52 protein-coding genes and 1 pseudogene (1 of these 53 cut by a window edge) are annotated in these 57,671 nt (G+C 54.3%); 27 read left to right on the forward strand and 26 right to left on the reverse strand.

Translation table 11 applies throughout. The features are described 5' to 3' along the window. The 5 genes and pseudogenes from V7028_RS00265 to V7028_RS00285 form a co-directional block, all read right to left on the reverse strand. Positions 1 to 1,112 (reverse strand): annotated as a pseudogene (locus V7028_RS00265) (magnesium transporter); the annotation flags it as partial. Positions 1,113 to 1,136: 24 nt separating this feature from the next. Further along, positions 1,137 to 2,396, reverse strand: a complete 1,260-nt coding sequence (locus tag V7028_RS00270) for a putative Na+/H+ antiporter (RefSeq protein ID WP_334118102.1) — start codon at positions 2,394 to 2,396, stop codon at positions 1,137 to 1,139. Then, a complete protein-coding gene (locus tag V7028_RS00275) occupies positions 2,393 to 4,225 on the reverse strand; it encodes a chorismate-binding protein (protein ID WP_334118103.1) in 1,833 nt (610 codons plus the stop codon). Before V7028_RS00275 ends, V7028_RS00270 begins: the two co-directional genes overlap by 4 nt. A 60-nt stretch (positions 4,226 to 4,285) precedes the next feature. Then, on the reverse strand, positions 4,286 to 5,488 hold the full coding sequence (locus V7028_RS00280) for a patatin-like phospholipase family protein (protein WP_334118104.1): 1,203 nt from the start codon (positions 5,486 to 5,488) through the stop codon (positions 4,286 to 4,288). Between the two features lie 85 nt (positions 5,489 to 5,573). Continuing rightward, positions 5,574 to 7,889 (reverse strand): NADP-dependent malic enzyme, encoded by a 2,316-nt coding sequence (locus V7028_RS00285; protein WP_334118105.1) that lies wholly within the window; start codon positions 7,887 to 7,889, stop codon positions 5,574 to 5,576. Positions 7,890 to 8,012: 123 nt separating this feature from the next. Here V7028_RS00285 and V7028_RS00290 point away from each other — a divergent pair, with 123 nt between their 5' ends. Beyond that, the gene (locus V7028_RS00290; RefSeq protein WP_334118106.1) at positions 8,013 to 9,182 is read left to right on the forward strand and encodes an aminotransferase class I/II-fold pyridoxal phosphate-dependent enzyme; all 1,170 of its coding nucleotides are present in this window, start codon (positions 8,013 to 8,015) and stop codon (positions 9,180 to 9,182) included. Here V7028_RS00290 and V7028_RS00295 read toward each other — a convergent pair. Further along, complete coding sequence (locus tag V7028_RS00295; protein ID WP_334118107.1) at positions 9,179 to 10,036, reverse strand: lytic transglycosylase domain-containing protein; 858 nt, start codon at positions 10,034 to 10,036, stop codon at positions 9,179 to 9,181. The genes V7028_RS00290 and V7028_RS00295 overlap by 4 nt on opposite strands. 416 nt (positions 10,037 to 10,452) lie before the next feature. On the opposite strand from V7028_RS00295, the gene V7028_RS00300 reads away from it, so the two are divergent. Continuing rightward, a complete protein-coding gene (locus V7028_RS00300; protein WP_334118108.1) occupies positions 10,453 to 12,036 on the forward strand; it encodes a UbiD family decarboxylase in 1,584 nt (527 codons plus the stop codon). Here the strand turns inward: V7028_RS00300 and V7028_RS00305 are convergent. The 5 genes from V7028_RS00305 to V7028_RS00325 form a co-directional block, all read right to left on the reverse strand. Beyond that, positions 12,014 to 12,397 (reverse strand): hypothetical protein, encoded by a 384-nt coding sequence (locus V7028_RS00305; protein WP_334118109.1) that lies wholly within the window; start codon positions 12,395 to 12,397, stop codon positions 12,014 to 12,016. The two genes, V7028_RS00300 and V7028_RS00305, sit on opposite strands and share 23 nt — an antisense overlap. Further along, positions 12,394 to 12,795, reverse strand: a complete 402-nt coding sequence (locus V7028_RS00310) for a phage holin family protein (protein ID WP_334118110.1) — start codon at positions 12,793 to 12,795, stop codon at positions 12,394 to 12,396. Before V7028_RS00310 ends, V7028_RS00305 begins: the two co-directional genes overlap by 4 nt. 11 nt (positions 12,796 to 12,806) lie before the next feature. Continuing rightward, the gene (locus tag V7028_RS00315; RefSeq protein WP_334118111.1) at positions 12,807 to 13,106 is read right to left on the reverse strand and encodes a DUF883 family protein; all 300 of its coding nucleotides are present in this window, start codon (positions 13,104 to 13,106) and stop codon (positions 12,807 to 12,809) included. Positions 13,107 to 13,210: 104 nt separating this feature from the next. Then, positions 13,211 to 14,662 carry a D-alanyl-D-alanine carboxypeptidase/D-alanyl-D-alanine endopeptidase gene (gene dacB / locus V7028_RS00320; RefSeq protein WP_334118112.1) on the reverse strand — a complete coding sequence of 484 codons (1,452 nt, stop codon included), beginning with the start codon at positions 14,660 to 14,662 and terminating at the stop codon, positions 13,211 to 13,213. Positions 14,663 to 14,737: 75 nt separating this feature from the next. Continuing rightward, entirely contained in the window at positions 14,738 to 15,325 is a 588-nt protein-coding gene (locus V7028_RS00325) for a hypothetical protein (RefSeq protein ID WP_334118113.1), read from the reverse strand. 362 nt (positions 15,326 to 15,687) lie between these two features. Between V7028_RS00325 and V7028_RS00330 the strand changes: the two genes are divergently transcribed. The 3 genes from V7028_RS00330 to V7028_RS00340 all read left to right on the forward strand — a co-directional run bounded on the left by V7028_RS00330 (position 15,688) and on the right by V7028_RS00340 (position 19,605). Continuing rightward, entirely contained in the window at positions 15,688 to 17,526 is a 1,839-nt protein-coding gene (locus V7028_RS00330; RefSeq protein ID WP_334118114.1) for a DEAD/DEAH box helicase, read from the forward strand. 133 nt (positions 17,527 to 17,659) lie between these two features. Further along, on the forward strand, positions 17,660 to 19,051 hold the full coding sequence (locus V7028_RS00335) for a chloride channel protein (RefSeq protein WP_334118115.1): 1,392 nt from the start codon (positions 17,660 to 17,662) through the stop codon (positions 19,049 to 19,051). Then, the gene (locus V7028_RS00340) at positions 19,048 to 19,605 is read left to right on the forward strand and encodes a hypothetical protein (RefSeq protein WP_334118116.1); all 558 of its coding nucleotides are present in this window, start codon (positions 19,048 to 19,050) and stop codon (positions 19,603 to 19,605) included. The genes V7028_RS00335 and V7028_RS00340 overlap by 4 nt, the downstream gene beginning before the upstream one ends. On the opposite strand, the gene V7028_RS00345 is transcribed toward V7028_RS00340, so the two are convergent. Both V7028_RS00345 and V7028_RS00350 read right to left on the reverse strand, forming a co-directional pair. Then, the gene (locus V7028_RS00345) at positions 19,584 to 20,252 is read right to left on the reverse strand and encodes a response regulator transcription factor (protein WP_334118117.1); all 669 of its coding nucleotides are present in this window, start codon (positions 20,250 to 20,252) and stop codon (positions 19,584 to 19,586) included. The two genes, V7028_RS00340 and V7028_RS00345, sit on opposite strands and share 22 nt — an antisense overlap. Next, positions 20,239 to 22,230 carry a two-component system sensor histidine kinase NtrB gene (locus V7028_RS00350; protein ID WP_334118118.1) on the reverse strand — a complete coding sequence of 664 codons (1,992 nt, stop codon included), beginning with the start codon at positions 22,228 to 22,230 and terminating at the stop codon, positions 20,239 to 20,241. The genes V7028_RS00345 and V7028_RS00350 overlap by 14 nt, the downstream gene beginning before the upstream one ends. A gap of 113 nt (positions 22,231 to 22,343) precedes the next feature. Here V7028_RS00350 and V7028_RS00355 point away from each other — a divergent pair, with 113 nt between their 5' ends. Beyond that, positions 22,344 to 23,366 carry a TRAP transporter substrate-binding protein gene (locus V7028_RS00355; protein ID WP_334118119.1) on the forward strand — a complete coding sequence of 341 codons (1,023 nt, stop codon included), beginning with the start codon at positions 22,344 to 22,346 and terminating at the stop codon, positions 23,364 to 23,366. Positions 23,367 to 23,381: 15 nt separating this feature from the next. Here V7028_RS00355 and V7028_RS00360 read toward each other — a convergent pair whose 3' ends face one another. Beyond that, positions 23,382 to 24,239, reverse strand: a complete 858-nt coding sequence (locus V7028_RS00360) for a peroxiredoxin family protein (protein WP_334118120.1) — start codon at positions 24,237 to 24,239, stop codon at positions 23,382 to 23,384. Between the two features lie 204 nt (positions 24,240 to 24,443). Here V7028_RS00360 and V7028_RS00365 point away from each other — a divergent pair, with 204 nt between their 5' ends. From V7028_RS00365 to V7028_RS00380, 4 genes are all read left to right on the forward strand, one after another. After that, on the forward strand, positions 24,444 to 24,734 hold the full coding sequence (locus V7028_RS00365; RefSeq protein ID WP_171100326.1) for a co-chaperone GroES: 291 nt from the start codon (positions 24,444 to 24,446) through the stop codon (positions 24,732 to 24,734). A 55-nt stretch (positions 24,735 to 24,789) separates the two neighbouring features. Beyond that, complete coding sequence (groL, locus tag V7028_RS00370; RefSeq protein WP_334118121.1) at positions 24,790 to 26,436, forward strand: chaperonin GroEL; 1,647 nt, start codon at positions 24,790 to 24,792, stop codon at positions 26,434 to 26,436. 319 nt (positions 26,437 to 26,755) lie between these two features. Further along, the gene (locus V7028_RS00375; RefSeq protein WP_334118122.1) at positions 26,756 to 27,007 is read left to right on the forward strand and encodes a type B 50S ribosomal protein L31; all 252 of its coding nucleotides are present in this window, start codon (positions 26,756 to 26,758) and stop codon (positions 27,005 to 27,007) included. A 76-nt stretch (positions 27,008 to 27,083) separates the two neighbouring features. Then, on the forward strand, positions 27,084 to 28,859 hold the full coding sequence (locus V7028_RS00380) for an ArnT family glycosyltransferase (protein ID WP_334118123.1): 1,776 nt from the start codon (positions 27,084 to 27,086) through the stop codon (positions 28,857 to 28,859). A 6-nt stretch (positions 28,860 to 28,865) separates the two neighbouring features. Here the strand turns inward: V7028_RS00380 and orn are convergent, their stop codons facing one another. Beyond that, positions 28,866 to 29,498 carry an oligoribonuclease gene (gene orn, locus V7028_RS00385; protein WP_334118124.1) on the reverse strand — a complete coding sequence of 211 codons (633 nt, stop codon included), beginning with the start codon at positions 29,496 to 29,498 and terminating at the stop codon, positions 28,866 to 28,868. Positions 29,499 to 29,589: 91 nt separating this feature from the next. Between orn and V7028_RS00390 the strand changes: the two genes are divergently transcribed. The 3 genes from V7028_RS00390 to rsgA are packed head-to-tail and all read left to right on the forward strand — an operon-like array spanning position 29,590 to position 32,208. Continuing rightward, on the forward strand, positions 29,590 to 30,846 hold the full coding sequence (locus V7028_RS00390) for a M48 family metallopeptidase (RefSeq protein WP_334118125.1): 1,257 nt from the start codon (positions 29,590 to 29,592) through the stop codon (positions 30,844 to 30,846). Beyond that, a complete protein-coding gene (locus tag V7028_RS00395) occupies positions 30,843 to 31,223 on the forward strand; it encodes a 4a-hydroxytetrahydrobiopterin dehydratase (protein ID WP_334118126.1) in 381 nt (126 codons plus the stop codon). Before V7028_RS00390 ends, V7028_RS00395 begins: the two co-directional genes overlap by 4 nt. Continuing rightward, on the forward strand, positions 31,216 to 32,208 hold the full coding sequence (gene rsgA / locus V7028_RS00400) for a ribosome small subunit-dependent GTPase A (RefSeq protein ID WP_334118127.1): 993 nt from the start codon (positions 31,216 to 31,218) through the stop codon (positions 32,206 to 32,208). Before V7028_RS00395 ends, rsgA begins: the two co-directional genes overlap by 8 nt. Positions 32,209 to 32,218: 10 nt before the next feature. Here rsgA and V7028_RS00405 read toward each other — a convergent pair whose 3' ends face one another. The 6 genes from V7028_RS00405 to V7028_RS00430 are packed head-to-tail and all read right to left on the reverse strand — an operon-like array spanning position 32,219 to position 38,166. Continuing rightward, a complete protein-coding gene (locus V7028_RS00405; RefSeq protein ID WP_334118128.1) occupies positions 32,219 to 33,214 on the reverse strand; it encodes a hypothetical protein in 996 nt (331 codons plus the stop codon). A gap of 5 nt (positions 33,215 to 33,219) precedes the next feature. Further along, positions 33,220 to 33,831: an NUDIX hydrolase gene (locus tag V7028_RS00410; RefSeq protein ID WP_334118129.1), complete on the reverse strand. Its 612-nt coding sequence runs from the start codon at positions 33,829 to 33,831 to the stop codon at positions 33,220 to 33,222. Between the two features lie 18 nt (positions 33,832 to 33,849). After that, entirely contained in the window at positions 33,850 to 35,040 is a 1,191-nt protein-coding gene (locus tag V7028_RS00415) for an FAD-dependent monooxygenase (RefSeq protein ID WP_334118130.1), read from the reverse strand. Between the two features lie 7 nt (positions 35,041 to 35,047). Next, positions 35,048 to 36,436: an aminopeptidase P N-terminal domain-containing protein gene (locus V7028_RS00420; protein WP_334118131.1), complete on the reverse strand. Its 1,389-nt coding sequence runs from the start codon at positions 36,434 to 36,436 to the stop codon at positions 35,048 to 35,050. Further along, positions 36,433 to 37,134 carry an N-acetylmuramate alpha-1-phosphate uridylyltransferase MurU gene (murU, locus tag V7028_RS00425; RefSeq protein WP_334118132.1) on the reverse strand — a complete coding sequence of 234 codons (702 nt, stop codon included), beginning with the start codon at positions 37,132 to 37,134 and terminating at the stop codon, positions 36,433 to 36,435. The genes V7028_RS00420 and murU overlap by 4 nt, the downstream gene beginning before the upstream one ends. Next, positions 37,135 to 38,166, reverse strand: a complete 1,032-nt coding sequence (locus V7028_RS00430; RefSeq protein ID WP_334118133.1) for an aminoglycoside phosphotransferase family protein — start codon at positions 38,164 to 38,166, stop codon at positions 37,135 to 37,137. Positions 38,167 to 38,264: 98 nt separating this feature from the next. On the opposite strand from V7028_RS00430, the gene V7028_RS00435 reads away from it, so the two are divergent. Genes V7028_RS00435 through rsmA form a run of 4 tightly spaced genes read left to right on the forward strand, consistent with a single transcriptional unit; the run spans position 38,265 to position 43,756 of the window. Then, a complete protein-coding gene (locus tag V7028_RS00435; protein ID WP_334118134.1) occupies positions 38,265 to 40,562 on the forward strand; it encodes an LPS-assembly protein LptD in 2,298 nt (765 codons plus the stop codon). 3 nt (positions 40,563 to 40,565) lie between these two features. Next, entirely contained in the window at positions 40,566 to 41,942 is a 1,377-nt protein-coding gene (locus tag V7028_RS00440) for a peptidylprolyl isomerase (protein WP_334118135.1), read from the forward strand. 9 nt (positions 41,943 to 41,951) lie between these two features. Next, entirely contained in the window at positions 41,952 to 42,965 is a 1,014-nt protein-coding gene (gene pdxA, locus V7028_RS00445) for a 4-hydroxythreonine-4-phosphate dehydrogenase PdxA (RefSeq protein WP_334118136.1), read from the forward strand. After that, on the forward strand, positions 42,962 to 43,756 hold the full coding sequence (gene rsmA / locus V7028_RS00450; protein WP_334118137.1) for a 16S rRNA (adenine(1518)-N(6)/adenine(1519)-N(6))-dimethyltransferase RsmA: 795 nt from the start codon (positions 42,962 to 42,964) through the stop codon (positions 43,754 to 43,756). Before pdxA ends, rsmA begins: the two co-directional genes overlap by 4 nt. Here the strand turns inward: rsmA and murI are convergent. Further along, positions 43,753 to 44,643: a glutamate racemase gene (gene murI / locus V7028_RS00455; protein WP_334118138.1), complete on the reverse strand. Its 891-nt coding sequence runs from the start codon at positions 44,641 to 44,643 to the stop codon at positions 43,753 to 43,755. The two genes, rsmA and murI, sit on opposite strands and share 4 nt — an antisense overlap. Before the next feature lie 12 nt (positions 44,644 to 44,655). Here murI and V7028_RS00460 point away from each other — a divergent pair, with 12 nt between their 5' ends. Next, entirely contained in the window at positions 44,656 to 45,174 is a 519-nt protein-coding gene (locus V7028_RS00460) for an SRPBCC family protein (RefSeq protein WP_334118139.1), read from the forward strand. Positions 45,175 to 45,188: 14 nt separating this feature from the next. On the opposite strand, the gene V7028_RS00465 is transcribed toward V7028_RS00460, so the two are convergent. From V7028_RS00465 to V7028_RS00475, 3 genes are read right to left on the reverse strand one after another with little or no spacing between them, the layout of a single operon-like run. After that, the gene (locus V7028_RS00465; RefSeq protein WP_334118140.1) at positions 45,189 to 45,527 is read right to left on the reverse strand and encodes a TIGR01244 family sulfur transferase; all 339 of its coding nucleotides are present in this window, start codon (positions 45,525 to 45,527) and stop codon (positions 45,189 to 45,191) included. A gap of 22 nt (positions 45,528 to 45,549) precedes the next feature. Continuing rightward, positions 45,550 to 46,548, reverse strand: a complete 999-nt coding sequence (locus V7028_RS00470; RefSeq protein ID WP_334118141.1) for a cytochrome d ubiquinol oxidase subunit II — start codon at positions 46,546 to 46,548, stop codon at positions 45,550 to 45,552. 18 nt (positions 46,549 to 46,566) lie between these two features. Beyond that, the gene (locus V7028_RS00475; protein ID WP_334118142.1) at positions 46,567 to 47,955 is read right to left on the reverse strand and encodes a cytochrome ubiquinol oxidase subunit I; all 1,389 of its coding nucleotides are present in this window, start codon (positions 47,953 to 47,955) and stop codon (positions 46,567 to 46,569) included. A gap of 165 nt (positions 47,956 to 48,120) precedes the next feature. Between V7028_RS00475 and V7028_RS00480 the strand changes: the two genes are divergently transcribed. The 4 genes from V7028_RS00480 to V7028_RS00495 all read left to right on the forward strand — a co-directional run bounded on the left by V7028_RS00480 (position 48,121) and on the right by V7028_RS00495 (position 51,622). Then, positions 48,121 to 49,293 (forward strand): multidrug effflux MFS transporter, encoded by a 1,173-nt coding sequence (locus tag V7028_RS00480; RefSeq protein WP_334118143.1) that lies wholly within the window; start codon positions 48,121 to 48,123, stop codon positions 49,291 to 49,293. Positions 49,294 to 49,442: 149 nt separating this feature from the next. Further along, a complete protein-coding gene (locus V7028_RS00485) occupies positions 49,443 to 50,312 on the forward strand; it encodes an alpha/beta hydrolase (protein WP_305562512.1) in 870 nt (289 codons plus the stop codon). A 94-nt stretch (positions 50,313 to 50,406) separates the two neighbouring features. Next, positions 50,407 to 50,703, forward strand: coding sequence for a hypothetical protein (locus V7028_RS00490; protein ID WP_334118144.1), 297 nt, complete (start codon positions 50,407 to 50,409; stop codon positions 50,701 to 50,703). 19 nt (positions 50,704 to 50,722) lie between these two features. Then, complete coding sequence (locus V7028_RS00495) at positions 50,723 to 51,622, forward strand: NAD(P)-dependent oxidoreductase (RefSeq protein WP_334118145.1); 900 nt, start codon at positions 50,723 to 50,725, stop codon at positions 51,620 to 51,622. 260 nt (positions 51,623 to 51,882) lie between these two features. Here V7028_RS00495 and V7028_RS00500 read toward each other — a convergent pair whose 3' ends face one another. Then, the gene (locus V7028_RS00500; RefSeq protein ID WP_334118146.1) at positions 51,883 to 52,836 is read right to left on the reverse strand and encodes a CysB family HTH-type transcriptional regulator; all 954 of its coding nucleotides are present in this window, start codon (positions 52,834 to 52,836) and stop codon (positions 51,883 to 51,885) included. A gap of 112 nt (positions 52,837 to 52,948) precedes the next feature. On the opposite strand from V7028_RS00500, the gene V7028_RS00505 reads away from it, so the two are divergent. The 5 genes in view from V7028_RS00505 to cysD are tightly spaced (at most 39 nt apart) and all read left to right on the forward strand, a layout consistent with a single transcriptional unit that may run on beyond the window. Beyond that, on the forward strand, positions 52,949 to 53,746 hold the full coding sequence (locus tag V7028_RS00505; RefSeq protein WP_334118147.1) for a sulfite exporter TauE/SafE family protein: 798 nt from the start codon (positions 52,949 to 52,951) through the stop codon (positions 53,744 to 53,746). Next, positions 53,747 to 55,426 (forward strand): nitrite/sulfite reductase, encoded by a 1,680-nt coding sequence (locus V7028_RS00510; RefSeq protein WP_334118148.1) that lies wholly within the window; start codon positions 53,747 to 53,749, stop codon positions 55,424 to 55,426. Further along, a complete protein-coding gene (locus V7028_RS00515) occupies positions 55,427 to 55,981 on the forward strand; it encodes a DUF934 domain-containing protein (RefSeq protein ID WP_334118149.1) in 555 nt (184 codons plus the stop codon). Further along, the gene (locus V7028_RS00520; RefSeq protein WP_334118150.1) at positions 55,978 to 56,784 is read left to right on the forward strand and encodes a phosphoadenylyl-sulfate reductase; all 807 of its coding nucleotides are present in this window, start codon (positions 55,978 to 55,980) and stop codon (positions 56,782 to 56,784) included. The genes V7028_RS00515 and V7028_RS00520 overlap by 4 nt, the downstream gene beginning before the upstream one ends. A gap of 39 nt (positions 56,785 to 56,823) precedes the next feature. Next, positions 56,824 to 57,671: the 5' portion of a sulfate adenylyltransferase subunit CysD gene (cysD, locus tag V7028_RS00525; protein WP_334118151.1), read on the forward strand. Its footprint extends 64 nt past the window's final position; the window shows 848 of its 912 coding nt (coding positions 1-848); its start codon is at positions 56,824 to 56,826; the stop codon falls past the right edge of the window.

Raw genomic sequence — 57,671 nt, forward strand, 5'->3', positions numbered from 1 at the left:
CCCGCCACTATGGGCATCAGCGTTGCCAAGGCAACTACCTTGGCAATGGTGCCTTCAAAGGTGTCAATCACGCGGCTGGCAAAAAACGCGGTGCACAGGTTCAAGCCCAGCCACAGCCAGCGGTTTTTTGCCGACTCCCACACCGACGCGAACAGGTCTTCTTCCTCACGCAAACCTGCGCTGGAAAGCAAATCCGCTTCGCTTTCTTCACGGATTACGTCCACCACCTCATTCACGGTAAGGCGGCCAATCAGTTTGCCCGAAGGATCCAGCACGGGGGCGGAAACCAGGTCATAACGCTCGAAGGCCTGTGCGGCCTCGTAGGCGTCGTCGAGTGCAGACAGCATCAGCACTTCACGGCTCATTACTTCTGAAACCAGCGTTTCAGGTTCATTCACCAACAAACGATCCAAAGGCAAACTACCCTTGAAGTGGTCCACGCGGTCCACCACAAACACTTGGTCAGTTTGTTCAGGCAGTTCATCAAAGCGGCGCAGGTAACGCAACACCACTTCCAGGGTCACGTCGTCGCGAATGGTCACCATGTCGAAGTCCATGCGCGCACCCACAGTGTCTTCGGGGTAGCTCATGGCGGCGCGCAGTTGTTCGCGCTCCTCAAGGCTCAAACCACTGGCCAGCTTTTCCACCACATCGCGTGGCAGGTCGGGGGCCAGTTCCGCAATTTCATCGGCATCAAGCGATTCCGTCGCAGCGAACAATTCCTCGCTGTCCATGGACTTGATCAGGGTTTCGCGAACCGCGTCGCTCAATTCAAGCAGAATGTCGCCATCGCGGTCCGAGCGCACCAAACCCCACACCAACATGCGGTCTTCTTGCGGCAGGCTTTCCAGCACATAAGCCACATCGGCGGGGTGAAGCATGTACAGCTTGTTGCCAAGTTCGGTCAAGTGCTGGCGGTGCACCAGTTCTTCAACCAGGCTTTGGCGCTCGGGGTTGACTGTGGTTTGCTGGTTGTGAACAACACTTTCGATTACTTTTTGTTTGCGCAACAAGGCCTGCACTTCGGCCAAGGCCCGCTGTGCATCATCGAGATCGTGAGGCAGCTCGACTGCTGGCTCCTGATCGTTGTAATCGATGTTTTGTTCGCTCAAAACAAAGTCCTGAATAAGTTGTATTTACAACAATTGAAACGCAACAACCGCCACCAAAGTTGGCCCCAAAGCGGCGACAAGCAATTTGCCAGCGTTAATGGAACCATCATTGAAATACTTTTGCAGAATTGCAAAGCCTGCCGGGTTGGGCGCGTTCGCGATCACGGTTAAACCACCGCCGGTTACCGCACCAGCCACCAGGGCGTATTTAAACTGGTCGTCTACACCTTCCACCAGCGAACCCAGATAAGTCAATGCCGCGTTGTCGGTAATTGCTGTCAATGCTGTGGCGCCGTAGTACAGCGCCGTGGGGCTCATGCCTTTCAATACATCTTGCAGCCACCACGCCTGCATGCCACCCAGCACCACCAAACCAGCCAGAAAGAACGCCACCATCAAGCCTTCTTTCAAAATCAGTTTGTCCTGGTACTGGCTGTAAGCACTGGTGTAACCCAAAAAGAACAAAAACAAACCCATGAACACCGCAGGGTGATGCGCAAACACCACCACACCAACTAAAAACAACAAGTGGGTGACAATTACCCACACCGGCATGTTTTCTTTCGGGCCATTTTCGGAAGGCTTTTTCATGGCCGTTAATTCTTTGGTGAACAGGAAGGTCAGCGCCGTTGCATTCACAAACACTGCGATGGCCGCTTTCCAGCCAAACATGGTCAGCATGTATTGAATGTCGAAGCCCCACTTTGCAGCCACCATCAGCACAGGCGGTGCAGCAAACGGGGTCAGCGTTCCACCGATTGAAATGTTCACAAACAGCACGCCGAGTGTGCCGTACATCAGTTTGTTGCTGATGCCCTGGGTATAAAAACGGTCGCGCAGCAAAAAGGCGGCCAGGGTCATGGCTGCCGGCTCGGTAATGAAGGAACCCAACAGCGGCACTATCGACAGGGTGGTAAAGAAATACGCCACTTGCCGGTCAATGGGGATAAGCGAAGCCACCACACGCACAATGCGCCCAGCCAGCACCAGGATTGGCTTGCTGGCGGCAATGACCATGATGGCAAACACAAACAACGGTTCAGTGTAGTTTCGCGTGTCAACATATGCAATGGCGTCGCTTTGGCCAATCACGAAGAACATGAACACCACCAGCACCATGGCCCAAAAACCGAACACAGCCTCCACTTCACCCAACAAGTGCCACAGGCCGGAATGGTTCGGCTGCGAGTGCGCCAAACGTTCAAAGTATTTGGTTGAAAATGTATGGATGACCGCAATGGCGAACAAACTGGCGCCAATAATTTCAATGGTGGTCGGGTTCATGTCACGTCCCTTTGATTTTTGTTTATTGTTGATTGTTGATTGTCGGAAAACAGTACTTCGCCTTGGGTACCCAGCACTGCGAACACAGGCACCCAGCCGCGCAGGCTGTTGATCACCCACACTTGCTCAGCGCGTTGCAAGTCTTGCACATTCAGCCTTGTTTGCCGAATCGTATTTTCCCTTAAAAGGCGTTCGCGCAACACCCCGGGCAACAAATAAGTACTGGTGCTTGAACAAATTTGTGGCGTTAACAACTCGCCCTGAATTTTGACGATCAAATTGCAGCGGCACGTCTCGGTAAGATCACCCGCTTCATTGAACAACAACACATCAAAAGCACCTTGTGCCTGACCCAGAAAACGATCGTACTCTGGCCTGTGCGTGGTTTTGTGCAGAATAAAGTCCGGGCTGGCAGTCATGGGGGCGTTTGCCAAGCGAAGCTGAACAGCCACATTACTGCCTTCAAACGGATGCAACTCCACATTGAATTCACCGTCGGCATGGAGCAAACACCGCGCACGAAAAACGCCCTGCGCATGTTGGCATGCAAGCGTGGCCAGAACACCCAACGCATGCACTGGATCAAACACGTAGGAAAAATAATTTGCGGCTTGCGCCATGCGGCCCATGTGATCGTCCAGATTCACCCACTGCCCCTGCTCCAGGCGCAAGGTTTCCAGCAGTTGAAAATCGCGCGTGGCCTGACGCAGAAAAGTGGTTTTCTGCCACCATTCTTTTTTCTCGTCCACCTGTGTTGAATACCAGGTCATGCCACTGCCCACACCGTATTCAAGTTCATGACTGCTGGCGATCACTGTGCGAATGGGCACATTGAAATGCGCGGCGCCACCCGGGCTCAGCACGCCCAAGGCACCACAGTAAAACTTGCGGGGTATTTTTTCCCACTGCGCAATGCGCAACATGGCTTGTGCCTTTGGTGCGCCAGTTACGCTGCCACAGGGAAACAGGGCTGCAAAAATATCGCGCAGCCGGGTGCCAGCAGCAGTGGTTCCTGAAATGCTGGATGTCATTTGATCGACAGTGGGCAGGTGCATCACATCAAACAGGGAACGAACCTGCACTGACCGGGGCGTGCACACCTTGGCCATGTCATTGCGCAGCAAGTCGACTATCATCACGTTTTCTGCACGGTCTTTTTCACTGTCGCTCAGCACATCAAAGCCGCCCACTTGCGGGCGGCGGGTGCCTTTCATCGGCGCGGTTTGCAATTCGACACCGTTCCACTGGAAAAACAGTTCTGGTGAAAGACTAAGCACATCCAGCCCAGTGCCCCTTAAAAACACACTTTGTGGTGCGGTTTGCGCAAGGTACAAATGTTGAAACAGTGCCCAGGAATCTTGTGGCTCACGCCTGGCTTTCAAACGCGTGGTCAAGTTGATCTGGTAAAACTCGCCCGCCTCGATGGCGCGCCGAACCTGTGCAAAATTATCCGCATACGCTTCAGAAGTTTGCGCATCCTGCCAGGGACGGAACAAACCATTCTGCCCCATGGACTGTATCTGCTTGATCGGCCACACTGAAATTTGTCCAGGCTCGAAAGCATGAAACTCCAGCAAGGGAAAATCGTTGGTTTCACACACCTGCAGAGACGAATCGAACGCAGGTGCTGCTTCATAGCTTAAGCCGCCGACCACATACATGCCCTGTTTTGCCAAAGCGTGGGCCTTGTCAATCATGGGGCATACTGCATCAAGCGAACAAGTGCGCAACACCTCCACGGGCGGCCCACTGGCCACGCACAGGCCTTCAGGCACATCGGCGTGTGTCATTCTGGCGTGCCATGCGGCAGAAACAAAAGGTGAAGACATGAAGAAAGAACGCCTGAACTGCCCTGGAAGCGCCAATTGTAACGCGGCTTGGCAATGAACTCAGTTACCCGCCTTGCCCAAATGAAAGAACTCGTAGACCGCATCGCGTTGGGCGATCGTGTCTGCGATCCCCATACGAATCAACTCGCGGGTGTAATTCGCTTCAAACAACAGATAACTGGCCAGGGAAGAACCGCTGGCCTCTGTCGCGCCTAGGGCCGACAACAAGGTGCGCACGGGGCGCGGCAAATCTTGCGTGTGCCGTGCTGCAATTTCATCGATTCGTTCGGAGGGGGAAATGACCAACAACTCGATCGGCTTCAAGGTCGTTTTGGTGGACATTTCAGGCGGCAAAAGCCCCAAGGTTTTGTTTACCCGACTTAGCCGCTCAATGTCGATCGACAAACTGTCCAGGAAAATGGACGCCATGGCATGGCCTGCAATTTGTGCAAGGCTGGGGTAAGCATTCTGTACTTCAGTGGCCGCCGTGTGGTCTTTGTCTGACTGACTGGAACCGATCACCATCACCCGGTTTGCACCCAGGTGAATGGCCGGGCTAATGGGTGCCAACTGGCGAATTGAACCATCGCCAAAATGCTCCATGTGTCCCTCGATATTCAGCTTAACGGCTGGAAACACAAAGGGAATGGCGGCCGAGGCCAACAAATGTTCAACCGTAATTCGATCGGGCAAGGCCACCCGCTGGGTTCTGGCCCAGCTTTCGATTACTTTCTGTGTTTGAAAAAAAGTGACACTTCGACCTGAACTGTAGCTTGATGCTGTGACAGCCAAGGCATGGATGGTGCCATTTTCAAGCGCTTCATCCAGCCGACGAAAGTGCAACAACTGGTGCATCAAATGCGACAACGGCGAATTGTCCAGCAGGCACTTGGGGCGTTTGCGCAGCATCCATCCGATCGACAGGGCAGACAACCAGCGTGCACCTGTTCGAATGATCCCCAGGGAGTCAGAACGGAAAACCTGTTCCGAACTGAAGTTCTCCCACACCTTCATCATGCGGTCGGTGGATTGGTAAAAATTTCTGCCCGCACACGCCAGTGCCGCCGCGTTGATGGCCCCAGCGGAGGTGCCACACAAAATCTTGAAAGGAAAATCAAACTCGCGTTTGTTTTCATGCTCAAACCATTTGGCCAGCTGATGCAACACGCCCACTTGATAAGCCGCACGTGCACCACCGCCTGACAACACCAGTCCGGTGACATCATCATGATCTTCAGTGTGAAATATGTCGTGTTCGCTCATGAAACCATTGTGCGACACATTGTAAATAAGTTAAAACAAAAACAGGCGTGACTTGCACGCCCATTTATTGTTTTAAAAATTCACTTTAGATGGAGCTGACGCGTTCGGAATTGGAGTCCAGAACAGTCAGTGCAGTCATGTTGACAATGCGCCGAACAGTGGCCGATGCAGTCAAAATGTGCACGGGCTTGTCAGAACCCAACAAGATGGGGCCCACTGCAATGCCGTTGCCGGCGGCCGATTTCAACAGGTTGTATGCAATGTTGGCAGCATCAATGTTGGGGCAGACCAGCAAGTTGGCTTCGCCTGTCAGGGTAGAACCCGAGAAAATGGTGTTGCGCACCTCTTCGTCGATGGCGCAATCGCCATGCATTTCACCGTCCACTTCCAGCCAGGGTGCTATGTTGCGCAGAATATGAAGCGCTTCACGCATTTTCACAGCCGATGGCTGGTTGCTTGAACCAAAGTTGGAATGCGACAGCAATGCCGCCTTGGGCTGTACACCCAAACGCAGCATTTCTTCAGCGGCCATCAAGGTAATTTCAGCAATTTGCTCGGCTGTGGGGTCGTAATTTACGTGGGTATCGACCAGAAACACCTGTCGGTTGGTCAACATCAAGCCGTTCATTGCGCCGTATGTATTGCAACCTGCACGCAAGCCCAGCACCTGGTTCACATAATGCAAATGCAGCGAATGCGTACCAAAGGTGCCACAGATCATGCCGTCTGCGTTGCCGTTCTTGATCATCATTGAACCTATCAAGGTATTGCGGCGGCGCATTTCAATTTTGGCGTAGGCTTCCGTCACGCCCTTGCGCTTGGTCAGGTCGTGGTACATGCGCCAGTATTCTTTGTAGCGTTCATCGTACTCAGGGTTGATCAATTCAAAATCAACACCAGGCTTGATCCGCAAACCAAATCGTTCCAGGCGGCGCTCGATCACCGCGGGGCGACCAATCATGATGGGTTTGGCAATTGCCTCGTCCACCACCACTTGCACGGCGCGCATCACGCGTTCGTCTTCACCCTCAGCAAACACAATGCGGCAGGTTTCAGGTGTTTCAGCCACGCAGCGCTTGGCCACTGTGAAGATTGGTTTCATGAACGTGCCAGAGTGATACACGAACTGCTGCAACTGGTCTTTGTAGGCGTCCAGGTCAGCAATGGGGCGTGTGGCCACACCGCTTTCCATGGCTGCCTTGGCCACTGCAGGAGCAATGTGCACAATCAGGCGCGGATCAAAAGGTTTGGGAATCAGGTATTCCGGACCAAAGCTCAGGTTCTGGGTGCGGTAGGCCGAAGCCACCACATCCGATTGTTCTTTGCGGGCCAATTCAGCCACGGCGCGAACCGCTGCAATTTCCATTTCCTTGGTGATGGTGGTGGCACCCACATCCAGTGCACCGCGGAAAATGAAGGGGAAACACAACACGTTGTTCACTTGGTTCGGGTAATCGGTGCGACCCGTGCACATGATTGCATCGTCGCGAACTTCCTTCACCAGTTCAGGCAAAATTTCAGGTGTTGGGTTGGCCAGCGCCAAAATCAACGGCTTGGCGGCCATGGCGCGCACCATGTCTTGTTTAAGCACCCCGCCGGCAGACAGTCCCAGAAACACGTCCGCATCTTTGATGACATCAGCCAGGGTACGTGCAGCCGTGTCTTGAGCGAACAGGTCTTTGTCGGGGTCCATATTGGTGGGGCGACCTTTGTACACCACGCCATCAATGTCGGTTACCCACACATTCTTGCGGGGCAAGCCCAGTTCAACCAGCAATTCAAGGCAGGCCAAAGCAGCAGCGCCTGCGCCAGACACCACAAACTTGACCTCGTCAATCTTTTTGCCAATAACTTCCAGCCCGTTCAGGATGGCCGCACCCACAACAATCGCTGTGCCGTGCTGGTCATCGTGAAACACCGGAATGTTCATGCGGCTGCGCAAAGCACGCTCAACCTTGAAGCAATCCGGGGCTTTGATGTCTTCAAGGTTAATGCCACCAAAAGTGGGTTCCAGCGAAGCAATAATTTCAATCAGCTTGTCGGGGTCGCTTTCGTTGATCTCAATGTCGAACACGTCAATGCCGGCGAACTTCTTGAACAACACCGCCTTGCCTTCCATCACAGGCTTGGCTGCCAAAGGTCCAATATTGCCCAGACCCAGCACCGCCGTACCGTTGGTGACCACCCCCACCAGGTTGCCCTTGGCGGTGTAACGCACTGCAGTGGACGGATCTGCTTCAATTTCTTCGCATGCTGCCGCCACACCGGGAGAATAGGCCAAGGCCAGGTCACGCTGGTTGACCAGGCTTTTCGTCGCCGAAATCTGCAACTTTCCAGGCTTTGGAAATTCATGATATTCAAGGGCGGCTTGCCTGAAGCGCTGATCCATTGGTTGAGCCATATAATCTTCTCTTTGAGGTGAACAACAGAACCGAAAATTATAGGCTCAGCCAGAGAGGCTGTCCCTAGGGGTTTCCACAAATCGCGCAACTTGTTGGCGCCACTCACTAACAATGGTGAAGAATTGAAGCAGTCTGATCTTGGCAAGTTGATACAACCCTTCCATGTCATGGAACTGGTTAAACAGGCACACGCCCTGGAAACACAGGGCAAACAGGTCATTCACCTGTCCATCGGTGAACCTGATTTCCCCATTCCCGAACCCGTACAAATTGCGCTGACAAAGGCAGTGGCTGACAACAAAACCCGTTACACCCCGGCCTTGGGTTTGCCTGAGTTGCGGGAGGCTATCAGCAATTACTACCGGAGCGCATTCAATGTTCGCGTGTCAGCAACACAGATCGTGATTACTTCCGGCGCATCCGCTGCGCTGATGTACGCTTGCCTGGCCTTGATCAACCCCGGCCAGGAAGTGCTGTTGACCGACCCCGGCTACCCGTGCAACAAAACTTTTGTGCAAATGGCCGGAGGCCTTCCCACCTTTGTTCAAACCAGGGAAACCCACAACTTCCAGCCCGAATGGAATGATCTGCTCGATCACTGGACCGGCAAAACCGCCGGGGTGCTGCTGGCCTCGCCCAACAACCCCACGGGCACACAATTGACCACCACCGCCATGAAGGAAATTGTTGGGGGCATCCAGGCACAAGGGGCATTTGCAATTGTCGACGAGATTTACCAATCCCTGTGTTACAACCTTCCCGCGCAAAGTGTTTTGCAAGTAACCGGTGCACCCGGTGAACAAATGCCTTTGGTGGTCGTCAACAGTTTTTCGAAGTATTTCGGCATGACAGGCTTGCGCCTGGGATGGATGGTGGTGCCTGAAAGCCTGCTGCCAGTCATAGAACGTTTTGCACAAAACCTGAACATTTGCCCAAACACGCCCGCACAGTGGGCAGCATTGGCCTGCTTTGAAAAAGACACCATGCAAATTTGTGAAGAACGCCGCCAAATCTTCAAAGCACGAAGAAACTTCATGGTCGAGGCGTTGCCCAAGGCAGGCATTGAATTGCACTCCACCCCCGACTCGGCCTTCTATATTTATGCCAAAGCGCCATTCGACAGCGACGCGTATTGCAGGGAGCTACTGGAAAAAGCGTGGGTTTGTGCCGTGCCCGGCAAAGACTTTTCTCAACACAGGGGGCATGAAATGATGCGGTTTTCGTATGCCAATTCGATGGAGAATCTGGACGAAGCCCTTCAAAGGCTGCGCCAGTTCAACACCAGTTTTTAACCTTCGTTGGCAGCGCTTGCAACCACTGAAACCTTCTCGGTTTTTTCACGCGATGCCAACATGTGGCCATGCTGGTAAGCCCCGTCGATACGGGATTTCAATGCCAGCACCTTGTTGGGGTAACCACCGTCGTTGCCATGCACAGCCGCGCCAACATACCAACGCAAACCCGCACTGACCGAACCTGTGCGGCGGGTGTATTCGCGAATAATCTTCGCCCCCACGCGCATGTTCATTTCAGGGTTCAGGGCAGACCAGTCACCGGGCGACAAGGCTTCAAACTTGTCTTTGTGGATCTTGGGCATCACCTGCATCAAACCACGTGCACCCACCGGGCTGGCGGCAAACGGGTTGTAGGAGGATTCAATGCCAACGATGGCAAGGATCAGGGTGGGTTCTACTTTCTCTTCCTTACCCACTTTATAGGCCAGGCGGACAATCGATTCCACGGCCTCTGGCGACACACTGTAGCGCTTGGCCAAATACGAGGCAATTTGTCGTTGACCCGCAGTCAGCGGTTTGCTGGTGTCGAGGGCATTGAACTTGACAGGAACCAGATTCCTGGAACCTTGCGGGGTTTGCGCTGCCGTAGCAGTGCTGACCACTTGAACGCCACTGGCTGCCAAGCCTGCGCTTAACAGATCGATCTCGGCAGCAAACACAGCCTGCACCGGAGCCGAGAAAAACACCTGGCTTCGAAGTTCGGCATTGGACAGCAAGATGGCAACTGCGCCAGTTGCAAACACCGATGTGGCCACGCCCAAACCTGTCAGGGCATTGCGGAATGACTGAAAAAATCTCTGAGACGGGACCTGCTGGCCATTGACGCTCAGAACGGTTTCGTACTGCTTCATGCAACCTCCTCTGCTACGCAAACGCAGGCTTGACCCTGCATTGTTTGACTCAGCGGTGCATCTGCCTCCATTTTGTCCGTGAGGCAGAACGTTCTGCTTTAACCACTATTGCCTGTACTGCATGGTCAAAGCACTCTTAAGATGAAGTTAGGTTTGCTTAAGATCCCTTAAGTGTCACCCTCCAACTGCGTTTGTGTTACTTAGCTTGTACCTGTCACAAAGCTGAGCGGATTCTAGGGTCTACCCGGGCAGGGGTCAATCCAAAATCTGGTAGAGTCTTTCTACTTCAAACTATAACTGACCCCCACAACTAGGCGTTATGCGCTTTTGGGGGGCTTGAAAAAGCCTTCTGGGTGTGGGTTGTTATTTCTTGTTAACTGTTCCATTCGGACCACAAACAGGCTGCTTTTTTCACAATGCGATACAAGAACCTCCGCGACTTCATTGATTTACTCTACAAAGAAGGTGAACTTCAACGGGTTCCTGAATCAGTCAGCCCAATCCTGGAAATGACCCACTTGTGCGACAAGGTACTTCGCGCTGAAGGCCCGGCTTTGTTGTTTGATGCGCCCAACGGCTTTCAGCACCGGGTTCTCGGCAACTTGTTTGGCACCCCAAAGCGCGTGGCCATGGGCATGGGCGCCAGCAACACCGAGGCCCTGCGGGAAATTGGCCGCACGCTGGCTTACCTGAAAGAACCTGAACCCCCAAAAGGCATGCGCGATGCACTGGACAAACTGCCGCTGGTGAAACAGGTGCTGTCGATGGCGCCCAAAGTGGTCAGCAACGCCCCGTGCCATAAAAACGTAGTAGAGGGTCCGGACGTTGACCTGAACAAAATTCCAATCTGGACATGCTGGCCCGACGATGCGGCACCCCTGCTGACCTGGGGTTTGGTGGTCACCAAAGGCCCAAACCGCAAGCGGCAAAACCTGGGAATTTACCGACAACAGCAAGTGGGGAAAAACCGCCTGATCATGCGTTGGTTAGCCCACCGGGGTGGCGCGCTCGATTTCCGTGACCATGCCCTGAAGCATCCGGGCCAACCCTTCCCCATTTCGGTGGCCTTGGGCGCCGACCCTGCCACCATTCTGGGTGCGGTCACGCCAGTACCCGACACCCTGTCGGAATACCAGTTTGCCGGCTTGCTACGCGGCAGCCGCACTGAACTGGTGGCCTGCAAAGGCAATGAACTGCAAGTGCCAGCTGAAGCGGAAATGGTGCTGGAAGGGCACATTTACCCTTACGACCACCCCATTGCCGTGGCTGCACGCAAAGGGCGAACAGATGGCGAAGTGCCCGAAATTCGCAGCGGCGTCACTGTGCTGCGCGCCCCGCCCCCCGTGCCGGAATACCTTAAGGGCTGGGATTGCGCACTGGAAGGCCCTTACGGCGACCACACGGGTTATTACAATGAACAAGACTGGTTCCCGGTATTCACCGTAGACCGCATTACGCTTCGCGACGATGCGATCTACCACTCCACCTACACCGGCAAACCACCCGATGAACCTGCCGTGCTGGGCGTGGCCTTAAACGAAGTGTTCGTGCCGATTCTGCAAAAGCAATTTCCGGAAATTGTGGATTTTTACTTGCCGCCAGAAGGTTGCAGCTACCGAATGGCGGTCATTTCAATGAAAAAGGCCTATGCCGGGCATGCCAAGCGCGTGATGATGGGTGCCTGGAGCTTTCTGCGCCAGTTCATGTACACCAAGTTTATTGTGGTGGTGGACGACGACGTGAATGCCCGCGACTGGAAAGAAGTGATTTGGGCCATCACCACCCGCATGGATCCGGTGCGCGACACGGTGCTGATTCAGAACACCCCGATCGACTACCTGGACTTTGCAAGCCCGGTCAGCGGCCTGGGTGGAAAGATGGGGCTGGACGCCACCAACAAGTGGCCCGGTGAAACCGCCCGGGAATGGGGAAGAAGCATTCAGCCCGATCCGAACCTGGATGAACGGGTGCGCGAACTTATGAGCCGCCTGGGCTTGTAAGTTTTTTTCTGGACTGAAACCAGTACATGCCTGCCGCCAGCACCACCGCGCCAAGCCCGGCCCTCAGGGTCACTTTAGCAATGGGTTGGCGAAAACGCAGCAGTGCAGCAGAAGCAAGCAAACCGAGCAAAGGATACTTTTTTACGCCATCCTGCCAAATCTGCCCGCCCAAAGTGGCAACAGGACCCAGTGCACGCAGGTTGCGCTGACCCAGCCAGCCGCTGAATTGCGTGAACATTTTCACCCAGGCAAATTCTTTCTTCACCGCGTCAAACTGTGCACCAAGTTCCATGCGTTCCAGTTCGGCTTTCATCATCAGCAATTCCTTGCGCGCCTGCAGTGCATCAAACTTGTTGCTCATTGCGGCCCCCGCCTGTTGTCATCGGACAAACTTTCGAGCAAGGCGTTTTTGTCACGGCCCAATTCAGCAATGGTGGCTTCAAACAGCGGCGGCTGTGCGGCGAGCATGTCTTTAAGCTGAACGTAAAAATAAACCGCCAGCACCACGTAAAAAGCAGCACAGCCAGCAATGGCAATAAAACGGTGCGTGTCCCAAGCCAGCGCAACAACCAACACGCAGACAAACAGGGTAGCAAATGCAACAGCCAGCGCTGTCAGCACTGACCAAAGCACCGTTCTAACCGTGGTTTGCCGCGCCTGCGCCAACTCCACCCCAGCCAATTCAAGGCGGGTTTGGCCCATGCCCAGCAAACTTGCAGCCACCCGTTTCAACGCAGCCCTGGCATTTGAATTGAGCACCGTGTACCTTCTTATCGGCGGTTAACGATCAGACCGAGCACGAAGCCCACAGCGGCAGCAATGCCAACGGCTTTCCATGGGTTGTCATGCACGTAATCGTCAGTGGCGCGTGCTGCAGCCTTGCCTTTCTCCACCACAGCAGATTGCGCGTCTTGCATCACTTCTTTGGCCCGGCGCAGACTGACCAATGCTTTTTCACGCAACTCAACAGCACGTTCGCCCGAAGATGCCGCCGCTGCCTTCAACAAATCTTCGGCGTCACTCAACACGATCTTCATGTCACTAAAAAGTTTGTCTTTGCTTTCGTCCATGTTATTAACTCCGTGCTCGTGGTTAAAAAGGTATAAGTCAGTCTAACAAAGGAAAACCCAGATTGAACAAAGCTTGCGGGCAAGCGCATCATTTTTGAGACAATTCACTCCGCCCTGTACAGGAATTCAAGCAAGCCCTCCATGGGGCCCCAGCTGTCATACGACCTTGGACTTTTCACCAAAATACCGACGGCCCACAACTGCCCCTCGCGATCGCGCAGGTAACCACCCAGCGAACGCACGCCGTTCAAACTGCCCGTTTTAAGATAAGCGAACCCGTTGACATTGTTCACACGCCGGTGCAAGGTGCCGTCCGCACCTGCGCGCGGAAAGCTGGCCAGGAAATCCGGGAAATCGGGGCGCTGGGCCATGTTGCGCAAAAATTCCGCCAACCCTTTGGCATCAATGCGGGTATTTCTGGACAAGCCGGAACCGTTTTCAAAAAACCAGTCGTTTGATGCAATTCCCTGCTGCTTCAACCATTCTTTCATTTGTGAATTGAAGGCCTCGGGCGTACCCGCCACCGCCAACTCCAGATGCCGGGCCATCACGTTACTGGACCACTTGTTGATCTGTTTAATCAAATCCCCAAGCGGCTTTCCGAAATGGGTGTAAAGAGCGATCGTGGTAACCGGCGTGACCCCTTTGACAACCTGCCCTCCCATGGGGCCAGCAAACCTGCCACCCAGTTGCAGCCAGATCTCTTTCACCCAGGCTTCCCACAGCCAGTCTTGTACTGGCACGCGAATGGGCAACCGGGATTGCCCGCAACGGCGCGGGTAATTGCCTCGCACAGTGACCACCACATTTTGCCCTGACTTGGCAAAATCCACGGTCATGCCGTTTTTCCAGGCCCCGCAACCCGCAGACATCAATTGGACTTCCGACACAAATGCCCAGCTTTTGGGCGCCTCTTCTGGCACCACCACCACCGTGTTCTCATTGATTTTCAGGTCAATGGACATGGCACCGAAATTCATTAGCAACGCATCGGGCTGTGCGTGATATGCGCGGTGCGGCGCATCGTCAAAGGCATCTTCTTCAGCCAGCCCAAGGCTTGGCATCTGTTCAGTGAAGGCAGAATCATCCAGCACAACCGGCCCATTGATTACGTTCACGCCCTTGCTTCTCAATTGACGCAAAGATGTCCACAAATCGGCAGTTTGAAAAGCCGGGTCACCTGTGCCCTTGATATACAAAGGGCCGTTGAGCACTCCGTCCACGGGCTCGGCATCTGCATGGAAGCCGGTTTTAAACCGGTAGGTTGATTCAAGCGCTTGCAATGCCAAACCCGTGGTAAACACCTTGGCCACAGAAGCCGGGTTCACCAATTGGCTTGAGCCATGGGCATAGGCTTGCGGCTTTCGGCTTGCATAGGGCTCAACAGGCAAGGCGTATGCGGTGAAATCGCTACTGGCAATGCCCTTTTTAACAAAGGCTTGGGTGATTGGGGTCGGGAATGTTCTGGTTAAAGGTTCAGGGCTTTTGGGCAAAGCCACTGCGGGCAGAACCAGGGAAAGCAGAAGAGAAATACGGCAGATTTTGCAGATTGGCACGCTGAAAATCCTGAAAGTCAATTGTCAACTTTCAGGATATCATCCACGCCACGTTGTTGATGAACCGCAACTGAATCAGGTGTGTTTCTTCGGATCTTTCTTGCGCTCCCATGGGCGGGCAGGTGCCTCCACTATGGGTTCTTCTTTGGCAGGGAGAGATTCCTCCTTGCTGGCCACAGGTGCCTGGGCAGTGTTCTCGGCTTTCTCTACACCAGGCTGCGGGCTGGGTGCCGCATCGCCTGCACCCGAGAGCCCTTTGGGCGACCAGCGTTGCCGACCTTGCGCCAAGGGCACTGCATCAGCAGGTGCGTCTGAATGGTTGGAGCCGGGATCCATTGGCTGTGCATGCACACTGTGTTGCTCGACCGACACTTTGTCCGGCTTGTAGGATGAATTACGGATCTCAGGTTTCACCACCTCGATTTCATTGGCCAGCATGTAATCGTTCATGTCGCGCCACCCGTCGAACACCCCAGACTGGTGTGTATTCGGATTCAATGCAAAACAGTCTTCCAGCGCCCGCCCGGAATGCCGACACGCCGCGCCCACAGCCTTGCTGTCGTCCAGGGACAACTTGCCGTCCAGCCCGGGGATCTGCGAGAGATCGCACGAACTCAGCATGGTCGCTGCACCTGCCACCATCAATATCTTTAGTTTTCTCATAACCCGGTCCTGATTGACTACCTCTGTAGGTGATAACGTCCGGATTCTGGAAATATTGATAGGCAATCGCGAGGATATTGGTGTTTTTCTTCCAATTGTTGTTTTAATTGCAATCTTTTCTTGTGCATCGCACACAAACCCAGTAGACTTCGCTCCAGATTGCAAATCAACGGGTCGTTTATACGATTTTCACCATTGGACCGCGTTGGGTTGCCTTTGTCGGCACAAGCTCTTGAAGCTGTGCTTTGCCCATCGCCGCCAGTTCTCTTGCGACCATCCGGAACAACCAAGTTCCCAGCCGCGTCGTCTCATTTCTGTTCGTCGATGAATTTTTAAGTCCACATCGAATTGGAACTTTTATCATGTCTATGTCATTTGATGACATGGGTCTTGCTGCGCCTTTGCTGCAAGCCCTGAATGCTTTGAACATCACTGCCCCTACACTCGTACAACAAGAAGTCGTGCCCCTGGGCAAAGACGGTGGCGACCTTATGGTTTCCAGCCAGACAGGTAGCGGCAAAACTTTTGGCTTCCTGCTGCCCGTCATGCACCGCATGATGACCGGCGAACAAAGCCCCATGGAAATGCTGGCTGGCCCGGAATGCCTGGTGCTGTGCCCCACCCGTGAACTGGCCCAACAGGTAAGCCAAGACGCAATCAACCTGGTGAAATTCACCAAGGGTGTTCGTGTGGCCACTGTAGTTGGCGGCATGCCTTACGGCAAGCAAATGGCCAGCCTGCGCGGTGCACGCCTCGTTGTGGGTACACCTGGCCGCTTGCTCGATTTGGCCCAGCAAGGCAAATTGGATCTGAGCACGGTAACCACCCTGATCGTTGACGAAGCAGACCGCATGCTTGACCTGGGCTTCTCTGAAGACCTGGAAGCCATCGACCAGCTGTGCGGCAACCGCATTCAAACACTGATGTTCTCTGCCACCTTTGCCAAGCGCATTATCGGTTTGGCTGAAAACATCATGAACAACCCCAAGCGCATCGAAATGGCAGCGCAAAACGAAGCCAACACAGACATTTCCCAGAAATTGATGTGGGCTGACAACCGTGGCCACAAGCGCAAGCTGCTGAACCACTGGCTGGAGCACCCGGACATGGTTCAAGCGGTTGTGTTTACAAGTACACAAATTGACGCTGAAAACCTGGCCCGTGATTTGGCAGACGAAGGCGTTCGCGCCTGCGCCCTGCACGGTGGCATGCCACAGGTGGTGCGTAACCGCCGTTTGGCCAGCGTTCGCAAAGGCGATATCAAGGTGCTGGTTGCAACCGATGTTGCTGCCCGTGGCCTGGACGTGCCTGCCATTTCACACGTGATCAACTACGGCATGCCCATGAAGTCGGAAGACTACGTGCACCGCATTGGCCGTACCGGCCGTGCTGGCCGAAGTGGCGTGGCTGTTACCTTGGCCGAGGCCTGCGACATCATCAGCGTTCGCGGCATCGAGCGTTTCATCAATTCACGCATTCCAGAAGAACAGGTTGAAGGCCTGGAGCCACGCGGCAACTTCACACAAGCTCCCCGTGGCGGCGGCAAGCCAAGTGGTGGCCGTGGTCGTTCCGGTGGTGGTTATGCTGGCAACGGCGGTGGCCGCTCGGAAGGCCGCAGCTTTGGTGGCGGCGAGCGTAAATCATACGGCGACAAGCCAGCTTTCGGTGAACGCAAGTCGTTCGGCGACAAGCCAGCTTTCGGTGAACGCAAGTCGTTCGGCGACAAGCCAGCTTTCGGTGAACGCAAGTCGTTCGGTGAGCGCAAGCCTTACGAAGCACGCGAAGAGCGCAGCTTCGGTGACCGCAAACCTTTTGTTCAGGGCGAAGAGCGCAGCTTTGGCGATCGCAAGCCTTTTGGTGACCGCAAGCCCTTCGGTGACAAGCCATCGTTTGGTGACCGCAAGCCCTTCGGCGAGCGCAAATCGTTTGGTGACAAGCCATCATTTGGCGACCGCAAACCCTTCGGCGATCGCAAGCCTGCTGGCTTTGCTGGCAACTCCGACGCACCTAAAAAGTGGAACCGCGATGCAGAGCGCCCAAGCTTCCCGCGTTCGGAAGAACGCGCACGCCCGGCATTCCGCGCAGAAGGCACTGCTGCCCCAACTGGCCCCAAGCGTGAACACGCATCGGGTGCCCGCAAGGAACAGGCCGCGCGCAACATGGGTGATCGTGGTGGCTTCAGTCGCCGCCGTGCTGACTAATCACTAAAAAAAGCAGTCAAGGGGGTAATCCCCAACAAAAACCCTCGGTTTAGCGACTGAGGGTTTTTTGTTTTTATGCGACAATTTGGAAACATCCGAAGAGCAAACCAAACCAATCAGGAACATTTCCACAGTGCGGCCTAATTCAAAGAGCAAGTGGCTGGCGCAAAGCGCTCGACTTTCCCGTTTCATGGCAGACCGGGGCATGATTGTGTCCGTGATCTACGCGTTTTCGCTGCTGGTCGGCCTTCTGGCCGTCGGTTTTGCCTGGATGTCAGATTACGCAGGCGAATGGAACAAGGAATTATTTGCCGAACACCAATGGGTGGCGTTGCTGTTGCCACCCGTGGTTTTTCCAATTGCGCTATGGCTGGTCAACACCATCTTCTGGGGCTCGGGCGGCAGCGGCATACCGCAAGCCATCAAGGTAACCAAACACCCCAAGCCACGGCTGATGGAAAAGCTTTTGGGGCCACGTGCCTTTCTGGGCAAACTGCTGATCACTCCCTTCGTCATTGCAGCCGGTGCAGCCGCTGGGCGTGAAGGCCCCACAGTTCAAATTGGTGCGGCCTTGATGGCCTATGCTGGCCGTTTTCCCAGCATCGCGAAACTATTTGACACCCGGTCGCTGATCATCGCTGGCGGTGCGGCAGGGGTGGCTGCGGCTTTCAACACGCCACTGGGCGGCCTGATGTTTGCCTTTGAAGAGCTGGGGCGGCGCAAAACCATGCGCCACACTTCAGCCTTGCTGATGGCTATTGTTCTTGCCGGTTTGGTGGCATTGATCCTTCAGGGCAATTACTCGTATTTTGGCTATTCCAACGCCACCATTGATTGGGGGCAAGAATGGCTGGTCATCTTTTCTCTGGCCATTCTCACGGGCATTGTTGGTGGCCTGTATGGGCGCAGCATGTTGATTCTCGTGTCCAGCAAAAGCTTGCTGGGCAATTTGCGCAGTCGTTTTCCCTATCGTTTTGCGGCATGTTGCGGCGTGGTGCTTTCACTCATGGCGCTGGTGTTTGGTGTTGAAGTATTTGGGGCGGGCTACGAGGAAACCAAGGCAGCACTTCAAGACAGCGAAGAACTTTCCCCCATGTTTTGGTTGACCAAAATGGCAGCCACCGTGGTGTCGTTTGCCAGCGGCATACCGGGCGGTGTTTTTTCACCCACATTGTCGATTGGTGCAGGTTTTGGTCATTTTTTCGCAAACCTGACCAACAGCGAAACTGCACCCTTGATGTTGCTGGCCATGGTGGGCGTGCTGTCTGCTGTTACACACTGCCCCATCACCGCGTTTGTGATTGTGCTGGAAATGGTAGACAACCATGATTTGGTGATGCCGCTTATTTTTGTATCCGCCATTTCCACGCAGGTCAGCAAACGCATTTTGCCAGCATCCATTTACCACCTGCTGGCCAACCAGATCAAGGTCAGCTTCAGCCAGCTGGAGCCAACATCAGAAAAACCGGTCTCTCCCCCACCACCCGTTGAACTTGAACCCGGCACGGCGGACGAGAAAAAATGAATCCGTGGTGCGCTCAGTTTGGTGGCACGCTTCTGATTGCATGCTGTCTTGTTTTATCGGAAACGGTTCAGGCCCAAGCCCTTGATGGGGTGGTCAAAAAACTGAACGACCCCAACCTGCACTGCGGCCAAAAACCAAAGCTTGATTTGTTCGATGGGGTGATGAATGCATTGGCTGTGCCCCAAAGTACGGCGCGAGGGCTGACATTGAAGCGCAACGACAGGCGACTTGAGCTATTGATTCATTTTGACGCGGATTCAAGTGACATTCCCGTGAACTGCCTCGCCAAACTGCACGCAATCAACCAATCGACAAAAACCGGCAAAACCGGACCCATTCTGATTCGATCAAGCACCCGACATGAAGCAAGCAAAGAACTCGGTCTGGCCTTGGCCAGCCAGCGGCTTGAAGCAATCGAACATTACTTGAGAGACCACCGGCTTGCCAGAAAAGCGTTTGTACTGGAATTACACCCGGACACATCCAGCCCGCTTTTTGGGGCGGCCATTACACTGCCCAATGTGATCGAGGTTTATTCCAGCCCAGCCAACTGATCAAAACCCAAGCGGTCACTCAAACGGCTCAGCAACGTCGCAAGTTCGGCGGCAGACCGAACTTTCAGCTTGTCGAACACATTGGCGCGGTGCACTTCCACCGTGCGCATGGAAATATCCAGTTCAGATGCGATAACCTTGTTCAACTTGCCTTTGGCCACCAGAAACATGACCTCGCGTTCGCGCGGTGACAAGCGGGCAATTCGCTCAGACCATTGTTTGAGTACTTCCAGATTCACCAAAAACTCGCCCGACTTTTGCAGGGCCTGCTTGACCCGCTCAACCAGACGCTGATCGGTGGTGGGCTTCTCATAGAAATCAAAGGCGCCGTTTTTAACCGCTTCTACCGCCGTTGAAATATCGCCATGGCCCGTCAGGAAAATAACCGGCAAACGATCCAGGCTGTAGCCCGAACGCTTAAGCCATTCAAACACCTCCAGACCCGACATGTCAGGCATTCGCAGATCCAGCAGCAGGCACAAGCCGGCGTCGCTGTTCACATACTCATCCAGCCGGTTCTTGAAACCTTCAAATGTCGCAAATCCTTGCATCGGCAAATCCACGGTTTCGAACATCCATTTCATGCCCTCACGTAGATCGTCGTCGTCGTCCAGCAGCAAAACCTGCACTTTTTTAGTTGTTTCCAACTGACTGTTCCCCTTCCAAGGATTCTTTGACTGCCATCGGCAAGTCCATTGTAAAGCAGGTGCCGCCAGTGGGCACCGCCTCGGCTTTCAAGCGCCCACCATGGGATTCCGCCACAGAACGACACAAACTTAAACCCAAACCCAGACCATCGGGTTTTGTAGACACCAGCGCCTCGAACATTTTTTCGGTGTTGTTCAAGCTTAAGCCAGGCCCATCATCCCGAACAGAGAATTCAAATGAATTGTCCAGCAAACGCGTGCGGATCCAGACATTTCGAATGCGTTGCGAGGCAGTAAATGCCTCGGATGCGTTTTTCACCAAATTTACCAATGCCTGCTCAACCATGATGCGGTCGATGTAGAGCACGAAATCGGGGGTGGCAATATTAAAATGCAAGCGGACTTGATTCAGCATGGCGGTTGAGTTGACCATAAACCGGATTGAATCAATTAAATCGGCCACACGCACGTTTTCCCGGGTGGGGCGGCGCTTGCGAACCAGGTTCTGAACAGACCCCACCACCCGCCCTGCACGTTGTGCCTGATCCCGCAACTTCTCAAACAACTGGGCGTAGGTATCTGCGTTGCCGCCACGCTGGCTCAGGTTCATGCCAGCCTGAGCATACGACACCATGGTGGCCAAGGGCTGATTCAGCTCATGGGCAATATTGGAGGCCACCTCACCAACCAAAGCAAAACGGGACGCCGACTGCAGTTTTTCACGCTGTTCGGCAATCAAGGATTCCGAACGCTTTCGATCGGTGATGTCGATCACCGAACTCATCCAGCCGGTGTGCATGCCACGCACGTCTTTCAGGGGCGCTTCCACGATCAGCACATCGATCAACTTGCCATTTTTGTGTTGGTAAACTGTTTCGAAACCTTCACGCGGTGCATTGCCTGAAATGACATCGGCCACCAGGCGTTTGTATTCTTCTGCACTTTTGCTGGGCCAATAGGGAAGCGGTTGGGGAATGCCAAGCAACTCTTCTGGCGTGTAGCCCACCATATTGCAAAAAGCCGGGTTCACGTAACGGATAAAACCCTGCAAGTCCCACACGCGAAGCCCCACAGCCATGGAATCCTGCATGGACTGACGAAACAGTTTTTCCTCCTCCAGACGGGCCTCAATTTCAAGCCTGCGTCGGGAATCATGCCACAACATCATGAAACTGAGCAGCAAAAGCAGCAGCAAAAACGCCAGGGCACCGGTGATGCCGTAATTGAACAGACGTGGCCCTTCCTGACTGCTGTTGACGCTGAGCTGGAATTGCAGACCACCCAGTTCCAGCGAGGTGGTGTGGGTGTAAACACCGGCCCCCGGGCTGGCCTTGACCAACCGGGACAGGGTGGCACCACTTGCATCAAGCAACTCAACCTGGTTGTCTTGCACAAACCACCAGGGCAAGCCTTTTTCAAGCATCAAATCAAGATCAATCAGGCCCGCGGTCATTGCTTCACCACGCTGGGCCACGCTGACATTGGCCACGTAGTGACGCCCCTGAAACAGGAAAGGCCCCACCAAACCATTCAGCCGTGAATCGAAGCGCTGACGCACTGCAATGAAAACCAACTGGCGAACGGCTTCAAGATCGTATTCGTCAAAGTTGTTTTCAATATTGACCAAGGGGGTCAATTCCTGCCCTTTAAAAACAGCGACCAGTTCACCCGAGCTTTGGCCCAGTTGATTCAGGCTTGCTGCCATGCGGGGAGACGGGTAAATCAGGGAATCATTGGTCAGGGCTTGAAGCGAATTGATCAAACTGCCCACCTGGAACTGGATGTTTTGACGAGCCCAAAGGGCATCTGCAATCAATTTTGCCTGATTTTGATCTCGCTCATCCTGCTGGGCGTAGTACACTGCCGCCACCAGCAAGGCCATCAAAAGCGAGAACACAAGCACAGGTACGCCAAAGCGCACAGCCTGCTGGCGCTTGATTTGCTTTAAATTGGGCTGATAGTTGGCAAATTCCTGCATGGCTGGATAGTGCCATGAAAAAACTGAAAGATTTCAGAGTATGTGGAAACCCACAATGGTGACAAGGGTCTTACTCTGGAATTTTCAATAAAAGCACACAAACCACCCACACTATGAAATCTTTGTCCGTACTCGCTGTTTTGTTTGGCTTCGCACTTCTCGGCGAGTCGCTGTCTTATGCTGCCCCGCCGATTGTCATCAAATTCAGCCATGTAGTTGATGAGAATACGCCCAAAGGGCTTGCAGCACTGGAATTCAAACGCCTTGCCGAAGCACGGACACGCGGGCGCGTGAAAGTACAGGTCTATCCAAACTCGTCCCTTTACAAAGACCGCGAAGAACTGGAAGCGCTCCAGCTGGGTGCAGTTCAGATGCTGGCCCCTTCATTGGCCAAGTTCGGGCAGTTGGGCATGCGAGACTTTGAGGTATTTGATCTGCCCTACATCTTCCCGAACAAGCAGGTGCTCAAAACGGTCACTCAGGGTGAAATTGGCCGTCAACTGCTCGCCCAACTTGAAGACCGGGGCATTCTTGGATTGGCCTACTGGGACAATGGATTCAAGGTGATGAGCGCGAACACGCCAATTCGACTGCCGGAAGACCTCAAGGGAAAACGAATGCGCATTCAACCGTCGCGGGTCCTTGAAGCACAAATGGAAGCACTGGGCGCCACACCCATTCCTCTGGCATTTTCCGACGTTCACACCGCGCTGGAAACCGGCTTGGTGGACGGCACAGAAAACCCGCCATCCAACCTGTATTCCAAAAAAATGCATGAGGTCCAGAAATACGTGGCGGTGACCAACCACGGTTACCTGGGCTACGCGGTCATTGTGAATCGCAAGTTCTGGAACAGCTTGCCAGCAGATATTCGTGCCACCCTGGAGCGCTGCATTCTGGATGCCACCCACAAAAATAACGATGAAGCTGAAAAGCTGAATTCACAAGCATTGCTCAAGGTCAAGAAATCAGAAACAACAAAGGTAGTGACTTTGAACAACGCTGAACTGGCGGCCTGGCGCAAAGCGCTGGAGCCGGTACATCGCAAAATGGAAAGCCGCATCAACAAAGACCTGATCAACAGCATTCGGAAGGCCGCATCAGATCAGGCGGCCTCCGACGACACTCAGCGCTGATTCGGCGACATTGAATCAGCCTTCGGCACCACGCAATTTTTGGCGGGCCACTTCCAGAAACTGGTCCGGTTCGGGACGAACCCGGTAGTTCGATGTTTGATCCGAATACACGATTCGACCGTGCTGGTTGACAAGCAACACGGTGGGCAACACCGTGTCTTCGCCATGCCCGAACCACTTCAGACCAAACGGCACACCGTTTTCACCCACGATGTTCAGCTTTTTGCAGGCTTTGAAGTTGTCATCCACAAAAAACGTCATGGGCACCTTGAACCGCTTGGCCAATTCCTGTGTTTTAACTTCCGGCTGTGGGCTGATCAAGGCCACTTTCACGCCGAGACGATCCAAATCAATATAACGGCCTGCCACTTCACGAATCTGGGTCATGCACAGTGGGCACCAGTTGCCACGGTAAAACATCAACAACCAGGCCGAGCCCTTGAACTGCTCGCTTGAAAACACCTCACCATCCAGCGTTTTAAGCTCGAACACGGGCAGTTTTTCTCCCTCATTCAACAGGGTTCTGTCACGTTCACCAAGGTGGGAATACCAGAACACATAGGCCATGCTGCCAAAGAAAATCAGGTTGCCAATGACCAGTGGCCAGGGATCAGCGTCCATGGCGGGGTCAGTCAGCACCAGGGCAATACCCATCATGTTGGTGGCCATCAGCAAGTGTAGGTTTCGCGATGTTCGCGCCCGGCGCCCCATGAACATCCACACAAACAGGTAAAAATTCGGCAGGGCCAATACAAACACACCTATCCATCCTGCGCCCAAGGGGCTATGCCAACTCAAGGTAGCAACATGCAACAGGCTTAAATTGATCAGGATCAGGAAAAGGACAATAAAGATGGACTTTGCTTTGTTCATTCGGGATGGGGCATTGTTGAATTGACCCCTAGTGTAAACAAAACTGGCTGACTGCCTGCTTGCAAGCAAGTTTTTTTTGGTCAGCCCCTTGAAATACCGTCATCTCACCCCTATTATTAGCACTCGACAGCGGTGAGTGCTAAAAACGCACCCATCCGTTTCACCAGGTAATTCTTTTCAAAGACAATTTTAGGAGTGGTATCCATGAACATTCGTCCGTTGCATGATCGCGTGATCGTGAAGCGTCTCGACAGCGAGCGCACAACAGCCTCTGGCATCGTGATTCCAGAAGCCGCCGCCGAGAAGCCCGATCAAGGTGAAGTGATTGCAGTTGGCCCAGGCAAGCGCGATGACAGCGGCAAGCTGATCGCCATGGATGTAAAAGTCGGCCAGCGCGTGTTGTTTGGCAAGTATGCAGGCCAGGCCATCAAGGTTGATGGCAAGGAAGTGCTGGTTATGCGTGAAGAAGACATCATGGGCGTCATTGAAGCTTAATTGCGAACATTAAGCACGAAGCCCAATTACACCGAATTCAAGAGGAAGATTAATCATGGCAGCTAAAGAAGTATTTTTCGGAGACGACGCACGCAGCCGCATGGTGCGTGGTGTAAACATTCTCGCCAATGCAGTGAAAGTAACCTTGGGCCCACGTGGCCGCAACGTGGTGCTTGAGCGCTCGTTCGGCTCACCCACCATCACCAAAGACGGTGTTTCTGTGGCCAAGGAAATCGAACTGAAAGACAAGTTCGAAAACATGGGTGCACAAATGGTGAAGGAAGTTGCTTCACGCACATCAGACAATGCTGGTGACGGTACAACCACCGCCACGGTTCTGGCACAAGCCATTGTGAAAGAAGGCATGAAGTTTGTAACCGCCGGCATGAACCCCATGGACCTGAAGCGCGGCATCGACAAGGCAGTTACAGCGGCAATCGTGGAATTGCGCACATTGTCCAAGCCATGCGCAACCACCAAGGCAATTGCGCAGGTTGGCTCAATTTCCGCCAACAGCGACGAATCCATCGGCAATATCATTGCTGAAGCAATGGAAAAAGTAGGCAAGGAAGGCGTAATCACCGTTGAAGACGGCAAGAGCCTGGACAACGAACTGGATGTTGTAGAAGGCATGCAGTTTGACCGTGGTTATTTGAGCCCCTACTTCATCAACAACCAGGAAAAGCAGGTTGTTGCCCTGGACAACCCCTTCGTGTTGTTGCACGACAAGAAAATCAGCAACATTCGCGACCTGTTGCCCACACTGGAACAGGTGGCCAAATCTGGCCGCCCGCTGTTGATTGTTGCTGAAGACGTCGAAGGCGAAGCCTTGGCCACCTTGGTCGTAAACAACATTCGCGGTATTTTGAAAACTTGCGCAGTGAAGGCACCAGGCTTTGGCGATCGCCGCAAAGCCATGCTGGAAGACATCGCCATTTTGACAGGCGGCGTTGTAATCGCTGAAGAAACTGGCATGAGCCTGGAAACTGTAACCCTGGAACAATTGGGTCAGGCCAAGCGCATTGAAGTGGGCAAAGAAAACACCATCATCATCGATGGTGCAGGCGAAGGCGCAAACATTGAAGCACGAGTAAAGCAGATTCGCGGCCAGATCGAAGAGTCTTCTTCCGACTACGACCGTGAAAAACTGCAAGAGCGCGTGGCCAAGCTGGCTGGCGGTGTTGCCGTGATCAAGGTAGGTGCTGCCACTGAAGTTGAAATGAAAGAAAAGAAAGCACGCGTTGAAGACGCACTGCACGCCACGCGCGCAGCAGTGGAAGAAGGCATTGTGCCAGGCGGCGGCGTGGCCCTGCTGCGTGCCCGCGCCAAGATTGAAGGCTTGAAGGGTGCAAACCCAGACCAGGACGCAGGCATCAAGATTGTTCTGCGCGCCATGGAAGAGCCTCTGCGCATGATCGTGACCAACGCAGGTGAGGAATCATCTGTTGTGGCCAACAACGTGATGGCAGGCGAAGGCAACTACGGCTACAACGCAGCCACTGGCGAGTACGGCGACATGGTGGACATGGGTGTTCTGGATCCCACCAAGGTAACCCGCACTGCTTTGCAAAATGCAGCCTCCATTGCTTCGCTGATGCTGACCACCGATTGCATGGTGGCCGATGCAGCTGAAGACAAGCCTTCAACACCCGACATGGGTGGTATGGGCGGCATGGGTGGTATGGGCGGCATGGGCATGTAATTGCCTCTCATCCAGGCTACTGCTTGAAGACAGAACCGCTGGCTTGGTACGAACCGGGCCAGCGGTTTTTTATGCATTGTTGCTTGTACACGTGGTTAAGATTTGTGTAGGTGGCTGGTGGTTTACGACATTTTTAAATGTCTGTATTCAAATAAAACGAATTTCCGATTTTGCAAATACGAACCCGAGACTTTTCCTTGACCAATCCAACGGGTAAATCTATAATCGCTGGTTACCTAATTAACCAGCAAGTGACTTGGCTTTGGCGATTGGCTATTTGACCCAATCAACCGCCGGGTTGGCTGCAACGGAGAATCTCATGAAAGAAGGCATTCACCCAAATTACCGCAAAGTGTTGTTCGTGGACATGTCCAACGGCTTCAAATTCATTTGTCGCTCTACTGCACCTAGCCGCGAAAACGGCGAGTTTGAAGGCAAAGAGTATCCAATGATCAAGCTGGACGTCAGTTCCGAATCACACCCCTTCTACACTGGTGCGCAAAACACCATCGTGGATACCGCAGGTCGGGTTGAGAAATTCCGCCGCAGGTTCGATCGCTTCAAGAAGTAATTTCTTGCGTCAGTGATCATGCAAAGGCAGCTCAGTAAAACTGGCTGCCTTTTGTTTTTCCGGACACAATAAGAATATGGTCATCACCGCAGCCAACAATACCCGCTTGTCGCGCAGGCTTCTGTGGGGCTTGATTTTGCTCTACATCTTGCCGGGCCTGTTTGCGCGCACACCCTGGAAACCCGACGATGCTGCCGGTTTCGGGCAAAGTTTCACCCTGTCTCAATTGCCTTTTTCAGAATGGGCATTGTCATCTATTGGCGACCGCCTGTACGTAGAGGGCGGTTTGTTGTCGGCCTGGTTGGCCGGTCTGCTGGGCAAAATTGCACTGGCTATCGATCTACCGCACAACTGGCTCGACGACGCCATGCGCCTGGGCAATGTGTTCTGGATGATTCTTGCAGGTTGGGCAATCTGGAACACCACCTACCGCCTGGCCAAACGGGTTGAACTTCAACCCGAAGACCCCCTTGGCACTGCACCCACACGGGTAGATTACGCGCGCGCAGTGGCCGATGCCTCCGTGCTTTGTTTTTTGGGCACGCTGGGGTTGCTGGTGCGTTCCCACATGCAGGTTCCAGAAATTGCGGAACTGGCGGGTATTTCCATCATGCTGCTGGGCGCCGTGCGTTCGCTGGACCGCCCAATCGGTGCCGGGTGGATGCTTGGCGCGGGAATCACCATTGCGTTTTTTGCCCGCGGCTGGGCGCACTGGCTGCCCTTTCTGCTGTTGCTGCTACTTAGCTCAACCACCCACAGTTCCCTGCGGTTTGGCCTGCTGCGCCGAATGGCCCGTGCCACCATGGTGTTTGCCATTCCGTTTGCCGTCTGGTTTTTCTGGTTGATGAGCCAAAAAAATGGCGAATTGTGGTGGAACGCATGGAATGAATGGAATGTGCGCCGTTTTCTGATTCTGGACCCGACCAAGTCATTTGACCTGCCCGCTTTGGTGGTCACCCTGAAAACATTGTCATGGTTCCTGTGGCCCGTTTTGCCCATGACATGCTGGACCGTATGGCGTTACCGCAAGGCCTTGAGCGAACCGTCCATTCGCATTCCGCTGGCGGGTGCAGTGGCCGGCGTGGTGGTTTTGCTGATCACCAACCCGGCCGATGAGGCCAATTACTTCCCCTTGCTGGCCCCCTTGTCTGTACTGGCAGCCATCGGGCTGTCCACCATGAAGCGCGGACTGATCAGCCTGATCGACTGGTTTGCCGTGTTGTGGTTCACCTTTGCCGCTGTGTTGGTGTGGTTAGGCTGGACCGCCGCCACATTTGGTTTCCCGGCAAAAATTGCCGCCAACTTTGAGAAACTGTCGCCCGGCTACATACCCGATGTGATTGGCCTGGAACTGGCTTTGGCGTTGCTGGCCAGCTTTGCCTGGGTGCGGTTGATCATTTGGCGAACCGCGTCAGGCAGCCGTGCCCTGTGGCGACCCATGGTGCTTTCAAGTGGCGGCGTTATTCTTTTGTGGCTGCTGATGATGACGCTGTGGATTCCCCGGATCGACTACGCCAAAAGCTTCAAGTCATTGGGTGAATCGATCACGCAAGCCGTGAGGTCACATGAAATATCAGACGGCAATGAGTGTGTGGCTGACTTCAACCTGGGCTATGCACAACGGGCCACGCTGCAGTACCACGCCAAAGTTGGTTTCGTTCGCAAAGCCCAGTTTAAAGAAGCACCGGAATGCGAATTCCTGCTGCTGCAGGACAACACGCGCCAAAGCTTGAAAATCAAGGTCGGCTTTGAATCCAGGGCATCCGAACGTTGGGACTTGATCTGGACGGGCAATCGCAATTCGGATCGCCACGAGTTTTTCTTTTTGTACGCCCGCAGCGCGCGGCAGTAGTTGTTGTTAAGCTTGCGTTGGCGCTGGGGTGGTCGGGCTTGCCTTGGCTTCCGGCGCCACAATGAAATGCTCGCGGTAAAAACGCAGCTCATCAATTGATTCATGAATATCGGCCAAGGCAGTGTGCTTGGTCTTTTTCACAAATTTGCGGGCTGTGGTGGGGTTCCAGCGCTTGCACAGTTCTTTCAGCGTGCTCACATCCAGGTTACGGTAGTGAAAATACGCTTCAAGCTTGGGCATGTACTTGGCCATGAAGCGGCGGTCCTGGCAAATACTGTTGCCGCACATGGGGCTTTTATTTGGACCAATGTACTTGGCCAAGAACTCAACCAGCAGATCTTCGGCCTGGGCTTCATCAATTGTTGATTCTTTTACGCGTGCCGTTAGGCCCGACTTGCCATGGGTGCTGGTATTCCAGCCATCCATGCCAGCCAGAATTTCATCGCTTTGGTGAATGGCCAGCACGGGCCCCTCTTCCAGCACGTTCAATTCGCTGTCGGTAACCACCACCGCCACCTCAATGACCTTGTCATTGAAGGGGTCCAGCCCTGTCATTTCCATGTCGACCCACACCAGGCGATTGTCGTCGCGGGGAATCTTGTTTTCATCAGGGGTGGAACTTGGCGTGGCTTGTGACATAATTTGGAAGTGTGCTGAAGGTTGAATCTGTCGGAAGATGTATTGTCTCACAGGCAGGTCGACTCAAATTAATTCAGGGTGGTGGCAGGAAATGGTTTTTACTGAAGTATTTGTTCTGGCAGTTGTTTTAAGTGTGGCCCTACGTCTGTATTTGGCGAGCCGCCAGGTACGGCACATTGCCGTGAACCGCGCGCAGGTGCCTGCGGAATTCAGTGAACAGATCGGCCTGCAAGACCACCAGAAGGCAGCCGACTATTCAATCGCCAAAACCCGCCTGGGCATGGTCAATGTGCTGATCGAGGCCACCATTCTGATAGGCTTCACTCTGCTTGGCGGCCTGGAATGGATCCAAAGCCACACCAGCACCGCAGCCGAGGGCATATTGGCCGGCTTGTTGTTGATTGCAGTGGTAGGTTTGATTGGCAGCGTACTTGACCTTCCCCTGACCTATTACAAGCAGTTTGTGCTGGAAGAACACTTTGGTTTTAACCGCATGGGCAAAGGCCTGTTTTTCGGCGACTGGTTTAAAGGTCTCTTGGTGGGTGCACTGATTGGCGGCCCACTGGTGTTTGCCGTACTTTACCTGATGCGTGAAGCGGGCCAACAGTGGTGGGTATACGCTTGGGCCTTGTGGTTTGGTTTTAGCCTGCTGTTGATGTGGCTGTTCCCCACGGTGATTGCACCCATTTTCAACAAGTTCACACCGCTTGAGGACGGTGCAACACGCCAGCGTATTTTAAACCTGCTACAGCGTTGCGGGTTCGATTCAAACGGCCTGTTTGTGATGGATGGCAGCAAACGCTCCAGCCACGGCAATGCCTACTTCAGCGGCATGGGCAAGGCCAAGCGCATTGTGTTTTTTGACACCCTGCTTTCCCGCCTGAACGACGATCAAATTGAAGCGGTGCTGGCCCATGAATTAGGCCACTTCAAGAAAAAACACATCGTGAAACATTTGGCATTTTCCGGCATTGGCAGCTTGCTCATGTTTTTTGTGTTGGGGCTTTTGGCCAACACACCCTGGTTTTACACCGAACTGGGCGTCAACCCGGATTTGACCAATGGTGCGCAGGCCATGGCCCTGGTGCTGTTCATGATGGTGCTGCCCTACTTCACCTTCCCGGTTCGCCCGGTGATGTCGTGGTTAAGCCGCAAACATGAATTTGAGGCCGATGCCTATGCGGCACAACAAAGCGCGCCCCAGCACCTGATCAGTGCGTTGGTGAAGCTTTACCAAGACAATGCATCCACGCTGACCCCCGACCCACTGCACTCAGCGTTTTACGACAGCCACCCACCGGCGTCCATTCGCATCAGCCGGCTGAACACCTTGCAAGGCGCACAATGACCCAACCGCACCCTATCCGCCCCGTTTCAGACTGGTTGCATCTTCACTGCCAGCACATGGGTGAGGGTCATGCCTGGTCGCCTGAGGACATTGAACTGCAACTGAATGAGTTTGAAGAGTGGTCAGTTGAATTTGATGCCAAAGGCGAACAAGGCCGGGTGCTGTGGCGGCAATATTCATTCGCCAATTTTGAAGGCGTGAAGCTGGCAGTACATGCAATTACGCATTTGGCCGACGATGAAAACCACCACCCGGAAGTAACCTTCGGCTACAACCGGGTCAAGGTGAAGTGGAGCACGCACAGTGCCAACGGCATTACTGACAACGATTGGGCCTGTGCCGCCAAACTTGATGATGCGCTGAAACACATTGGCTAATTCATCACTTAACAAAGTGCGCCCCACTTACAAGGGCAAACAAACCGGCAATCATGGCAAAAATTCGGGCAACCCAGGTTTGCTGCAAGCCTTGGTGGTGGCCAGTTACGGACGCCACTTTTTGGCCCGCGATGAAGGCGGCACCATTTGGCAGGTATACGGCAAGGGCAAACGGCGGGAAGTGGCTGTGGGCGATGAAATCATCATTTTGCCCAGTGGCGACATGCAAGCTTGGGTAGAGGACATTCAGCCTCGCAAAAACCTGGTGTATCGTTCAGACGCCCTGAAAAGCAAAATGTTTGCCGCGAACCTGAATGGCGTGTTGCTGATGCTGGCCATCAGCCCCCCCTATTCACCCGAGCTGTTGGGCCGCACGCTGACTGCCTGCAAACACGCAGAAGTTCCCCTCACCATTCTGTTCAACAAGGTCGATATTCTGCAAGGCGATGCGGAAACCCTGAATGCCGTTGAGCAAGAATTGTTTGAAATCACACTGGATGAAATCCCTACGCACTACATCAGTGTGACCGAGCAGCCAGATGAAACGGAACGCCTGTTGCGCCCATTGCTGGAAGGAAAACGCACGCTGATTCTGGGGCAGTCGGGCATGGGGAAATCAACCCTGATCAACTTATTGATACCCGACGCACTGGCCGCCACAAATGAAATTTCAATGGCGCTGAATGCTGGCAAACACACCACCACACACACCCAGATGCACTTTGGTGAACAGGGCCTGGAATTGATTGATTCACCGGGTTTTCAGGCTTTTGGTTTGCACCATCTTTCTGAGACGGATTTGCTGAATGCGTTCACTGACATTCGCGATGAAGGCAACAAATGCCGATTCGCCAATTGCCAGCACAAACGGGAACCTGATTGTGCAGTAAAGAACGGGCTTGAAGACGGTACCTTAAGCCCCGCCCGTTACGACCTGTACCAAATGTTGAAAGCCGAGCTGCAAGAGGCAAGCCAAACTTATTAAGGAAGAACCATTACAGCGCACTGCCAGGTAACCAACCCAACAACGCAAACACCAAGGCCACCACCAACCACACCACCGCGCACTTGAACACCAATTGGCGAAATTGTTGTAAAGCCTGCACCTGGGTTTCTTCGCTCAACAATTGCCCTTCCGTAGCGGCTTTGGAAGAAGGGTCAAATGCAGCCCCGCCCACCAGGCCGACCGCCGTGAAAATTACAGCGGTCAGCGGTGCTCGGTTCGAAAAACGGCTCTGGGCCTTTGCCGCACGCCAAGCCAAGGCAGCATCGTCAAGTTGCGAAACAAGGCCCACAGTCAAGGCCAGCAAACGTGCAGGAAGCCATTCCATGGCAAACAGCACGAAACGTGGGCTAAACACCGCTTTCAACCTGTTGCTTTCCCAGGCCTCCTGCATGGAAGGTCGCTCGTGTGCGAAAGCCTGGGCATGCCACACATCGCGCTCGCGAATCACACTCCAGTGGGCCATCAGATAAACCACCAGCCCCATGGGCCCTGGCACCAGCAAAAACCAGAAAAACAGACTGAAGTATTGGCGCAAGGCCCGCTCTGTTCCGTGGTAAATGGCATGGAATACCAGTTCGCCCGGGCGGTGAATGACAGGTTCCGTGCCATCGTATTCTTTCATCCACACCAGCAACAATTCGCGCGCGCGGAAAAAATCGCCTTGATTCAAAAACAGCTGGGCATTGGTGAACACCACGGCAAAGTGGCGAAAACGCAAACCATACAACAACAGGAATACGCTGAGAAAACCTGCCGCCGAAGGCGATATAACCCACAACACCTGGTACAGAAAATACATGCCCAACAACCAGATCAGCAGCGGAACCCACCACTGCAAATGGGCATAACGCGGGGCGCCCAGGGCTTCCAGGTTGATTTCCAGCTCTTGGTTAAAACGGTCAACCCATTTGCGCGCGCGTGTGAACATCCCGTCAGGCAGGAAGGTTTCACACACCGCAGCAATCAGCAGGGCCAGATAGGACACGTGTTCTAGGCCTTCGCGTTCAAAAAGTGATACAGATTGCGAAGCATGGCTGCGGTGGCTCCCCAAATAAAATAGTTTTTTCCAGTTACAGGCGATTCATACGGCATGGCATAGAAAGTACGCTCGCCGATGGGCGTGTGCAGGCTGCGCCGCTGGTGATTCTCGACATTCATCAAGAATGAAAGCGGCACTTCAAATATCTCTTCGACTTCAAAGGCATCTGGCTTCAAGGAAAAGCCAGTTCGCACCAGCGCAACCACCGGGGTCACCAGAAAATTGGTTGCGGTTTGATACACAGGCATGGTGCCAAGCACTTCAACGAAGTCACGTGTCAACCCCGTTTCTTCCACGGTTTCACGCAGTGCAGTTTCAATCGGGTGCCCGTCTTCGGGTTCGCAACGCCCACCGGGAAAGCTGATTTGCCCGGCGTGATCATTCAGGTGGGCGGTGCGCAGGGTTAACAACACATAAAGATCGTCTTCCCGCTGAACCAAAGGCACCAGCACCGCTGCATCGGCAGGGTCACGGTCTTTGAAAAAACGTTCTTCGAGCGGCTCCGGCTGCCAAAGCAAATCGGCCATGGCAAAGCGGGCTCGCAACAATTCTGCAGACCACATGGGTTAAAGCGCTCCAGATTAAACAGCCAGGCCGAACAGCATCAATTCAGCAAACTGCCTGCGTAGGGGCGGCGTGAATTCCATCACGTTCAGGGCCATTTGTCGGCCCGCACCCAGCAAGGGATTGTGATTGGAAAAACCTTTCACCATCCAGTCTGTCATTTTAACCACCACCTGCCGATCCGCCACCCTGGACTTCTCAAATTCATCAAGCGCCGCGCTCAAGCGATGTTCCTGTGCAACAGTCGCGGGGTCAATGCTGCGGCAAAGTTGCGCCGCATCACGCAAGCCAAGGTTCAAACCCTGACCTGCAACAGGGTGCAAAATTTGTGCTGCATTGCCAATGGCCACACGCCTGCCCTGCACCAGTTTGTCGCGCCAGTTCATACCCAGCGGAAAACTTTTTCGGGGACCAATGTTCTGAACTGAAACGCGTCGGCCGAACTGTTGACGCAGTTCAGCGGCAAATTCGGCATCGCTGCAAGCAAGTCGCTTTTGAACCTGTGCCAAAGGCGCACACCACACCAGCGAGTACTTGTGCTGATCAACCGAAATGGGCAACAGGGCGAGCGGCCCATCTGATGTAAACCGCTCAAATGCCAGAGTATTTTTTTCATCAAGCAGGCCCGGCTCAACGTTCAACAGCACCTCGCTGACCAGTGCCCATTGGTCGTAATCCACCACCTGGTCGCGTTCGCCAGCCTCGCCGTACAAACCACCTTCTGCGTCAACGCGCAGGTTCACGGTGTATTCGGTGCCGTCCTCAAGCTCAAGCACTTCCAGTGAATCCACAGCACTGCGGTGCGCGTACTTCACATTCGCCGGGCGAAAAATTTTTACGCCTCTTCGTTCCAGCGATGCGGACAAACAATTGACCAGCTCGCCATAGCGCACGGTCCAGCCCAACGCCCGCAGGCCCAGTTCATCGGCTTTCATGCGAACTTGCCCGAAACGCGACTGTTCCGACACATGAATGTGGTGAATGGGTGTGGCATCTGCTGGAAAACCCAGGCTGGACAAGCGCAAGCGAGTGGCATCGGACAGCGCAAGAATACGGGGGTCCTGCGCAGAAGCCTCCAGGGGCTTTGCATCAAATATCGCAATTCGATCGGCGCGTTCACCCCAGGTGTTGGCCAACCACCCAGCGAAGGCCAAACCCACCGGGCCAGCACCAACAATGGCAACATCAAAATCGGTGTGCGAAGTCATCGTTCGTTCAGGCTGCCTTGCTGCTTGTTTTTTTGTGGGCTTTCATGGTGGCGTGAATGTCATTCACGGTTTTCGGTGCATCGGCGGTGTAAATGTCGCAGCCCTTCTGGGTGACCAAGGCATCGTCTTCAATGCGAATGCCAATGTTCTCGAACTGCTTGGGCACGCCCTTGCCTGGGCGAATGTACAGGCCGGGTTCAATGGTCAACACCATGCCTGCCTCCAGTTTGCGGCTGGTGTGCGGGGCCACGCCGTCTTCGGGCTTGGCTGAAGGGTCGCGGTAGCTGCCACAGTCGTGTACATCCATGCCCAGCCAGTGGCTGGTGCGGTGCATGTAAAAGCGTTTGTAAGCGCCACTTTCAAGGGCCTCGTTCAAGCCCGTTTTCAGCAGTTTCAAATCGATCAATCCTTGGGCCAATACTTTCACGGCCGCATCATGCGGATCATTAAAACGAACACCGGGTTTGGTGGCGGCGATGGCCGCGTATTGCGCATTCAACACCACCTCGTACACGGCTTGCTGGGCTTTGCTGAACTGCCCGTTCACGGGGAAGGTGCGGGTAATGTCGGATGCATAACAGTCCATCTCGCAACCCGCATCGATCAGCAACAAATCGCCATCACGCATCTTGGCGTCGTTGGAACGGTAATGCAGCACACAGGCGTTGGCACCGGAAGCCACGATGGAACCGTAAGCGGGTGCCTCTGATCCGTTTTTACGGAACTGGTAAAGCAATTCCGCCTCCACTTCAAATTCAAACTTTCCAGGCTGGCACACCTGCATGGCGGCGATGTGCGCATGCGCAGAAATATTGGCGGCACGGCGCATGATGTCGATTTCGGTTTTATCTTTGATCAAGCGCATTTCATCGAGTGAATGGCTTAAATCAAGCACTGCGTGCGGTGCCGAAATACCCATGCGGGCTTTGCCACGCAAGGTTTTCAGCACATCGGCCACGGCGGCTTCAAGGCTGTCGTCTTCACCCAAGCGCAAAAACACCGCAGGCTGATTGGCCAGTGTCTCGATCAAGTGTTCTTCAAGGTCTTCAATGCTGTGAGCCTGGTGCATGCCAAAGGCCGATTGCGCAGCCTTGGGACCAAAACGAAAGCCTTCCCAAACCTCACGTTCTTCGTTTTTGTCGCGGCAAAACAGCACGGCCCGGGAATCGCCTGTGGGTGGCACCACCAGGGCCAAACAGGCCTCGGGCTCTGGAAAGCCGGTGAGATAGTAAAAGTAGCTGTCGGAACGAAACGCATAATCAGCATCGCGGTTGCGCATCACCTCCATGCCCGACTGCACTAGCGCCACACCGCCGCCCATTTTTTTCAAACGGCGTGCCAGATGTTCGCGGCGCTTGGCGTAAATCAGGGGGTTGTGGGTGGGATACCTGCTCATAATGACTGCTTCCTTGCTGAATTCAAACGTTCGTTGAGTTCGTTCAACCGTTTCGGGGTGCCAATGTCCATCCAGAACCCGTCAAACAACTCACCTTGTACTTTGCCTGCTGCCATGGCTTGGCGCAACAGGGGTGTCAGTTTCGCAACATCCCCAACTTTTACACTTTTGAACAACTCTGGGTGATACACCCCGATGCCTGAAAATGTGTATGCGGCCTCGCCCTGGCCCGGTTGCTTCACCAAACCGCCTTGCAAGGAAAAATCGCCTTTCAGGTTGTGGGCCGGGTTGGGTACCATCACCAGGTGGGCCAACTGCCCTTGCGTCCATTCGCCCGCAATTTGCTGCGCTTTTGCAACTGGCCATTCGCAGGCCACATCGCCATTGATCACCAAAAACGGTTCGTCACCCAGCAAATGCAAAGCCTTTCGAATGCCACCCGCAGTTTCAAGCGCGATGGCCTCGGGTGAATAGTTTAGCCGCACACCCAGTGCTGAACCATCACCGAAATGGCTTTCAATTTGCTGACCCAAATGCGCGTGGTTGATCGCAATGTCAGCAATACCCACAGCAGCCAATGCCTCGATGTGCCACTGAAGCAAGGGCTTGCCACCGGCAGGCAGCAATGGTTTGGGGCAGTGGTCGGTCAAGGGGCGCATGCGCTCACCGCGCCCAGCCGCCAGAATCATGGCCTTCATTTAAAAGGTGTACCCCACTTTCACCGCTTTGTTTTCCAGGCGATCAAGCAACAGCAAAAGCGGCTTGAAGGCAATGTAGCGCGCGGCCACCAGGCGCACATAACGCAACACCACGGGCAGATCATTCAAATACTGGGCTTTGCCATCCCTGTAATTCAGGCGGGCAAAAATGCCCAGAATTTTCAAGTGACGTTGCAGCCCCATGAAGTCGAACTGCCGGTAAAACTCGCCTGGGTCTTCGCATATGGGCAAACCAGCTTTGCGGGCTGCTTCCCAGTAACGAACAGTCCAGTCCACGGTTTGGGCTTCGGGCCACTCAATGTAGGCATCGCGCAGAATGCTGACCAGGTCGTAGCTCAACGGGCCTTTCACGGCGTCCTGAAAATCAAGAATGCCAAATTGCGGTGCGGCACCCGGTTCGTTGGTCAACATCAAATTGCGGCTGTGGTAATCGCGGTGCACGAAAACCTGCGGTTCGGCCAGCGCGCTTTGAATCAGCATGCCTTTGATGCTGTCAAGCCAGGTGCGTTCCTGATCGGTCAGTTCAGCACCGTAATGCTTGCCCACATACCAGTCATCAAACAGGTTCATTTCCTGCAGCAACTTGTCGGCACCATACGCAGGCAAGCCGGTGGTTTGCGTGTTGGCCTGCAAGTGCACCAAATCACGAATAGCTTGCATGTAAAATGCGTCTTGCTGCCCTGCCTGGGCATTCAATCCTTGCAACATGGTGGTGTTGCCGAAGTCCTGAAGCAGCAAAAAACCATCTTCCGGGCTCTGGGCCAACACCGCAGGCGCATTGGAACCACCGCTTCGCAGCAGCTCGGCCACATGAACAAAGGGGCGGATATCTTCTTTATCGGGCGGAGCGTCCATCACAATCAGGGTTCGCGCGTTATTCGCCTCGCCAACCCGGAAGTAACGCCGGAAACTTGCATCACTTGACGCAGATTCCAGGGTTTCCAGATCAAACTCAAAACCTGACAGGGCAGCCAGCCATTTTTTCAACATTTCTTGACGCAAGGCGCTCATCAAACAGTCCAATCTCTTTAATGTGTAGTTAGATGCCTATAATAGTAGGATCCTGTGGCGCTTGACTGAACCGTCATCTATTTGAGTACATACCCAGCTTGAAGAAAAGCAAAATTTCACCGCTACTGCACCAAGTGCCTGCACGCCAACGAATACTTGCCCTTGCCCTGTTTTGCATCGGCAGTACCGCTTTTGCACAAAATGCCGAGAATCAGCCCCAATATGCTGAGGGCTCTACACGTTTGAAAATAGATGGTAGTTTGCTCGGTGGCGGTACACCCATTGCGGAAGACGAAGCCACCTACATTTCCGCCGACAAGCTGTACGGCAACAGCGCCGAAGAAACTTTTCTGGAAGGCAGTGTTGAAGTGCGCCGCAACAAGTTGCGCCTGTTCAGCGATTCAATCAATTATTCGCCGATCACCGACCGCGCCACGGCCAAGGGCAACGTGGTCATTGAACAGGAAGGCATGATCCTTCGGGCACCCGAAGGTTCGGTAAAACTGGGCACAGGCGAAAGCCAGATGACCCAACCCACCTTTGAGTTGAAAGACATCAATGGCAAGGGCCGCGCCGACAAAATGCAGTACGACGGCATTTCAACACTGACGCTTGAAAACCCGAACTACACGGTGTGCGAAGTGCCCAACCCCGGCGCTGCTGACCAAGGCGACTGGTACATCACCGCCGATTCACTTGAAATAGATCAAGCGTCTGAGGTAGGCCGTGCCCGTGGCGCCAAAGTGGTGTTTCAGAATGTGCCCATATTGGGCGCACCCTATTTCTCGTTTCCCACAACAGACCGGCGAAAAAGCGGTTTTTTACCGCCCTCGTTTGGCACCGTGTCCAACAGCGGGCTTGAAGTTACAGTACCGTATTACCTGAATGTTGCCCCTGACAAGGACATGACGCTGTACCCGAAAATCATTTCTGGGCGGGGCTTCCAGCTGGGCACTCAAACGCGTTACTTGACGCCCGGCAATGTCGGCGAACTGAAGTACGACTACCTGCCCAACGACGAGAAAACAGGCACCGACCGTTCAGCGCTGTCGCTTCTGCACAAGTTCGAAAAAGGCCCCTTTTATGCGGGCGTGAACTTCAATCAGGTTTCAGACGACAATTATTTTGTTGATTTCTCGCGCACACAGGCTGTGGCCTCCCAGCGCGTGTTGGTGCAGGAAGGTTTCCTTTCTTACCGCCAGAAAAACTGGAGCGCCAATGTGCGCACCGTGGCCCACCAAACCCTGCAGCTTTTCAACGACGTGATTGCCGAACCTTACGACCGCCTGCCTGAGGCAACGGTCGAGCTAAGCCCCACGCGGATCGGCAACGCCAACGCTTTTGTGTCTGTTTCAGGCCAGTACACCGACTTTGCCCGCCCATCTTCAGCACCCGCGCGGGTTGAAGGGTCAAGGGGGGTTACGCGTGCCCGGGTTTTCATGCCCATTCAGCGATCCGAGTTTTCGTTTACGCCAGCCTTTTCGCTTCAAACCACCAATTACGACTTGAAAAGCCAAACAACCGGTCTGCCAGCCACCCCGGGCAGTGTAATACCCACGGTGTCGCTCGACAGCACGGTGTACTTTGACCGAAAAACCAGATTCTTTGGCCGCAACGTCAACCAAACACTTGAACCCCGCATTTTTTACCTGTACACGCCGTTCAAGGATCAATCGGACCAGCCAATTTTCGACACCTCAGTGACCGATCAAAGCCTGAGCCGAATTTTCGCGGAAAACCGCTATTCCGGGCTGGATCGTGTAGGCGATGCCAACCAGTTAACACTGGCTGTCACCAGCCGGTTTTATGATGATTTGACCAGCGAAGAACTGTTCAGCGTCACAGGTGGTCAACGCCTGAACCTGAGCACGCCCCGGGTGATACTGCAGGGCTTTGAAGCGCCGACCACCAGCGACTCCGACTTTTTCGCCAATGCGCGGGGACGAATCAGCCAGTCAGTATTCCTGGACGCCACTTCGCAGCTGAATGCCGAAAGTGGACGCCACGAACGCGGCAATGTTACGGTTAGTTATGCGCCGTCTTTGGGCAAACAGCTGAATTTAGGCTACCGCTACACGCGTGCGCAAATTGATCAGTTCGACATTTCCGGGCAATGGCCAATCTCTGATCGCTGGAGCGGCGTGGGTCGTCTAAACTATTCCATGCTGGACAACCGCCTGATTGAAGGCGTGGCCGGCCTGGAGTACAGCGAGGGTTGCTGGGCAGTGCGGGTTATTGCACAACGCTTTGCCACTGCGCCGCAACTGGAAACAAGTTCGCTGTTTGTTCAACTTGAACTCACTGGATTGGGTCGACTGGGTTCCAACCCGGCCGACCTGTTGTCGAGAAAGGTGCCCGGGTACACGCCTTTCTCCTCCTCTCAAGCCACCCGATAAGTTATGACAATGAAGCACATTCAACACTGGTTATTTGCAGTCACCGCCTTTTCAATTCTGGGAACTGCCCAGGCACAAGGCGTGAAGGCACCCTCGACCAATCTGCCAGCGGGCAAACTCAGTTCTGAACTGGGTGCAGGCAACGGCTCGGGCACATCCACCATTGATGGCATTGTGGCCGTGGTGAATACCGACATCATCACGCGAAGCGAGTTGAACCGCCAGGTGGCCCTGATTGAACGCCAAATGAGCCGGCGCGGCGCGCCCCTGCCCGATCGCGTAGAACTGCGCAAACAGGTTCTGGACCGCATGGTGATGGACCGCGCCCAACTTCAAAAAGCGGAAGAACTTGGCATCCGGATTGACGACACGCAAATTGAAGCCGCAATGGCCCGTGTGGCCGACCAAAACGGTCTGCCACTTGAAGAGTTCCTGGCCCGATTGCAGGAAGAAGGCGTTTCACCCGCCCGCTTTCGCGAAGAAGTGCGCAGCGAAATTACCTTGGGCAGGTTGCGTGAACGCGAAGTTGAATCTCGCATTCAGGTGTCCGATGCTGAAATTCAGAATTACCTGGCCGCACGCACGAAAAGTGGTGTGACTGCAAACAAGCCCGAAGTGAACTGGATTCAATTGCTGGTAAAAGCCCCCAATGATGCCAGTGGCAACGCCTTGAACCAAGCCCGCAGCAAGGCCGAAACCATTGAAAAAGCACTGAAAGACGGCAAATCGCTTGAAGACATCTTGAAAACCAACCCTGAACTGGCAATCGAAGGCACGGGGCAAATGGGCTGGTCAGGCTACGATGCAGTACCAAGCCTGTTCAATGAATTTTTGTCAAAAAGCCAGGCCAACGCAGTGCAAACCGTGCGCAGCCCCAATGGCTTTCACGTGCTGAAAGTGCTGGGCCGCCGCGAAGGTGGCGTCGCACTGGACAACACGCCGGTGACGCAAACCCGCGCCCGCCACATTCTGATTCGCCCCGGCCCCGACATCACGGAAGCCGAAGCCAAGCGCCGCCTGAACTTCGCGCTGGAACAATTGCGCGGCGGCGCGGCCACCTTTGACACATTGGCCAAGCGTTATTCCCAGGATGGTTCAGCCGCCAAGGGTGGCGATTTGGGCTGGCTGTACCCCGGCGACACCGTGCCGGAATTTGAGCGTGAAATGAACCCGCTTGCAACAGGCGACGTAAGCCCCGTATTTCAAAGCCGGTTTGGTTTTCACATCATTCAGGTGGTTGAACGCCGCCAGCAGGCTGCTTCTGAAGAACGCCAGCGCCAGGCAGCACGCCAGGCCATTCGTTCCAGCAAATCCGAAGAAAGCTATCAGGAATGGCTGCGCCAATTGCGCGACGCCACTTTCATTGAAATTCGCCTTTAATTTCAAGGCATGAACAACGACACACTTCTACCGATCCTGATTACCAGCGGAGAACCCGCAGGGATCGGCCCTGAATTGTGTGCCTTGCTGGCCGAAAGCGACACCGCCATCAAGTTGCAACGCCCTTTGGTGATCCTCGGCGACGCCAACTTGCTGAACCAGCGAGCAGCCCAAGCCGGTATTTCACCCACATGGCAACGCATCGACACCCTTGCGCAGGCACAAGCAGCCAAGCCCGCTTATTACCTGTTGCACCGTGCACTGCATGCCCCTTGCGCCACGGGTCAACCCAAGCCAGCCAATGCGCCCTATGTAATCGATTTGCTGGATACCGCCTGCGATGCCTGCCTGGGCAAGGAAGCCGCAGCCATGGTCACCGCGCCCATTCAGAAATCAGCCATCAGCCCTTTCCGGCCGGGCTTCATGGGGCACACCGAATATTTGGCGCAACGTTGCGCCCAGAACGACGTGGTCATGATGCTGGTCGGTGGCAACATGAAAGTGGCGCTGGCCACCACCCACCTGCCCCTATCACAGGTGCCCGGTGCCATCTCCGTCGACTCATTGACCCGAACCTTGCGCATCATGCTCCATGACCTGACGCTGTACTGGAATTTGAACACCCCCAGAATTCTGGTCACAGGCCTGAATCCGCACGCGGGTGAATCCGGCGATTTGGGCACAGAGGAAATCAACACCATCACACCGGTGATCAAATCCCTTCAAGCGGAGGGTCACGATGTACAAGGCCCTTACCCAGCCGACACTCTGTTTCAGCCGAAATACCTTGAACACGCCGATGCCGTGCTGGCCATGTTTCATGACCAAGGTCTGCCCGTGCTGAAACATGCCAGTTTTGGCCAAGGTGTGAACATTTCACTGGGCCTGCCGATTGTTCGAACCTCCGTAGACCACGGCACAGCGCTTGACCTTGCGGGCACCCGAAACATGGATGTGGGCAGTTTGATTCAAGCCCTTGAATGCGCACACCGCATGGACCTTTGCCGCAGGAAAGCGCAATGAAACACCAAGCCAGAAAACGATTCGGTCAACATTTCTTGACCGACCAAAGCGTATTGTCCAACCTGATCGGCGAAATGCGCCCCCGCCCCGACGACACACTGGTTGAAATCGGCCCCGGCCTGGGCGCACTTACCTTCTGGCTGCTCAAGGCCGTCAAGCATCTTCAAGTGATTGAAATTGACCGCGACCTGGCGGAAAAACTGCGCACCGGTGGCTGGAAAAACCAGTTGACCGTGCATGAAGTGGATGTATTGAAGTTTGATTTCAGGCAAATTCAGGCGCCGTTTCGCGTGGTTGGCAACCTGCCCTATAACATTTCATCGCCCATTTTGTTTGCACTGCTTGACGTGGCCGACCAGGTAACAGACCAACACTTCATGCTGCAAAAGGAAGTGATCGACCGCATGGTGGCTGCGCCAAAAACCAGCGATTACGGGCGGCTGTCCGTGATGCTGCAGGCCTACTACCACATGGACCATCTGTTTGATGTGCCGCCGGAATGTTTTGATCCGCCACCCCGTGTGATGTCGGCGATTGTGCGCATGGTGCCCAAGCCAGCAGATGAACGGGCCAAAATCCCGCACGCCGTATTCAGCAAAGTAGTCAGTACCGCTTTTTCACAACGCCGGAAAATGCTGCGCAACACCTGGGCCGACGTGGTACCGGAAGCCATTGCCCAGAATGCAGGAATTGCCCTGACTGCCCGTGCCGAAGAAATTGCACCGTCGCAGTTTGTGCATGTGGCGCAAATGCTGGCCCAGTTGCAACCGCAACAGCCACCCAGCCATTAAATGGCAAGGAAATGAATGCTTGCACCAGCCCATTCATTGCCCAGCAAATTCACCAGTTTGTTTTTAAAAGCCACCGGGTCGCCCGTGGTGTAAAACCGGACCCGATCCAGCAGTGTTGCTACAGGCTTTTTGTCGGCCAGCAAACCTTCTGATTCAAGGCGCGACTTCAATTGCCTGGCCACCGGCATGCCGGTTTCAATCACGGCAACAAAGGGCCCGGCCAAATCGGAAATGATGTTGGCCACAAACGGATAATGTGTGCAGCCCAGCACAATGACATCGGCTTTTTTCTGAATCAAACCAGCCACAATTGGCTTAAGCAAGGCTTCAATGTCGGCATGTGGAAGTGGTGATTTTTCAATCAGCTCCACCAGTCCCGGGCATGGCTGTGCAATGACTTTGGCCAAGGGGTCAAAACGCTCAACAAGGGTTTTGAAACGTTCACTGGCCACCGTATTGGTGGTCGCCAAAATGCCCACCACACCCGTGCGTGTCATCATGCTGGCGGGTTTCACTGCAGGTTCAATGCCCACAATGGGCCAATTGGCATGCACAGCGCGTGCCTGGCCTGCCCCGGCTGCTGTGGCCGTGTTACAGGCCATGACCATGGCCTTGCACCCTTGATTACGCAGCCAGTTGGACACGGTCAAAACCCGGTCTGTGATTTCATGCTGGGGTTTGTCGCCATACGGCAGGTAACGCTCATCGGCCACAAAATCAAACTGCTCCAGCGGCAAGTGTTCAAGCAAAGCCTTCAGCACCGACAAACCACCCACACCGGAATCGAATACACCCACGTGTTTCATGGATTGCTCAAGCAAACAAACTGCAGTGCCGGGGCCGCTGGAATCGGGGCCAGGTTTTGTAGTACCGTGTGGGTGTATCACAGGATTCCTTTCATGAAATTTGAACATTTGGTGCAGATCAACGACCCTGCCTTACCAGGCGTGGACTGGTTAACACGGCAACAGCTTTGGCTTGGCCTTGTGGCGCGTGCGTGGAAACCCACCCGGTTTGTACTGGGTCTTGAGGACGCACAGATTACCGAATCCCGCCAACAGGGCAATGTCACCACACTATACCGTGTACTGGACTACGGGCCTTTCAAGATTGAAGACACGATTGAGCTTCATGAAGAAGACCGCACAGAAACACAAATTGCAGCCAATGAATTTTGCGGCGACAGCACCTTGACGATCTCCATTGAAGAACCAAAGCAAGGCGAATTGTGGCTGCGTTTTCATTACCAGGTCAGTGATGCACCCAACACAGGCGATGTGCCAGGTGCGTCATCCAAAGAAGTGGAGGAAGTGCGCAAACAAGCTTACCGGGCAGCCGACATTGACACCGTTCGCATGATTCGGGAACTGGCCATGGCCATGCCACAACAAACACCCGAACCCCGAAAAGATCACTGAATTACTGCAGCGATTTACTTCAGCGCACAGGCACCCATATAAATTTGACCCGACCTGTTGCCACTACGGCAATAGGCCAGCACCGGCTTTTCTGCCGCGTCAAGAATGCGTTTGAAATCCTCGAGCAACGTTTCTGACGGGGGCTGCCCCACTTCCATGGGCAAATAGTGAATGGCCAACCCAAGGCTTTTGGCCTTCGCTTCAATTTCTGCATGAAGCAAGTGCCCACCCACCTCGTGGTCGGGACGGTTGTTCACAATGGTTTTGAAGCCCAATTGTGCAATCGCCTCCAGATCGTCTGGACTGATTTGACCGCACACGGCGACATCTTCGCTCAATTGCCTGATACTCATTCAACAATTCCTTCGTACATAATCACTGATAGGACAGTTCTTTGGCCTTGCCCCAGAACACCTTGTAAGAAAACGCAGTGTACCCGAGGATGGTTGGCAAAGTGATGACCACACCCACGAGAATAATCTTCAATGCCTCGGGCGAGGAAGCAGCCTCCCAGACAGTCAACTGATTCAACACCACGTACGGGTATTGGCTGTACGCCAGGCCCATGAAGGCCAGCACCATGACCCCTGCGGTGAGTGCAAACACCATCCAGCCATAACCGGCATCAATGATGCGTTGGCTCGACAACACATGGTGCGTGCCCCACAGGCATGCCGCCGTGGCAATCGGAATGGGGGCCAGTGCCACAATGTTCGGAAAGCTGAACCACTTGTTGAAAATTTCGGGTACTACCAAGGGGGTCATGGCTGAAATAAAGGCAATTGACACCAGCATCGGCCAAAAACTGATTCGCCCCCACCGGCACGCCTTTCGAATCAAATCACCTTCGGTTTTCATGATCAGCCAACCGCTGGCCAGCAGTGTGTACGCAAACGGCAACGTAATGGCCACACCCAGGTTGAACACCATTTGCGACCAGTGGTTTGAAAAACCGGTGATGTAACTCCCCAGCATCCAGCCCTGCGACACCGAGGTAATCAAGGAACCCGTGAAGAAAATATTGTTCCACAGCGGCTTGTACGCCACCTCAACCTTGACGCGGAAATCAAAGGCCACTCCACGCATGACCAGGCCAATCAGCATAAAGGTGACTGGCAGATACAGTGCGGTCAGCACAACGCCATGTGCCTTGGGAAACGCGATCAGCAACACGCCCACACCCAGCACCAGCCAGGTTTCATTGGCATCCCAGAACGGACCGATGGAATTGATCATGGTGTCTTTTTCGTCATCGGTGGCATGCGGCAACAGCAAACCCACACCCAGATCGTAGCCGTCCAGCACCACGTAAATAAGCAGCGACAAACCCATCACGCCCATGAACAGCAGTGGCAGAAATTCATTGAAAGTCATGGCCTGTGCTCCTTTGGTTTATTGTTCACGGCGAACGCGATCGGCCGGCGAAGTGGCAGGCGGCACGCCCCCCCAATTCACTTTCTTTGACGACCCAAGTCCACCCAGCAACATGTACCTCAGCACCCACACATACGAAATAATCAGGGCGAGGTACATCACCATGTACAACAACACCGTGAAGGCCACCAGTTGCGGCGGGTGCTGCGCCACCACATCGGCCGTGCCCAATACGCCATACACAACGTAGGGCTGGCGACCAATTTCAGTGACCCACCAGCCCGCCACCGTGGCGATCCAGCCCGAGAACATCATGAACATCAAGGTGGTCAGCAACACGCGGTGCATTTTGTTCTCCAGCACGGGCCCGCCTTTGCGGAAAGCCAGCACGCTGGCCCACGACACCAGCAACATCAGCACGCCCATGCCCACCATCACGCGGAACGAATAAAACACAGGGCCCACTGGCGGGTGTGAGTTCAGGAATTCATTGAGCCCCTTGATTTCGCCATTGAAATCGTGGGTCAGAATAAAACTGGCCATTTTGGGAATACCAACTTCAAAATGGTTGGTGCGTGCCTCTCCATCCGGAATTGCAAACAGCAACAATGGTGCACCTTTCTCGGTGTGCCACACACCTTCCATGGCAGCCACCTTGGCAGGTTGGTGTTTCAAGGTATTCAGGCCGTGCAAGTCGCCCACAAAAATTTGAATCGGGATCAAGGCGGCTGCACCATAAATACCCAGCTTCAGCATGGGGCGTGTAAAAGGCTTTTCGCGCTTGCGCAGAATTTGCAGCGCGCTGCCACCGGCAATCACGAAAAACACGGTCAAACCGCTGGCCAGCAACATGTGGGTGAAGCGGTACGGGAACGACGGGTTCCAGATAATTTCCAGCCAGTTGGTGGCGTGCATCTGCCCATCGATCATTTCAAATCCTTGCGGGGTTTGCATCCAGCTGTTCAACACCAGGATCCAGAAAGCCGACAGGGTGGTACCAAACGCAACCAGAAAAGTGGCCGTCAAATGCATTTTCGGCGACACCCGTTGCTTGCCAAACAGCATCACACCCAGAAAAGTTGCTTCAAGAAAAAACGCGGTCAGCACTTCATAGCCCAACAGGGGCCCCGAAATATTGCCGGTTTTTTCCATGAAGCCGGGCCAGTTTGTACCAAACTGAAAACTCATGGTGATGCCCGACACCACGCCCATGGCAAAGGTCAGCGCAAAGATTTTTGTCCAGAAATAATGGGCTTGCTCCCATTCTGTTTTGCCGGTGCGCACGTGCTGCAAACGCAGGTAAAACATGACCCAGCCAAGGCCGATGGTGATGGTTGGGAAAAGAATGTGGAAGGTAATATTGGCTGCAAATTGAATTCGGGCAAGATCAAGCGACGTGAAATCCATGCTGCACCCCATCTAAGCTTCAAGTGACCTGCCCACCCCAATGACAAAAAGGAATAGACACTTTCATGACCTTAATTAGGTAGAAGCGGTCTGTCAAATTGGTTTGCTTAATGAAACACCGTGAAACACGTACAATGCGCCATCTGTTGCCCAAGGAAACGCCGTTTGATCAATCGCCCCATGTTTCTGCTGCTGGCTGCGCTGGCCGCCTTCGCCCCTTTGGCGATCGACCTGTATTTGCCCAGCCTCACCGCAATTGGTGCAGAATTGCAAGCCACGCCAGGGCGCGTGCAACAAACGGTGACAGTGTTTCTGGCAGGCTTTGCTTTGGGCATGCTGTTTTACGGCCCGCTTTCAGACCGCTTTGGCCGCAGACGCATGATATTTGCTGGCACCAGCGTGTTTGTGTTTGCCAGTGTGGCCTGCATGTTGGCCCAAAGCATTGAACAATTGCTGTTGTTTCGGCTGATTCAGGCCTTTGGAGGCGGGGCCGCAGCAGTTATTTCACGCGCTGTGGTGCGCGATATGTTTGGTGAAACCGATTCATCACGTGTCATGGCGATGATTGCCATGGTGACATCCGTGGCCCCCATGATCGCCCCGCTTCTGGGTGCCTACATTCTGGAATTGGGAAGCTGGCGCTATGAGTTCCTGGCATTGGCCCTGTTTGGTGTGGCCTGCAGCGGTGCCGCCTACATGCTGTTGCCGGAAACCTTGAGCACCGGGCGCACCCAAGCCTCGATTTCAATGGCGTTCAAGGGTTACCGGGCAGTCCTGAAACAAGCCAATGCGCGCCTGCTGATTGTGGCAGGTGGTGCACACTTTGCAGCCATGTTTGCCTACATCACCGGCACGCCGTTTGTTTACATTGAATTCTTCGGCCTTGGCGAGAAAACCTACGCCTTGCTGTTTGGTTCAAACATTGTGAGCCTGATCTGCTTTGGCTACCTGTCAACCCGGCTGGTTGGGCGCTTGGGTACAACCACCCTGGCCAAAACCGGTTCGCTTCTGGGCCTTGCCGGCGCAGTAATGGTGTTTGCAAGTGCCTTCAATGGCAGCAACCACGCATGGAACCTTGGGCTGATGGTGCTGGGTTTTCTGGCGTGCGTGGGTTCACTGGGGTTTGTGGCGCCCAACACCACGGCCCAACTGCTGGGCCAGCATCCGAAAAATGCGGGGGCGGCCTCAGCCCTGTACGGCTGCGCGCAGTTTGGTTTGGGGGGACTGGCCAGTTGGGCGGTTTCGCTGGTGCATGACAACACGGCCCTGCCCATGGCAGCCACCGTGCTTGGCTTTGCCATGCTTGCCTGCTGGGCCAGCCAACAATTAAAACGCTGAACTTTTCATTGTAAGCACAAATTTATTGCTGCAATGTTTAAGCACAGGCAAAAATGGCTGAAAAATTGGACTTTTGGGTCTCTTTACGGTATGTTGTGTCACGAATTTATTCCGTCCAACAACCCAATCAAACAATTTTGCACAGCCATATGGCCGACACAAAAGCCCAAAGTGGCGAGAACCAACCCGACGTGGATTGGCTCGAGAGCCAATACAATGTTCGCTCTTATCTGACCGACCACCCCAAAACCTTTGCACGCTGGGCCGAGCAGTCCCGGTATGCGCGTTTTGATCTGGATGGTTTCTGGAATCAGTATTTCGGCGAATCAGAAGCAGAAACCGTGGATGTCATTCCCGGCAAGCCCGGTAAACCCCTGTTGATTTTTATCCACGGCGGTTACTGGCGTTCGCTGGACAAATACGACTTCACCTTTCTGGCCAAGCCCTATGTGGCGCGCGGCTATTCTGTTGCCCTGCTGAATTACGGCCTGATCCCCCGCGTCACCATTGAAGACAGCGTACGCCAAACCCTGCGCGGCATTGAATGGCTGTATCGCCAGGCTGACCGCTTCGGTTTCGACGCCAACCAGATTGTGGTCTGCGGTCACTCGGCGGGCGGGCATCTCGGTGTCATGAGCGCATTGGCCTTTTGGCCACTGTGGGCCTCTGACCTGCCCCAAGACCTGGTGAAGTCCGTGATTGCCATTTCCGGCATTTACGACCTTAGCCCCTTGGTGCACACCCCTTTCATCCAGAAAGACCTGAAACTGAACCAGAAGCGGACCCGCATGGTCAGCCCGGCACTGATGCCCAAGCCCACCATTCCGGTGCATTTGGCATTCGGCACCAAGGAAACAGATGCGTTCAAGGAACAAAGCGCGTACCTGGCGTCGCATTGGGGATTAAACCCACCCTTGCAAGTCAATGCAGATCATTTCAGCATTTGCGACAGCATTGCAGACCCCAACAGCGAATTGTTCATGCTGATCCAGAACCAGCTTTTGCTGCCTTCACATTAAAAAAACTGAATGGGTTATCCCCCCCATGCTCGGTAAACTGCTTTCCAGACTGGTGCCGTATAACTAAACTGTACACACCAGCCTGGAGGCAAACATGCCCCTTACAATCGCCTACACCAACGCCGCAAATTCCGCAGGCCGACGTTACCCCGACGGCCAAAGCCTGATGCGCAAGAAAACCCTGCGCCAAACTGCACGGCAATTCAAAGTGGGTAGTCAGGTCCTGATGGACTTCAAACCCGCCACAGTGATTGCCTACAACATTGCCGAGTTTGGCCGCTGGATTTCAACCAGCCACCCGATTCTGGTTCGCCTGCAAACAGGTGAACTGCTTTACTGCCGCCTGGCCGACCTGCAAATTGCTGAAAACCCGGGCATGCAAGCTCATTGAAGCTGTTTATAATTCGGGGATGAACTCACCATCCTCGACACCAAAGACCATCGGTTTTATTGGCTTGGGCAATATGGGCTCGGCCATGGCAAACCACCTTTGCAACGCTGGTTACAGCGTGCTGGCCTGGGCCAGAAGCCAGGCCACATTTGAAGCGCTTGCCGATATTGCATTAAAGCCACAAACCAGCATCGCAGCACTGTGCGCCGGCACACGAGCAATTGCCCTGAATGTAACCAACACAGCCGATGTGCAATCACTGCTGTTTCGTGAAGGTGGCATTGCTGAATGCGCCCAACCCGGCACCATCATTGTGGACTTCAGCACCATCGACGCAGCAACGGTGGCAGATATTGCGCGTGAATTGAAATCCCGCGAGATTGATTACATCGACTGCCCCGTTTCAGGCGGTGCAGCCGGTGCACGTGCAGCCACGCTGAGCATGATGGCAGGCGGGGATTTGGCAGCATTCAAACAAATTGAGCCCATGCTGAGGCACCTGGGCAAAACCATTCGCCATGTCGGCCCCTCCGGGGCAGGCCAAGCCATCAAGGCGGCCAATCAAATGGCGCTGTGCATTCAATTGGTGGGCATTGCCGAAGCCATGAACTATGCCCTTGAACAGGGCGCGGATTTGACAATTGTGCTTGAACTGCTGCAAGCCGGTTTACCCGCCAGCCGCGTGCTGGACTGGGCTGGCCCCCACATGGCGAACGGGTTTGCCGACCCGGTTTCGATTGAAGCGCACTTGCATGCCAAAGACGTGCGCATGGTGGCCGATGCGGCGGTCAAGCAGGGTTTGCATTTGCCACTGCTGCTTAAAACCGCAGAGCTGCTGGATGAACTGGTGGCCAATGGGCCGAAAAGCCAAGACACGTCGAGGGTGTTTGAAATCGTGCGCAGTCACCTTCGGGGTTGACAAAACCCAAGGCACTGCCGATTGGCGAAGCCGACAAGCAGTACAGCTACACTATTTGGACCTTCGTCCAACCCGAATTCCCCAACGTTTCCTCTGGCTCGGGTCATGCAAAGCGCAATGGCGCCTTTGCATCGATTCCATGCGGAATCGCCCCTCGGCTGCGAGAACATTGGGCGGGTTGAACTGAAGTCGGCCCGAACAGTGTAGCTGTACTGCTTGTCGGGTGCCGCGATGTGCGATATGCCGGTTTGATCGGGCTCTCAGATGTCATACGCATCCCCGCCACCAAGAACACGATCAATCAACTTCGGCGTCAACATCGGCGCAAACACCGCAATGAATTCGTACATCAACGTGCGCATGAACACCCCCTGCCGCAAGGCAATGCGCGTGGTGTTGCGGCCAAACAGGTGGTCCACGGGCACCGCCATCAAACCCTTGTCCTTCACCGTATCGAAAGCAACTTCAGCAATAATGCCCACACCCAGCCCCAGGCCCACATAGGTTTTAATCACATCGGCGTCAATGGCTTCCAGCACCAAATCAATCGTCACCCCGGCCTTTTGAAATGCCGCATCAATTTTCTTGCGGCCTGCAAAGTGGGTTTCATAGGTAATGACGGGCATTTGATCAAAATCGGCCAGTGCAATTTGCCGCCCGCCGTCAACAAAAGGCGTCAACAAGGGCGACCCGGTGGGCGCCACCGCAACATGGCCCCAGTCGTAGCAAGGGAAGGTGACCAAATCGGGCTCGTCGGCCAAAGCTTCCGTGGCCACGGCCAAATCAGCTTGGTCTTTGCGCACCCACTGGGCCAGTTGCTCGGGTGTGCCCTGTAACAAAATCAGCTTCACTTTCGGAAATTTTTTACGAAAAGTGGCCACCGCCTGTGGAAGCACGTAACGGGCTTGCGTGTGGGTGACAGCCACAGTCAACTGCCCGCTTTCACGCGCAGCGAATTCCTCGCCGACCCGCTTGATATTCTCAAGTTCAGCCAGCGCCCGCTCGCAGGCTTTATATACCAGCTCGCCCGGTGGTGTTAATCCTTTTATTCGCTTGCCGTGCCGCTTGAATATTTGAAAGCCCAACTCCTCTTCAAATTCGATAATTGCCTTGGACACACCAGGCTGCGATGTGAACAACGCCTTGGCCGCGTCGGTCAAGCTGAAGTCGTGGCGAACCGCTTCCCGAACAAACCGAAGTTGGTGCAAATTCATAAAAACCCTTTATTCCACAGGGGAATATATAAATGGAAATATTGTCGTTTGAATTATAAAGCGACGCGCCTACAATTCAAGTCCTGAAAAACCATTTTTATCGAGCTTTCACGTGCCTTTTGATATTGATCTAGTCTACGTATTGTCTGGCTTGGCGGTCGGCCTTCTGGTCGGCCTGACAGGCGTGGGCGGGGGCTCGCTGATGACCCCGCTGCTCACCGTGCTGTTTGGCATTCCTGCCACCACGGCTGTGGGCACCGACCTGGCCTTTGCAGCCATCACAAAAGGCGCGGGCACCTTGGTACACCGCTTGCGCAACACCGTGAACTGGAAAATCGTAGGTCTGGCTTGCCTGGGCAGCGTGCCCGCATCGCTGGTTACCATTGCCGTACTGCACGGCCTGGACATTCAAAATGCAGGCAAAGGCAGCCCCATCGATGTATTCATTCGCTGGTCCATTTCAATCTGCGTGATGCTGACCGTGGGCGTGCTGATTTTCAAAACAAAAATTGTGCACTGGTTGCAAAACCACCCTCAAGCCCAATTGGAAGACAAAACGCGTACCATTGCCACCGTGGTTGCATTTGCCGTCATCGGCATGCTGGTGACCGTGTCATCGATTGGCGCGGGCGCAATCGGTGCCATGGTGTTGATCATTCTGTACCCGCACCTGAAAGCCTCTGAAATTGCGGGTACCGACATTGCCTACGCAGTGCCACTGACGGCAGTTGCAGCGTTCGGTCACTTCAGCCTGGGCACAGTTGATTTTGGTTTGTTGGGCGCCCTGCTGCTGGGTTCAATCCCTGGCATCACCGTGGGTAGTTATTTAAGTCGCGCAGTGCCTGAAAGGTTTTTGCGCGGGGTATTGGCCACGACCCTCACCGCCGTGGCCGCAAAATTGGTGATGTAAATGTACAAATACGACGACTATGACCACGCCCTTGTACGCGAACGCGTGGCCCAGTTTCGCAACCAGACCGAGCGCTTTCTGAAAGGCGAGCTGACGGACGAAGAGTTTCGCCCACTGCGTTTGCAGAATGGCCTGTACATTCAGCGCCATGCACCCATGCTGCGTGTGGCCATTCCTTATGGATTGCTAGGTGCGAAACAATTGCACAAGCTTGCAGACATTGCAGCCAAGTACGACCGCAACTATGCACACTTCACCACGCGCCAGAACATTCAGTACAACTGGCCCGCACTGGAAAATGTGCCCGCCATTCTGGCTGAACTGGCTGAAGTTGAAATGCACGCCATTCAAACCAGTGGAAACTGCATTCGCAACACCACCAGCGACCCGTTTGCCGGCATTGCGAAAGATGAATTCGTTGACCCACGCCCCTTCTGCGAACTGATTCGCCAGTGGAGCACGTTCCACCCTGAATTCGCACACTTGCCCCGCAAATTCAAAATTGCGGTGAATGGTGCAGCGGTTGATCGCGCTGCCGTGCAAGTGCACGACATCGGCGTGAACCTGACCCGCAATGCAGCCGGCGAAGTGGTGGCGCAAGTGTTGGCTGGTGGCGGTTTGGGCCGTACACCCGTGATTGGTTCCGTGATCAAGAACGACCTGCCCTGGCAGGAATTGCTGACCTATATTGAAGCAGTGATGCGCGTGTACAACCGCTATGGCCGCCGGGACAACCTGTACAAAGCCCGCATCAAAATTCTGGTGCGCGCTATTGGGCCTGAAGAATTTTCCAAACAGGTTGAAGAAGAGTGGCAGCACATCAAAGGTGGTGTGTCGGTGATTCCCCAGAAAGAATTTGACCGTGTTTCATCCTTCTTCATCGCCCCTGCTTACGAGCAGTTCAGTGCTGAACAAGTGGCCACCATTGCCGAGCAAAACCGTGGCCTGCGCGCCAAGCATATGGGCTTCGATCGCTGGTTGATCCGCAACGCACGCGAACACCGCCAGCCTGGTTATGTGGCCATCAGCATTTCGCTGAAGCGCCCCGGTATTGCCCCCGGCGATGCCAACACCGCTGAAATGCACCTGATTGCGGATTTGGCGGAGCAGTATTCTTTCGGCGAATTGCGTGTAACGCACGAACAAAACTTTGTGCTGTCCGATGTGGCCGAGCAAGACTTGTTCGAGCTGTGGAGCACCCTGAAAGAACACAACCTGGCCATGCCCAACATCGGCTTGATTTCCGACATAATCGCCTGCCCCGGCGGCGACTTCTGCTCGCTGGCCAATGCCAAATCCATCCCGATTGCCTTGGGCATTCAGGAAGCTGTGGACAACCTGGACTACCAATTCGATTTGGGCGACCTCAGCCTGAACATTTCGGGTTGTATCAATTCCTGCGGTCACCACCACATTGGCAACATCGGCATTTTGGGTGTCGATAAAAACGGTGAAGAGTGGTACCAGGTTACGCTGGGTGGCCGCCAGGGCAACGATGCGTCCATTGGCAAGGTAATTGGCAAATCGTTCTATGCCGAAGACGTGCCCGGCGTGGTGGTGAAATTGCTGGAAGTGTATGTGCGCGAACGCCATGAAGACGAGTTGTTCATTGACACACTTGACCGCATTGGCGCAGAGCCCTTCAAAGACCACGTGTACGCCAACAAGGAGGCTGCATAAATGGCCAACATCATCGTAAAACCATTGAACGGCGAAGCCGCCATTGTTGCTGATGAATTCGTGATTGTGGAAGTGGGCACCGCTGAATCGCCCGTGGCCGCACCTGCAGTCGTTCCCACAGAGGGCAAAGTGCTGGTGCACTTGTCTGTTTGGGAAGCCAACAAGGCTGAACTTGCCGCACGCGCGCAAGCTGGTGATTTGGGTGTTTACCTGAACCCCGAAGACAACCCGGAGCAACTGCAGGGCGACGTGAATGTACTGAAGTTGATTGCATTCAACTTCCCCGTATTCAAGTATGGCCAGGCTTATTCAGGCGCAGTGTTGTTGCGCACGCGCTATGGCTTCACCGGCGACATTCGCGCATTTGGCGACGTGTGGCGCGACCAGTTTTTTCTGTTGGCGCGTTGCGGCTTTACGCAATTCGACATCAAGGAAGGCAAGTCACTGGAAGACGCATTGAACGCGTTTTCTGACTTCACCATTCCCTACCAAACCAGTGCCGATGGTTCTTTGCCTGTTTTCAATCGCAGGGCCTCCGCAGGAACATCGGCATGAGTGCAGTGAATACTTCAGCGCAGTCGCGCTTCCACAGCGTAGAAACAGCACCGGAAAACAATGCGGTGCAAGAACAACCCATCGCGGTGTTTCGTGGTCCGCACCAACCCGCAACCGACATTGCGGCAAAAGTGCAGGCACTGGAAACATTGCTGACCCAGGCAGCCAATGAATTTGATTCCATCGCACTGGCCAGCAGCCTGGCGGCCGAAGACAATGTGCTGTTCGATGTTATTGCACGCCTGAACCTGAACATTCGCGTGTTCAGCCTGAATACAGGCCGCCTGCATCAACAAACTTTGGACGTGGCCCCAGCCCTTCAAGCCAGATATGGTCAAACCGTACAGTGGTTTGAACCCAAGGCCGACGCTGTTGAAACCTATGTAAACACCAAAGGCCGTGATGCTTTTTATGAAAGCACTGCACTGCGCAAGGAATGCTGCGGCATTCGCAAAGTTGAACCACTGGCACGCGCGCTGCACGGTGCAAAGGCCTGGGTTACCGGCCAACGCCAGGCGCAAGCCGCAACACGCGCAGAACTACCCGTGCGTGAATTTGATGCCGACCGCGGCATTGAAAAATTCAACCCGCTGGCCAGCTGGAGCGAGGCCGATGTGTGGACCTATGTTCGCCAGTTTGACGTGCCTGTCAACAAGCTGCATTTCGAAGGTTTTCCTTCGATTGGTTGCGAGCCCTGCACCCGCGCAATCACCATTGGCGAAGACATTCGCGCTGGCCGCTGGTGGTGGGAAGACCCCACCAGCAAGGAATGCGGTTTGCACAATGCAAATTTAAAGAAATAAATTGAATTCACCGATTGAAAAAACAAGTCGAGATAAATCATGAGCACGCAAGTACACACCATGTCCCACCTGGACTGGCTTGAAGCAGAAGCCATCTACATCATGCGCGAAGTGGCGGCAGAATGCGCACGCCCTGCCATGCTGTTCTCGGGCGGCAAAGATTCCATCGTGATGCTGCGCCTTGCGGAAAAAGCATTTCGCCCCGGCAAGTTCCCATTCCCTTTGGTGCACATCGACACCGAGCACAATTTCCCTGAAGTGATCGAGTTTCGCGACTGGAAGGCCAAGCAATTGGGCGAGGAACTGATTGTTCGCTCACTGGAAGGCTCCATCAAAAAAGGCACCATTCGCCTGCCCCACCCGGAAGCTTCACGCAATTCATTCCAAAGCGTCACACTGCTTGAAACACAGGAAGAATTTGGCTTTGACGCGCTGATGGGTGGCGCACGCCGCGACGAAGAAAAAGCGCGCGCCAAAGAACGTATTTTTTCTTTCCGCGACGGCTTTGGCCAGTGGGATCCCAAAAGCCAGCGCCCTGAACTTTGGGACCTGTACAACACCCGCGTTCACCCCGGTGAACACATGCGCGTATTCCCCATTTCCAACTGGACTGAACTGGATGTGTGGCAATACATTGAGCGTGAAAAGCTGGAGCTGCCCAACATTTACTACGCCCATGAACGCGAAGTGATTGAACGCAACGGCCTGCTGGTGCCCATTACTGAAATGACACAGCCCAAAGCTGGTGAAACCGTGACGACCCGCACTGTGCGCTTCCGCACAGTAGGCGACATTACCTGCACCTGCCCCGTGGCCAGCACGGCAGCAAACCCGATTGAAATTATTGCTGAAACAGCAGTAAGTGACATTACCGAACGCGGCGCAAC

The organism is Limnobacter sp., assembly GCF_036846585.1.
Classification (GTDB): Bacteria; Pseudomonadota; Gammaproteobacteria; order Burkholderiales; family Burkholderiaceae_B; genus Limnobacter.

Coding starts and splice junctions, on each gene's coding strand:
- V7028_RS00440 (WP_334118135.1), top strand. CDS start 40,566: ATGACAATGAAGCACATTCAACACTGGTTATTTGCAGTCACCGCCTTT.
- groL (WP_334118121.1), top strand. CDS start 24,790: ATGGCAGCTAAAGAAGTATTTTTCGGAGACGACGCACGCAGCCGCATG.
- V7028_RS00355 (WP_334118119.1), top strand. CDS start 22,344: ATGAAATCTTTGTCCGTACTCGCTGTTTTGTTTGGCTTCGCACTTCTC.
- V7028_RS00350 (WP_334118118.1), bottom strand. CDS start 22,230: ATGCAGGAATTTGCCAACTATCAGCCCAATTTAAAGCAAATCAAGCGC.
- V7028_RS00430 (WP_334118133.1), bottom strand. CDS start 38,166: ATGAGCGCCTTGCGTCAAGAAATGTTGAAAAAATGGCTGGCTGCCCTG.
- V7028_RS00460 (WP_334118139.1), top strand. CDS start 44,656: ATGAAATTTGAACATTTGGTGCAGATCAACGACCCTGCCTTACCAGGC.
- V7028_RS00410 (WP_334118129.1), bottom strand. CDS start 33,831: ATGTGGTCTGCAGAATTGTTGCGAGCCCGCTTTGCCATGGCCGATTTG.
- V7028_RS00325 (WP_334118113.1), bottom strand. CDS start 15,325: ATGAGAAAACTAAAGATATTGATGGTGGCAGGTGCAGCGACCATGCTG.
- V7028_RS00465 (WP_334118140.1), bottom strand. CDS start 45,527: ATGAGTATCAGGCAATTGAGCGAAGATGTCGCCGTGTGCGGTCAAATC.
- V7028_RS00315 (WP_334118111.1), bottom strand. CDS start 13,106: ATGGACGAAAGCAAAGACAAACTTTTTAGTGACATGAAGATCGTGTTG.
- V7028_RS00340 (WP_334118116.1), top strand. CDS start 19,048: ATGAATCCGTGGTGCGCTCAGTTTGGTGGCACGCTTCTGATTGCATGC.
- V7028_RS00475 (WP_334118142.1), bottom strand. CDS start 47,955: ATGGATTTCACGTCGCTTGATCTTGCCCGAATTCAATTTGCAGCCAAT.
- V7028_RS00520 (WP_334118150.1), top strand. CDS start 55,978: ATGAGTGCAGTGAATACTTCAGCGCAGTCGCGCTTCCACAGCGTAGAA.
- V7028_RS00380 (WP_334118123.1), top strand. CDS start 27,084: ATGGTCATCACCGCAGCCAACAATACCCGCTTGTCGCGCAGGCTTCTG.
- V7028_RS00365 (WP_171100326.1), top strand. CDS start 24,444: ATGAACATTCGTCCGTTGCATGATCGCGTGATCGTGAAGCGTCTCGAC.
- V7028_RS00330 (WP_334118114.1), top strand. CDS start 15,688: ATGTCTATGTCATTTGATGACATGGGTCTTGCTGCGCCTTTGCTGCAA.
- V7028_RS00305 (WP_334118109.1), bottom strand. CDS start 12,397: ATGAGCAACAAGTTTGATGCACTGCAGGCGCGCAAGGAATTGCTGATG.
- V7028_RS00490 (WP_334118144.1), top strand. CDS start 50,407: ATGCCCCTTACAATCGCCTACACCAACGCCGCAAATTCCGCAGGCCGA.
- V7028_RS00275 (WP_334118103.1), bottom strand. CDS start 4,225: ATGTCTTCACCTTTTGTTTCTGCCGCATGGCACGCCAGAATGACACAC.
- V7028_RS00270 (WP_334118102.1), bottom strand. CDS start 2,396: ATGAACCCGACCACCATTGAAATTATTGGCGCCAGTTTGTTCGCCATT.
- V7028_RS00420 (WP_334118131.1), bottom strand. CDS start 36,436: ATGAGCAGGTATCCCACCCACAACCCCCTGATTTACGCCAAGCGCCGC.
- V7028_RS00515 (WP_334118149.1), top strand. CDS start 55,427: ATGGCCAACATCATCGTAAAACCATTGAACGGCGAAGCCGCCATTGTT.
- V7028_RS00470 (WP_334118141.1), bottom strand. CDS start 46,548: ATGACTTTCAATGAATTTCTGCCACTGCTGTTCATGGGCGTGATGGGT.
- V7028_RS00295 (WP_334118107.1), bottom strand. CDS start 10,036: ATGAAGCAGTACGAAACCGTTCTGAGCGTCAATGGCCAGCAGGTCCCG.
- V7028_RS00415 (WP_334118130.1), bottom strand. CDS start 35,040: ATGACTTCGCACACCGATTTTGATGTTGCCATTGTTGGTGCTGGCCCG.
- V7028_RS00510 (WP_334118148.1), top strand. CDS start 53,747: ATGTACAAATACGACGACTATGACCACGCCCTTGTACGCGAACGCGTG.
- V7028_RS00280 (WP_334118104.1), bottom strand. CDS start 5,488: ATGAGCGAACACGACATATTTCACACTGAAGATCATGATGATGTCACC.
- V7028_RS00375 (WP_334118122.1), top strand. CDS start 26,756: ATGAAAGAAGGCATTCACCCAAATTACCGCAAAGTGTTGTTCGTGGAC.
- V7028_RS00360 (WP_334118120.1), bottom strand. CDS start 24,239: ATGAACAAAGCAAAGTCCATCTTTATTGTCCTTTTCCTGATCCTGATC.
- V7028_RS00395 (WP_334118126.1), top strand. CDS start 30,843: ATGACCCAACCGCACCCTATCCGCCCCGTTTCAGACTGGTTGCATCTT.
- murU (WP_334118132.1), bottom strand. CDS start 37,134: ATGAAGGCCATGATTCTGGCGGCTGGGCGCGGTGAGCGCATGCGCCCC.
- rsmA (WP_334118137.1), top strand. CDS start 42,962: ATGAAACACCAAGCCAGAAAACGATTCGGTCAACATTTCTTGACCGAC.
- orn (WP_334118124.1), bottom strand. CDS start 29,498: ATGTCACAAGCCACGCCAAGTTCCACCCCTGATGAAAACAAGATTCCC.
- pdxA (WP_334118136.1), top strand. CDS start 41,952: ATGAACAACGACACACTTCTACCGATCCTGATTACCAGCGGAGAACCC.
- V7028_RS00390 (WP_334118125.1), top strand. CDS start 29,590: ATGGTTTTTACTGAAGTATTTGTTCTGGCAGTTGTTTTAAGTGTGGCC.
- V7028_RS00500 (WP_334118146.1), bottom strand. CDS start 52,836: ATGAATTTGCACCAACTTCGGTTTGTTCGGGAAGCGGTTCGCCACGAC.
- V7028_RS00285 (WP_334118105.1), bottom strand. CDS start 7,889: ATGGCTCAACCAATGGATCAGCGCTTCAGGCAAGCCGCCCTTGAATAT.
- V7028_RS00495 (WP_334118145.1), top strand. CDS start 50,723: ATGAACTCACCATCCTCGACACCAAAGACCATCGGTTTTATTGGCTTG.
- V7028_RS00485 (WP_305562512.1), top strand. CDS start 49,443: ATGGCCGACACAAAAGCCCAAAGTGGCGAGAACCAACCCGACGTGGAT.
- V7028_RS00300 (WP_334118108.1), top strand. CDS start 10,453: ATGCGATACAAGAACCTCCGCGACTTCATTGATTTACTCTACAAAGAA.